This window comes from Thalassospira lucentensis (assembly GCF_032921865.1).
GTDB lineage: Bacteria > Pseudomonadota > Alphaproteobacteria > Rhodospirillales > Thalassospiraceae > Thalassospira > Thalassospira lucentensis_A.
The window spans coordinates 3,099,749-3,157,419 of sequence record NZ_CP136684.1; the positions used below are offsets into that span (position 1 = coordinate 3,099,749).

Consider the following 57,671-nt stretch of genomic DNA (forward strand, 5'->3'; position numbering starts at 1 on the left):
CGTCCAGAGCCTTGTCGAGTTTGCCAAATACCGATTTGCGGTCATAGGCAACTTCGCGGTCGCCATCATCATGATGGACAATAAGGCCAAACCGTTTTCCGTCCCCGGACGTTGCCCATTGCAGCATCTGGAAATCGCCGTCCGAATTGCCAAAGGCGGCAATCGGGCGTTTGCCGATATGGCCCAGAATGCCAATAGGCTTGCCTTCCTTGTCATCGACAAAGTCGACGGCTGGCAGACGGTTGATGACCGGTTTACCGTCGACAACCTTGTATTCGGTTTTGATCGAGGAACCGACAACCCGTTCCGTCGGAATGCCGTAAACCTTTTCCGTCCAGGGGCGCATGAACTCGATACCGCCGCCCGAAACGATGAAGACCCTGAAATCGTTGCTATGAAGATAATCAACCAGTTCAAGCATCGGCTGATAGACCATATCGGTATAAAGTCTGCCGGTTTTGGGGTGCTTTGCGGTTGCGATCCAGTCGGTTGCGATTTTCGTGAATTCATCGCTGGTCATCCCGGCATGGGTGACGGCAACCAGTTCGACCACGCCCTTTTCACCGGTTGCAGCAAGACCCTTCAGGTCCCCGGCAAGGACCGATTTATAGGGCTCCTTGTCCTTCCATTCGGGGTGATCGGGCGCCATCTGTTTTATGCGATCAAGCGCAAAGGCAAGCTGCACATACATGGGCTGCTCGCTCCAGAGCGTGCCGTCATTGTCAAACGTTGCAATCCGGTCGGTTGGGGCGACGTAGTCCGGGCCACCCTCGGTGGTTACGGCCGTCACGAAATCAACAATTGCCTGCTTTGGTGCGCCGTCATTCCACGAAGGAAGCGGATCGGACTGTGCCATCGCACCGGTAACGGACATGCAGGCGGTGACGAGGCAGACCCCGAGCACATGAAAGACTGACTTGAGCCACATGGGATAAGCCCTTTCAGGAACAATTTTTCACGGAGATGTCCGCCCCGCTTTGCAACGGGGCGGACATTCGGGTTTGCGGGATCAGTTTCCGCTTGGCAGGCCGATATTGAAGCCTTCGTTCTTCAGGGCATCGCGTACATAGCTGAAGCGCTGATACTGGCTAAGCGTGATCGGGCCGGTATAGACTTCGCTTTGTGCCTTGCGCGGCGGGTACTTGATGTAGGTTTTCATCAAATCCGCGACTTCCTGGTTGATCACCGGCAGATACCAGGTGCGTTCGGTGTAGTTGTTCATGAAGATGTCGTAACGTTCCTGCGGATCTTGCAGGATGTCAAAGATCTGCGGAACCGCGGCGACATAGCTTTCCGGGCCTTTCCAGCCGAGGTTCGAATCAACGGCCAGCCCACCGGTGGCGGCACCGTTATCACCCCGCAGGTTGAAGACGGCCTTATAGTGACCGACACGGGCAGCACCCGGAGTCAGTTCGTTTTCGGTGAAATAGAACCATGCTTCACGTTCCGACTCACCGCTACCTTCCCAGACCGGGGTCATATCGTAACTGTCAAAGATGATAGGCTCGCCTTCCCGGTCTTCTTTCGGCAGTTCGATACCGGCGACGGATGCAAAGGTTGCCATCAGATCAAGGCCGCCGACAACCGCCGCACTTTTGGTGTCAGGCTCGACATGGCCGGGCCAGCGAACAATCGCCGGGACGCGGTTGCCGCCTTCACGAACGGTACCTTTGGTGCCGCGGAACGGCGTATAACCCGCATCCGGGTAAACGTCCTGCCATGCGCCGTTATCGGTGGTCCAGAAGACGATGGTGTTGTCTTTCAGTCCCAGCTCGTCGAGCTTGTTGACGATGTTGCCGATGCGCGTGTCAAGTTCAACGACGGAATCCGCATATTTGGATTTCGAAATCGATTTATGTTCGAAATCGGGATGCGGCATGTTGGGTTGATGCAGCTTCATGAAGTTGACATTGATGAAGAAAGGCGTGTCGGGCTTCTTTGACGCTTCTTCAAGGAACTCGACAGTGGCTTTTTCAACATAGCCGTCAAAATAGGGAATACCGACGACACCTTTGTCCGGGGTGTCGACATACTGGCCGTTGATTTTGAAATCTTCGGTCGGTTTTTCACCGGCCTTGCCCGAAAGCGAACCCTTTGTCACCTCGGTAAACATTTTACGAAGATCGTCGGGCATATCGGGGAACCAGGTCGGATCGGCATAGGTATAGGCATTGAGGTGGTACAGGCCGACATATTTCATCACGTCATAGCCTTGGGCATTGGGAAGGGCGTAATCCTCTTCACCCAGATGCCACTTGCCGGTGAAATAGGTATCATAGCCACCGGTTTTCAGTACCGAGGCAAGAGTCCATTCGGCTGCCGGAAGGCCGCCGCCCTGTCCCTGAAAGGCCACCGTCGTCATGCCCGAACGGTTCGGAATGCGGCCGGTCTGCATGGCTGCACGGCCCGGTGTGCAGCTTGGCTGGGCATAGAAGGATGTGAACATCATGCCTTCTTCGGCCAGTTTGTCGATATTGGGGGTCGGCATACCGCGGGCCTCGCCGCCCAGATAGGGACCGGTATCGCCATAACCGGTGTCGTCCGAAACAATGAACAGGATATTTGGCTTTTGCGCATTTTGGGCGAATGCCAAGCCCGGCAAGGCGGCGCAGGCAAGTCCTGCGGCCATCAGGCCCGCTATGATTTTCGGTTGCATAGCTGTATAGCTCCCTTCAGTCCGTTAAAACGGGTGGCGGCAAAGCCTCCCTGTGCTCGTGCTCCCATCGGGAGACTTAAGGTTTCCACCTGCATTGTTCGGAAACTGTTGCCCTGATGGCGGGATTGCAGCTTCAGGAGTGCCTGGCAGTTCGATTTGCTCTTGCTGATTAAGCCGGAGCGGTTCGGCAGCATCCGACAAGGTGACGTTTCTGATACGCTTGAGAGTTATAATTAGTGAAAACCCATGATTGATTATTGGGTCGCCACAATAGCTTGGCAAGATGTAAACGATAATTTGTAGTCGATTGTTTTGTTACAGCCAATACGGGCATTCGTGCTGAAGGTGTCGTTATCCGCCCAAAGAAAAAGGGGCGAACTTTCGTTCACCCCTTAAAACCATTTGCGGATCGCCCGCCACAGGCGCAGTCAGTTCGGTTCAGGCACCGGATTGATCTGCGCGAAATCGGGTGCATTCGCATCGGCGACCGTTACGATCCCGGCGTCATTGGTCGAAACCCGGCCCTCGGCGATCCAGCGGATCACCTGCGGATAGATGCGGTGTTCCTGTTTAAGGATGCGCTGCGCGAGCGTACCCGCATCATCACCGGGCAGGACCGGCACCACGGCCTGCGCAATGATCGGGCCGGAATCAACCTCGGGCACCACATAATGCACCGTGCAGCCGGAATATTTGACCCCGGCATCAAGGGCAGCCTGATGAACATGCAGGCCCTTGAAGCTTGGCAGAAGCGACGGGTGAATATTGATCAGGCGGCCCTGCCAGCGGGTCACAAAGCTTTCGCTGACCAGACGCAGGTAACCTGCCAGAACCACCAGATCGGCACCGGATTCTTCAATCAGGCCGCTGACCGTGCTGTCATAGGCCTCGCGACCACCTTCAAAGCCCTTGTGCGAAATGGCTTCGGCCCGGATACCGGCACGGCGCGCACGTTCAAGCCCACCGGCATCAGGCTGATTGGAAAACACCAGAACGATTTCAGCCGGATAATCGGACGCCTTGCAGGCATCAATGATCGCCTGAAGATTCGACCCGCCGCCCGATACCAGAACGGCAAGCTTCAGCGGTGTTACTTTTCCCATGCAGCGGCCATGTTCTTGATGATGACCTGCGGGCCATCACCGGCACGCGGGCCGATCACACCGATCTGGCTGACGGTTTCGCCGTTTTCACGCAGCAATGCTTCGGCCTCATCGGCCTTATCGGCCGGAACCACAACGCACATGCCAATGCCGCAGTTAAAGGTACGCGCCATTTCAACCGACGGAATGCCGCCCTGTTTGGACAGCCATTTGAAAATCGGAAGGAATTCCCACGTGCTGGCGTCAAACACCGCCGTCAGGTTTTCCGGCAGAACGCGCGGGACGTTTTCGGTCAGACCACCACCGGTAATATGCGCCAGCGCCTTGACCAGACCGGCCTTATGCACCGCAAGGCAGCTTTTGACATAGATTTTGGTCGGTTCAAGCAGCGCCTCGCCAACATTTTTGCCCGGTGCAAACGGGGCATCATCGGCGTAATCAAGTCCGGCAAGTTCAACAACCTTGCGCACAAGCGAATAACCGTTGGAATGAACACCGCTTGACGCCAGACCAAGGATCACATCGCCCTCGGCAACGTTGGAACCGTCCAGCAACTCGCCACGTTCCGCCGCCCCGACCGCAAAACCGGCCAGATCATATTCACCGTCCGCATACATGCCCGGCATTTCGGCGGTTTCCCCGCCGATCAATGCGCATCCTGCCTGTTTGCAGCCCTCGGCAATGCCGGCAACAACATCGGTTGCCTTTTCAACGGCAAGTTTGCCCGTGGCAAAATAATCAAGGAACAGAAGCGGTTCTGCGCCCTGAACCACAAGGTCATTGACGCTCATGGCGACAAGGTCGATGCCGACGGTATCGTGTTTGTCAGCCAGAAAGGCGACTTTAAGCTTGGTGCCGACACCGTCGGTGCAGGAAACCAGAACCGGATCATTGTAACCGGCAGCTTTCAGGTCGAACAAAGCGCCGAATCCCCCCAAACCACCGGTAACGCCGGTTCTGCTGGTTGCTTTGGCCAGCGGTTTGATTGCATCGACAAGGGCATTGCCAGCATCGATATCGACACCGGAGTCCTTATAGGTAAGGCCGTTGGAGGCGGTCATTGGGTGATCCTCGGCTTAAGCGCATGGATAAAACAAAGCGGGAAACCCCGCGTTTTTCATCAGTACGCCCTGACTTCAAATTGTCATTCGCGCGATGTTCCGGGGCCGGATGAACCAGATACCCGGGAAATACCGCCATAGTGACGCCTTTAATCAGATCGATAACCACAGAAAAAGCGTCATACTGATAAAAAACGCGGGCTTGATAATTTCCGCTGGGCCGAAAATACTCAAACGCGGGCAATATGCAATGCTCAGGTGCGCATGGGAGAGTTTTCTTTCCAGAATGCTTCACTCGTGCCACAAAGAGCATCAAACCATCGAAAAAATGGGCAAAGAGGCAAACGTGCTTACAAGACTCAAAAAATTCAGGCTGTTGGCGGGTATCGCCGGACTTTCGGCGTCCTTATCCTTTCCGGTATTTGCACAGGATATCTTTTCGGTATCGGGCGTGCATGTTGACGAAAGCGCAGAAACCGCCGCGGCCGCACGTGATCAGGCCCTTGCCATCGGGCAGCGCAAGGCCTTCGAAGAGGTTGTCGCGCGCCTGACATTGCCCGAAGACCGCGCGGGAATTGGCAGCCCCAGCCAGGCGGACATCAATAACATGGTGCGCGATTTCGGGGTTTCGAACGAGAAAACATCTTCGGTGCGCTATATCGCGGACATGACGGTGCGGTTCAAGGAAACCGAACTGCGCAACTATCTGCGTTTCCGCGATATCCCGTTTGCCGAACTGCAATCCAAGCCTGTGATCGTTGTGCCGGTCTATCATTCGGGCGGTTATACCAGCCTGTGGGATGATCCAAACCCGTGGCGCGATATCTGGAGCCGCAATTTCGCATCGGGTGGTCTGGTGCCGGTCAAGGCACCGATTGGCGATTTGCAGGATATCGGCACCGTTTCGGCCGAGCAGGCGGAAAATGGTGCGGTGGAACGCCTTAACGAACTTGCGCGGCGCTATGGTGCGAATGTTGCCGTTGTCGCCAGTGCCTCGGTTAGCGGTGAAACCGGATCGGAAACCGTTGACGTGACCGCGACGCGCTATGACACGGGCGGCGCGCCGCAGGTATTTGGCGTGACCGAAACAACCCAGTCGGGAGAAAGCCTGAACGACACGCTGATACGTGCCGCCAAGGGCGTGCAGGATCAGCTTTCTGCCGGGTGGAAACGTGCCAACCTGATCAATTACGGCACCGGCGGACAATTGATGGTGTTCATCCCGATCACCGGGCTTGATGACTGGGCCCGGATCGAGGACCGCATTGTCGGACTGCCCGTCGTTCGTGCCAGCCGGGTTGTGGCGATGTCGCGCCGCGAAGTGCAGATTTCGGTGGACTATGTCGGTTCGATCGATCAGTTCCGGACCGCATTGGCACAGCAGAATTTAAGCCTGAGCCAGATGGGCGAACTTTGGTTTATCCAGCCAGCCGGTTCTGATCGTTTGCAAAGCCTGTCGATCGGCGGATAATTCCGCCGGTCTTTTTATCATGCAGGATGTACCGCAGATATCTGAGGGGGCGGGCATCATCAAGGCAGCATGACAGCGAAACAAGGGGGTTAAACGGACATGACCATCCGGCAGCAGGCACGTTTCTGGCTGATTTTCATTGTCGGTTTTTTCCTACTGATCTGGTTGTTTTCCAGCATCCTGTTGCCGTTTGTTGCCGGGATGGCAATTGCCTATTTCCTTGATCCTCTGGCCGACCGGTTGGAAGAACGCGGTTTTAACCGGACGCTGGCAACCACGGTCATCACGGTTCTGTTTTTCCTGATTTTCATTTTCGTCCTGTTGCTGATCGTGCCGATGATCGGCAACCAGCTTGCCGGTTTCCTTGAAAGGCTACCGGGCTATATCGATACGCTGCGCAATACCATTCTGCCCCATATCCAGCATATCGTTGACCGGGTTGCCCCGGAAACGCTGCAAAACATATCGGACTCGGCCAAGGGACAGACGGCCAATGCCATCAAGTGGGTTGGCAATATCCTGACCAATGTGTTGTCGGGCGGATTGGCGTTGCTGAATTTCCTGAGTTTGCTGTTCATTACCCCGGTTGTGGCATTTTACCTTTTGCGCGACTGGGACAAGATCGTTGCCAAGGTCGATGGCTATCTGCCGCGCCGTTCGGCAAAGGATATCCGGCAGTGCGCGCGCGAAATCGATGAAACCCTGGCGGGCTTTGTACGCGGGCAATCGACGGTCTGCATGCTGCTGGGGCTTTTCTATGCGATTGGACTAAGCCTTGTGGGGCTGGAATTCGGCTTTGTCATCGGCTTGATGACCGGGCTTGTATCCTTTGTGCCCTATGTCGGGATGATTGCCGGTTTTGCTGTCGGAATGGGGGTCGCGCTTGCACAATTCGGGGTCAGTGTCGATCTGGCGCTGGTGGCCCTTGTGTTCGGGGCGGGGCAGTTGATGGAAGGCAATTTCCTGACGCCGAAGCTGGTCGGGGACAAGGTTGGTCTGCATGCGGTCTGGGTGATGTTTGCCTTGCTGGCCGGGGGGGCGGTTTTCGGATTGCTCGGTGTGATGCTGGCCGTGCCGGTGGCCGCTGTGATTGGTGTGCTTGTGCGATATGGTTTAAGGCAGTATCTCGGGAGCCGGTTATATGATCACGGCCCGGACAACCCGGCCTATGATCCGTTAAAAGACGCCGAGAATTGAGTTCACAGTGACCCGCGCGATCAAAAAGACGACCATGGACGATACGCTGGCGGCACCCGAAAAGGGGCCGGATGGTGGATCGCCGGAATTTTCGCCACAGCAATTGCCGCTGGCGCTGGAACTGCGCCCGGCATTGGGACGGGCCGATTTCATGGTCGCTGATTGCAATCGTGAAGCCGTTTCATGGATCGATCACTGGCCCGATTGGCCGGTGCCCGCCCTTTGCCTTTATGGTCCGCGCGGATCGGGCAAAAGCCACCTTGCGGAAGTATGGCGGGCACGCTCGGCCGCGTTAAGCGTATCGGGTCATGACCTTGTCGGGGCGAACCCGGACGTACTTCTGGGCGATGCCACCGGGCTTGTGATCGAGGATGCCGATCTTGGCCTCGACGAGACGGTGTGTTTCCATCTTTACAATATGCTCAAGGAACGCGGCGGGCATTTGCTGATGACCGCACAGCAACCCCCTGCGCGCTGGAAAGTCGATCTGCCGGATCTGAAATCACGGCTGGGTGCGGCACTGGTCTGCGAGATTTCCCCGCCCGATGACGACCTGATGGTCGGGCTTCTGATCAAGCTGTTTGCCGACCGGCAGATGGCGCCGAGCCCCCAGATCATTGCCTATATCCTGCCGCGCATCGAACGCAGCTTTGTCGCGCTGACTGAACTGGTGGCGGCCATTGACCGGCAGGCATTGGCGCAAAAGCGCGCGGTGACATTGCCGCTGGTCCGCTCTGTGATGGATGCTCAATAAATCCCGATCCCGGGCAGACGCATTTTCGATAGGCGATGCAAGCTGTTAGGCGTTATATTGGTCCGACTGCAAATTACCGGATAGTGCATGTGACGACGCGCAAGACCAAGGTTAAACCGTCCCTTAAATCCAAGACCGATGCCCTGATAAGTGCGGGGCATGTGCTGGGCTGGCGCGAATGGATCGGATTTCCGGATTTCGACGTACCCTTCATGAAGGCCAAGGTCGATACCGGGGCGCGGACATCGTCGCTGCATGCGTTGAATCCGCGTGTCATTGATCGCGATAATCAAAAATTCGTAAAATTCATCTTGCCGCATTACCGCGGTGACGGGCATGGTCGTATTGAGTGCATGGCACCACTGGTTGAAACGCGCGAGATTCGCAGTTCAAACGGCGAGGCCGAAGAACGCTATGTCATTTCGACCCATATTGCCGTCGGGCATCATAAAATCCGGGTCGAGATTTCACTGGCAAACCGTTCGTTGATGGGCTTTCCCATGCTGTTGGGACGGACCGCGATGAAGGCAGGAAGATTTTTGGTTCAACCGTCGAAATCTTATCTGGCGGGGAAACCGGAACAGGTTTATACGGCGCTGAAATCCGACACTGTTTCGGAACAATGATCCGACGCTGTCGTTGAACTTTCGACACATTCAGTAACGCTCGACCACGGGAGTCCATTGCATGAAGATCGCAATGCTTGCGCGCAATCCTAATCTGTACTCCCACAAACGGCTGGTCGAGGCGGCCGAAAGTCGCGGGCACGAAATTGATGTGATCAATACGCTGCGCGTCACGATGAACATCACCTCCCTTAAACCCGAAGTCTATTACGGCGGCCAGAAACTGAGCGGCTATGACGCGGTGATTCCGCGTATCGGTGTTTCGGTAACGTTTTTCGGGCTGGCGGTGTTGCGCCAGTTTGAAATGATGGGCGTTTATCCGTTAAACGAATCCGTCGCGATTGGCCGGTCGCGCGACAAGCTGCGCTCCCTGCAGATCCTCTCGCGGCGCGGTGTCGGCCTGCCGGTCACGGCCTTTGCCCATGATCCGAAAAAAACCGACGAGGTGCTTTCCATCGTTGGCGGTGCGCCGGTGGTGATCAAGCTTCTCGAAGGTACCCAGGGCATTGGCGTGGTTCTTGGCGAAACCGAAAAATCCGCCAAATCCGTGATCGAGGCCTTCCGTGGTGCGAATGTTGATATCATGGTGCAGGAATTCATCAAGGAAGCGGGCAATACCGATATTCGCTGCTTTGTGATTGGTGGCAAGGTCGTTGCCAGCATGGAACGCAAGGGGGCCGAGGGCGATTTCCGGTCCAACATTCATCGCGGCGGTTCGGCGCGGTCCGTGCGTATTACTCCGCAGGAACGCGCAACAGCAGTTGAAGCCGCCAAGGCGATGGGGCTAAATGTCTGTGGTGTCGATATTCTTCGCTCCAACCACGGTCCGGTGGTGATGGAAGTCAATTCATCACCCGGTCTGGAAGGCATCGAAGGCGCAACCGGCAAGGACATTGCCGGGATGATTATCGATTTCATGGAAAAGGATTACCGCCCCGGAAAGGTGCGGACCAAAGGCAAGGGATAAACTGTGAACGAGATCGGGAAAAAAGTATCCAAAGCCAAATCGGCAAAGGTAGCCAGAACCCCGGACTTCGAGATTGGCGGCAAAAAAGTCCCCGCCGGGACCCGCCAGATCGTTGATATTCCGATCTCGCTTTTATCCAATCACACGCCGGTCAATCTGACGGTCAATGTGGTGCATGGCAAACGGCCTGGTCCGGTCCTGTTCGTCAGTGGTGCCGTGCATGGCGATGAAATCGTCGGGGTGGAGGTCATCCGCCGCGTTTTGAAATCGCCCGCCCTTCGCGGCATGCATGGAACCTTGCTGGCGGTGCCGGTGGTCAATGCGTTCGGCTTTTTGAACCATACGCGCTATCTGCCTGACCGCCGTGATCTTAACCGGTGTTTCCCCGGTCATTCGGCGGGGTCGCTTGCCGCACAGCTTGCCCATCTTTTCCTGACCGAGATTGTCGAGAAATCCGACTTCGGCATTGATCTTCATTCGGCAGCCGTGAACCGCGTGAACCTGCCCCAGATCAGGGTCAATGACGATGATCAAGACATTATGGCCTATGCCGAGGCTTTTGGTGCGCCGATCATCCTGACCAGCCCGCTTCGCGAAGGATCGCTGCGCCAGGCTGGCAAAGAGGCCGAAGTACCGATCCTGCTCTATGAGGCGGGCGAGGGGCTCCGATTTGATGAAATGTCGATCCGGGCCGGTGTTTCGGGGGTTTTGCGCGTGATGCGCAAACTTGGCATGACATCGGGCCGCTCCATCCGCGATCCGAAAGTCGCCCCCTTCAAATCATCCAGCAGCCATTGGCTGCGCGCACCTGTCGGCGGGATTTTGCGGACGTTCAAGATCGCGGGCGAGTTTGTCCACGAGGGCGACGTGGTCGCAGCCGTTTCCGACCCGTTCGGTCTTCGCGATGCCGAGGTGGTGGCGAAACATGCCGGGCTGATCATCGGGCGGACCAATCTGCCCATCGTCAATCAGGGCGATGCGCTTTTCCATGTGGCGGCGATCAAACGGTCATCCGAATTGCAGGAACGCATGGATGCCATCGAAACCCATCTGCAATCCGATCCGTTGCTTGACGAGGATGAGATCATCTGAGGCGGCGGGTTTTCCGTGCTTTTTACGCATGATAGCTGCCATATCGAAGCTACTGGCGGATCACGCCCGGCAATGTTATAGCAAGGTTTATGGAACCAATTACAAATACAGAAGAACTGCGCGCGTTGTGCGAAAAGCTCCGGCAGTTCGAATATGTCACGGTCGATACCGAGTTCATGCGCGATTCGACCTATTGGCCGCAGCTTTGCCTTGTGCAGTTGGCAAGCCCCGAAGCATCCGATAATGGTGCGGCGGTTGATCCGCTGGCCGAGGGCATTGACCTTGCCCCGTTGTTCGACCTGATGCAGGACGAAAGCGTGGTCAAGGTGTTTCACGCCGCCCGTCAGGATATCGAGATTTTTGTCCATCTCAGCGGCAAGGTCCCGCACCCGGTATTCGATACCCAGGTGGCGGCGATGGTGCTGGGCTATGGTGATCAGGTCGGCTACGAGACGCTGGTCAACAAGGTGGTGCGCAAGAATATCGATAAATCGATGCGCTTTACCGACTGGTCGCACCGTCCGCTTTCGACCAAACAGCTTAGTTATGCGCTGTCGGATGTGACGCATCTGCGCGTGATCTATGAAGCCTTCCACGAACGGCTCGAAGCCAATGGTCGTGCCTATTGGCTGGCCGAGGAAATGGAACGCCTGACCGATCCGTCGATCTATTCGATTGATCCGAAAGAAGCATGGCTGCGGCTTAAAACCCGCTCCAACAGCCCGAAATTCCTGGCGGTGGCGCGCGCGCTTGGCGAATGGCGCGAGACCGAGGCACAACGCAAGAACCTGCCGCGTAACCGCGTTCTGCGTGATGACACGCTGCTTGATATTGCTGCCCGGCAGCCATTGACCGACAAGGATCTCGACAAGACCCGCGGTGTTGGTCGCAATTTCGGCAGCAGCAAACCCGGTCAGGCCATCATCGAAGCCATCCAGGCTGCCCTTGATAGCCCGCAGGAAGACTGGCCGCAGCCAAAACTCCGCCCGGACCTTCCCGCCGGGATCGGCCCGACGGTGGAGCTGCTTAAGGTGCTGCTAAAGCTCTGTTCCGAGGAAAAGGGCGTTGCCCAGCGCCTTGTGGCGTCCAGCGATGATTTGCAGAATATTGCCGCCGATGACAATGCCGACGTCCCGGCAATGCATGGCTGGCGGCGCGAGCTGTTCGGCCAATATGCCCTGCAACTCAAGCACGGACAGATCGGGCTCAAGCTCAAGAACGGCGAAGTGGTATTTGTCGAGCTTGAAGCTCAGGACTAAATCCCGCGATCCAATCGAAGACATGAAAAAACGGGCCAGCTTTGGCCCGTTTTTCGTTTTTGTCCGTTTTTTGACTGCGGCGGATTATTTCAGCGCCGCTTTCAGGAAATCTGCGGTGCTTTGCGGTGCGCGGCCGACAACCTTGGCGAAATCATCGCTGGTTTGTTCATAATCGCCATTACGCGTGCCAACATACATGCCGCTTAGCGCCTCGATCAGATGGTCAGGCAGGCCAAAGCTTGCCAGAATGCCGGTATGGACTTCGGGCGGCAGATCGACATAACGGATATCCTTGCCGGTTGCGTCGGCAATGATGGCGGCGATATCGGCAAAGCCGATCGGCGTGCCCGAAAGGTCATAGGTCTGATTGACATGGTCGGCCGGATTGGCAAGCACGGTGGCGGCAGCTTCGGCAAGGTCATTACGCGGAATGTAGCTGACCTTGCCATTGCCGGCAGGGGCACCAAAATCACCGGTTTCAAGCGCATGCGGAACGCCCGCCATCAGAAGGTCGGTATAGAAGCTGTTGCGAAGCAAGGTGAAGGACAGGCCGCTTGCCTTGATATAGCTTTCCGTGTCGGCATGGATGGCGGCATAGGTGAACGGGCTTTCAGGGCGTGCATCGATGAAGCTGGTATAGACGAGATGTCTGACACCGGCGGCCTTGGCGGCATCAACCGCGGTCCGGTGCTGTTTGATGCGGGTTTCAACATCGGTTTCACCCGAAATGATCAGCGCGATATCAATGCCCTTGAACGCATTGGTCATCAGGGCAAGATCATCAAAATCGCCATGGCGGACATCAATGCCTTCGGCGGCCATTTCCTGTGCCTTGGCAATATTGCGCACGCTGGCTGCAATCTGGCTGGCCGGGACGCGGTCCAGCAGATGTTTGACAACAAGGCTTCCGAGCTGGCCGGTGGCGCCGGTAACGAGGATTTTCATGGTTTCATTTCTCCGGTAATCGGTGGTGGGCATTGGCCCGTCAATGAAATGAAACTGCACCTGATTTCCCATATGATCAATTCGATCAAGGTGATAGTATTCATGTATGAACATCGATGAATTGGACCTTGATTATCGTCTGCTGCGGCTTTTCCTGACGATCTATGACGAGGGATCGGTAACCGCCGCGGCCAATCGCCTTGGTGTCGGGCAACCGACGGTCAGCCACGGGCTCGACCGGTTGCGCCAGATTGTCGGTGATCCGCTTTTTGTCCGGTCGGGGCGGGGCATTACGCCGACCGCCCATGCCGATGAAATGGCCGGGCGGGTGCGCATCCTGTTGCAGGATTTGCGCAACCTTGCCCGCGTTGATGCCTTTGATCCGAATGATCCGGCGCAATCAGCCCGCTTTGTGATCGGCACCAACGATTACGAGGTGGCGGTAATCATGCCTGAACTGTTTCGCATCATCCGCGGCTATGCCGCCGATATCCGGCTTCGGATTTTGCCGATCCATGGCGATACCAACGTGATCGACCGGCTGCGCAGCGGCCAGCTTGATCTGGCGATTGGCCTGCATATGACCGAAAATGTTGGCGATGTCGCGCAGCAGACCCTGTTTCGTGAACATATGGCCTGCTTTTACGATGCCGATTGCCATGACGTGCCACCCGATACGCTGGACCGGTACTGCAACGTGGCCCATGCGCGTGTGATCATCGGTAATAACGATCATTCGGCGGTGGACGATGCATTGCACGCCATCGGGCGCAAACGTCGCACGGTTTTGCAGGCATCAACCTTCGCCAGCATCGCAAGCCTGATCCGCGCAACGGACGTGATCGCATCGCTGCCATCGCGGCTTGAACGCAATGTTATGGCGGGATTTGGCAGTTGCACCTTCCCGCTTGATTTCCCTGAATACAGCTTTGCCCAGTCCTGGCATGTGCGCAACGCCGCCAGCGCCCCGCATAAATGGCTGCGGGGCGAGATTTTCAGGGTGACGCGAAAGCTGGTTTAAGGTCCTGTTGCACCGCTAATCCGGATGCCGCCAACCCATCGTTCCCCGGTGTAAAACGCCATGAAATTCCGGGTGCCGGAAAGGACTTCGTTGCCGGTTTCAGAAAGCGACAGGGTGCGGTCCGGCCAGGGCGTCTGGCTCGGGTCTTCGGGATAGGTGAAAAGCGGCATTTTCGCCCGGCTCATATCAACAAGCACATCCCAAAACATCAAATCGCCCAGAAACGGCAGCGGGTCATAACTTCGCATCAGGTGGCCAAAGATTTTGCCCGCCGTGATCGGCCCATGATCCCGGATGATTTGCAGCGTCAGTTTCTGCGTCAGGCCAAGACCGTTTTCGGGATCAGGCAATTCACGCAGATGCCGATCAAGGGCCGCGATCATGCAGGGGATTGGCGATTGGCCGTTATCGATGATGGCGCGCAGCGCATCGGGGTTTGAGGCACGGATCGCGGGCCAGACCGCTTGACCGAATGTCAGCATGTCATCCGAAACCGGCGCACGGGCATTGTCCCAGCACCAGATCAGCAGTTCGGGCGAAAGCTGACCAAGGCCGATGAAACGCTCAACCCCCGGCACCCGATCCACACAAATCAGGTCAAGCCTGGTTTGCGGGCGGAGTGTGGCGATGAAATCAAGCAGGAAGGCCAGTATAAGCTGATCGTAGCTGTCATGTTCAAACCACAGCACGACATGATCATAATCGCCCAATGTCGCCAGCCCGGCATATTCGCGTTGCAGACGGGATAGCGCATCGGGAAAATCGATGCGATAGGACGATGCGATAAAGCGTACCCGCGTTTCGATAAAGTCGGGCAGGGGCACATCGGGCACCGGTCCCTGACAGAACGGATCGGAAAACTCCATAAAGGCACCAGCAAAACCGGCCAGTTCAAGGCCATGTCTGATGTCCGAGCCACAACGCAGATGCAGGGTTTGCGGGGTATCAAGTATTGGCAGATGCCCCGATGCAATCTGGCGCTGATGTTCGGTAATTCGGTCGATATGGGATTTCAGTTTCGGCCAGCTGGCAAAGCCGTTTTCGCGCGCGATGACAAGCTGGCTATCGGCCAGTTGCAGATCATCAATGCTTTTGCCGGGCAGGTGGGCCGCAATCCGGGTTTGGGCATCGGCCTGCTGGCTTCGGGCGGATTTCAGCAGTTCCTTGGCGCGCTTGCGCTGCTGTTCAAGGTTAAGACGGCCGTCAAATATTCCGGATTTCGATGTGCGCGAAGCAGACATACGATTCCCCTGTGCTTAAGCCTGTGTCCGCCAGACAGGCAAGGAAACCGTGTGGTTCATATGTCATCTAAGACCGGGCGCAGCCCTTTCCGCGGACGGGGTGCTTCGGGAAGCAGCCCCAGCATAGCATGCCTGGTCAGGGTTGGGGAAGCTGATCGACGATGACGACCTGGCTTTCGCAATCCATCAGTTTGGCAAGTTTTGATAAACGCTGTTCGACGACTTCACCGTTGAGTGCCGCGAAGTCCCTGTGCATCTGAAGTGTAAGCGTCTTGTCTTCATGAACAAGCGCCGTACCGGGAAGGATGCCTTCAACACCCCCCGAAAGGGTATGGCCAAGGCGGATGGCGTGACCGTAAAGGCGACCGATATTACGCGTATCATCGTCAAGCAGCCGGTCACTGGATTCGTCACCCTTGAAATTGCCGGTATAGCGCGACCCGATGGTATAGGCGAGGAACACCCGGTCATGATGGTTCAGATCAAGATAGGGGTGATGCAGGATGCGGTTATAGCTCTGGATCGCCCGGTAATCGGGATGTTCGTTCCAGCCGACATCGCCGATGATACAGGCAGCAAGGCGCAACCGGCCCAGATTCCCCGGCTGTTCGCGGAAGATCGGTGCCGACCAGCGATAAAGTTCCTCGCCATGCTGATGGAAACGTTCGCCGTCTTCGGCAAAGCTGAGACAGGCATCAAGCAACGGATCGCGTTCGCGCAATTCGTCGGGCAGGGCTTCATACATCCAGCCTTCGCGCAGGCCATGGCTGGAAAAGACGACTTCCTTGGCCTGCATGCGTTCAAGCAGCATGTTCATGACAAGGCCCGCATGCGGCAGGCTATCAATGCGGCGTTTGGAAACACCACCAACCTTGTCAAGCGACACACGGCTTTGCTGGGATATGATATGCGTCAGTTCCGCGATTTCGGCACGTGGCATGGTCAGATTATGCACGACCGAAATCGGATAGTTTTCCTGCGCGATATAAAGCTTGGCAATCGAACGCCACGAACCGCCAACCGCAATCAGCGGTTTGCCCGCACCTTCATGCAGCCAGTCGACCGTATCAAGATGAGTTTTGACCTCTGCCTCAAGCCGGGTACGGTCGGCGCCGAATACCGCATGCAGGCGCATGGCGCCCAAGGGGACGCTGACGCTTTTTTTGATCTCGCCTTCCTCAAGCAACACCAGTTCAAGCGACCCGCCACCGATATCACCCATGATGCCGGTGGCACGGCGATCACCGGAAATAATGCCAAAGGCCGAAAGACGGGCTTCTTCAAGCCCGTCAATCACCTTGACGTTCAAACCGGTTTCCGCATGCACGCGATCACAAAATGCCTGCCCGTCGCTGGCCGCACGGACCGCAGCGGTGGCAAGGATATCGACACGTGTGACCTTCATCGCACGCAACAGCCGGGCGAACCGCCGCAGGGCAGCGGTTGCCATTTCAACGCCTTCGGGGTTCAGCCGTCCGGTATTTTCCGGATCACGGCCAAGGCCGCACATCACCTTTTCGTTGAAAATCGGGGCCGGTGCGCGTGTCATGCCATCAAACACAACAAGACGCACCGAGTTCGAGCCAACATCAATGATGGCAATACGGTTGGAAACCCTTTGGTCAGTCAGCATGCGGTTGGTTGAACCTGTCTAGGTATGCACTCGTTAATCATCAAGCTGCAGCACGGGAACATTCGGATCTTCCTCGCTAAGCGCGCTGCCACGGCCTGAAAGTGACGGGTTGGTCATGAAATACTGATGAGAGGAGAATGAATTTTCGTCTGCTTCGCACCGCTCATATGACCCGTCGGGCTGCAGGTACCAAGCCTGCGCCGTATCTTTCAGATTTGCAATCATGATCTGTTCGACAATCTGGCGTTGGCAAGTGGGGTTTTCCACCGGAACCAGCGTTTCGACACGACGGTTAAGGTTGCGCGGCATCCAGTCGGCGGATGAAATAAACGCCTTGGCCTTGCGCGATGGCAGTTTCGCGCCGTTTGCAAAGACGACAATGCGCGAATGTTCAAGGAACCGACCGACAATGGATTTGACGCGAATATTTTCTGACAAGCCCGGCACACCCGGCCGCAAACAGCAAATGCCGCGCACCACCAGTTCGATATGTACCCCGGCCTGGCTGGCGCGATAAAGCGCATCAATCACCACCGGATCGACAAGGCTGTTCATCTTGGCCCAGATGCCCGACGGTTTGCCCGCCTGACAGTTTTGGATTTCCTGATCGATATGGGTCAGAAGGGTCGGGCGCAATGTATGCGGTGCAATGGCGATTTTCTCAAGCGAGCGCGGGGTGGCATAGCCGGTCATGAAATTAAAGATACTGGCCGCGTCACGCCCCAATGCCGGATCGCACGAGAAGAACGAAATATCGGTATAGAATTTCGCGGTGATCGGGTGATAGTTGCCGGTCCCGAAATGCACATAGGTCCGAAGCCCGTGGCTTTCGCGCCGAACCACCAGCGACACCTTGGCATGCGTTTTCCAGTCAAGGAAACCATAAACCACCTGACAACCGGCACGCTCAAGGTCCGCCGCCCAGCGCAGGTTGGCTTCCTCGTCAAAACGTGCCTTAAGCTCCACCATGGCCGTAACCGATTTGCCGGCCTCGGCGGCGGCAATCAGGGCCTTCACAATCGGGCTGTTTTCCGATGTGCGATAAAGGGTCTGTTTGATCGTGACAACATCGGGGTCACGTGCGGCCTGCAACAGGAACTGCACAACGACGTCGAAATCTTCGAACGGGTGATGAACGACGATGTCCTTTTTGCCAATCGCGGCAAAACAATCACCGCCAAAGTCGCGCACCCGTTCGGGATAACGCGCGCCGTATGGCGGGAACAGCAGATCATGATGCAGATCGGAATCGATCAGTTGTTTGACGTCAACAACCCCCAGAAGACCATCAACCTTGACGACTTCCTCAGGTGCGACTGAAAGTTCATCGACCACGAAATCCAGAAGGTCTTCGGGCATCTTGGCATTGACTTTAAGCCGGATGATGCTGCCGCGGCGACGGCGTTTCAGCGCGGTTTTGAAAACGCGCACCAGATCTTCGGCTTCTTCTTCAATTTCAACGTCCGAGTCACGGATGACACGGAACAGGCCATGTTCGATCATGTCGAAACCGGGGAACAGCTTATCCAGATAAAGCACAATCGCCTGTTCCAGCGGAAGGTAGCGTTCGGTGCGGCCCGGCAGGCGCAGGAAACGGCCGATCTTCGGCGGCACCGGGATCAGGCCGCGCATATTGTGACCATCCGCCGGGTCAAACAGCTGCATGACAATCGCAAAGCCAAGGTTCGGAATGAACGGGAAAGGATGCGACGGATCAATGGCAAGCGGTGTCAGGGTCGGGAAGATTTCGCGCATGAAATAGCCATCAAGCCATTTGCGGTCCGTCTGCGTCAGATCTTCCGGCCCGATCACGGAAATGCCGTGCTTTTCCATCTCGGTGCTAAGCTGCTGCCAGATGCGCTGCTGATCCTGCATCAACTGGTTGGCGTCGTATGTAATCGCACGAAGCTGCTCGGACGGGCTCATGCCATCCTGGCTGACCTTGGTCATGCCCGCGCGCAACTGCCCGACCAGACCGGCAACGCGAACCATGTAAAATTCGTCAAGGTTGCTGGCGGAAATCGACAGGAACCGTACACGTTCAAGCAACGGATGACGCTGATTTTGGGCCTCTTCAAGGACGCGACCGTTAAAGGCCAGCCACGAAAGTTCGCGGTTTATAAAGCGCTTGTCCGAATCAAGTGTGATTGCGCTTGATTGAATAACGGCGGCGTGGGTCACGCTATGCCTCCTGCGAAAGTGGGTTTGTGTCCTTGAAATAAGGCGACAGGCCCCGGTTGCGATTGGAGTATAGGATAACTGCTTGTCGGGGTGCAATTTTCTTAAATTTTTAAGTCAGTTTTTATGATGGCTTCACAGCGCCCTATGTGACATGCAAAAGTCTGCCTTTCGCGAGATTACCGGATACCGATTTTATGAAGACACTGCTCCTGCTCAGGCATGCAAAATCAAGCTGGACCGATCCATCCCGGTCCGATCATGACCGGGAACTGAACCGGCGCGGTGAACAGGCAGCCCCGGTGATGGGGCGCTACCTGCAGGATCAGGGACTGGTGCCTGATCTGATCTGGTGTTCGACCGCGGCACGTGCCGTGCAGACATTGACGTTGCTGGGGCGCGATTTTGCAAGCACGTCAGACGTGATCTATAACGAAGACCTCTATATGGCGAGCGAGAAGGTGTTGCTTGACAGCCTTGTCCAGACTCATGACGAAGCGCGTTGCGTGATGATGGTCGGCCATAATCCGGGGATGGAGGATTTCGCCGCACAGTTGTTTGGCGATGGTGACGGCGAGGCGTTGTTGCAGATGAAGCGCAAATTTCCCACCTGCGGACTTTGCCAGTATGAATTTGACGTTGATCACTGGGCGGATGTCCGCCCCGAAACCGGGCGTCTGATCCGCTTTGTAAAGGTCAAGGATTTGCAGGGCATCGGTGCGCCGCCAACCTGAAATTCCGGCCAGCAATGCAGACCATTGCGACGGGCACTTGACGGCAGGCCTTTGGCAGCGTTTTATACCGCAGAATTTCAAGCGCCGCGTCGCGCAAACAGACAGATCACCCGATTTGACCGCCCCCAATTGACCGGGGTGGTCGGTTTGCGGTGCTTTTTTGTTTGACAGCGCGGTGCAGCCATGCACCTTTGCGCCAAATTTGCGGCCCGAAATACCAAGCATACAAAGCAACCTGGAAAGACCATGCATCCTTATCGTTCACACAATTGTAATGCGTTGCGCGCCTCTGACGCCGATGCGGAAGTGCGCCTGTCCGGCTGGATCCACCGCAAGCGCGACCACGGCAACCTTCTGTTTGTCGATTTGCGCGACCATTACGGCATCACCCAGATCGTGATCGACATTTCAAGCCCGCTTTTCGCGGTTCTTGAAAAGTCGCGCGCCGAAAGTGTGATCACGGTGGATGGCAAGGTCGTCAAACGTACCGCCGAAACCGTCAACCCGAACCTGCCGACCGGCGAGATCGAGGTTTACGCGTCCAATATCGAAGTCCAGTCGTCGGCCGACGTTCTGCCGATGCCGGTATTTGGCGATGCCGAATATGGCGAGGAAATCCGCCTGCGTCACCGTTACCTTGACCTGCGTCGCGAAAGTGTTCATTCGAACATCGTTCTGCGTTCGCGTGTGATTTCGGCGATGCGTCAGAAAATGACCGCACAGGGCTTCCTTGAAATCCAGACCCCGATCCTGACGGCAAGCTCGCCGGAAGGTGCGCGTGACTTCCTGGTACCGTCGCGCATGCATCCGGGCAAGTTCTATGCCCTGCCGCAGGCACCCCAGCAGTTCAAACAGCTTCTGATGGTTTCGGGCTTTGACCGTTACTTCCAGATCGCACCGTGCTTCCGCGATGAAGACGCCCGGGCTGACCGTTCGCCGGGCGAGTTTTATCAGCTCGACTTCGAGATGGCCTTTGCCACCCAGGACGACGTGTTTGACGCGATCGAACCGGTTCTCCATGACATCTTTGTCGAGTTCGGCGGTGGTCGTGACGTAACGCCGCTTCCGTTCCCGCGCATTCCGTTTGATGAATCGATGGCGAAATACGGCTCGGACAAGCCCGACCTTCGCAACCCGATCATCCTGTCTGACGTGACCGAAGCCTTCCGTGGTTCGAATTTCGGCATCTTTGCCTCGAACATCGAAAAGGGTTCGGTGGTTCGCGCCATTCCGGCACCGGGGGCCGCAGGCCGCCCGCGCAGCTTCTTTGACAAGCTGAACGCCTGGGCACGCGAAGAAGGTGCGGCTGGTCTTGGTTACATCGTTTATGATGAAAACGGCGAAGCCAAAGGCCCGATTGCCAAGAACCTTGATGCCGAACGTATCGCGAAAATCAAGGAAGTCACCGGCGTTGCCAATGGCGATGCGGTCTTCTTTGCCTGTGACAAGGAACTGGCTGCCGCGAAATTTGCCGGCAAGTCGCGCGACAAGGTTTGCGATGAACTGGGCCTTCGTGAAGACGGCATGTTCAAATTCTGCTGGATCGTTGATTTCCCGATGTACGAGGAAGACGACGACGGCAAGATCGAATTCAGCCACAACCCGTTCTCGATGCCGCAAGGCGGCCTTGAGGCCCTTGAAAGCATGAACCCGCTTGATATCAAGGCATGGCAGTATGACATCGTCTGTAACGGTATCGAACTGTCGTCGGGTGCCATTCGTAACCACCGCCCGGACATCATGTATAAGGCGTTCGAGATTGCCGGTTACGGCAAGGACGTCGTTGATGACCGCTTTGGCGGCATGATCAACGCGTTCAAATTCGGCGCCCCGCCGCACGGTGGTTCTGCCCCGGGTGTTGACCGTATCGTCATGCTTCTGGCTGACGAGCCGAACATTCGCGAAGTCATTGCCTTCCCGCTGAACCAGCAGGCGCAGGATCTGATGATGAATGCCCCGGCCGAGGTCGATGACCGCCAGCTCAAGGAACTGCATTTGCGTGTGCAGCTTCCGCCGAAAATCAAAAAAGACTGATTTCTGTCTTTTGATTACGACTAAAAACGGTCCGGAAATTTCCGGGCCGTTTTTGTTTGTCTATTGACCCTCGATACTTACGTAATCTTAACCCGTCACAATCAACATTCACCGTGGAACAATTTATATCCTGCGGGGGATGACGTTTTGAAAAAGATACTTGTGGTGGCGGCACCGCTGGCACTGGCGGCGTGCGGTGGTCCGGTGGAACTTACGGTGGCCAAGCTGGCCGGCGATCTGATCAGCTATGTCACCACGGGCAAAAGCACCACGGATCATGCGGTCTCGGCTGTTGCCGAACGCGATTGCGCCCTGCATCGCCCGTTATTTGAAGAAGACGTCTGTCAGGACAATGTCCTGCTGGATGATGCCGTTGCCTTGGCCGAACCGGGCGCCCCATCGATCAAACAGAAAATCCGCGACGCCGAACCCGCAATTTATGCCGTTAACGCGCCCGGCGAAGACTGGTCACAACCCAAAGCCGGTGCCCGCACATCGGCCGTGATTGTCAAAACCGATCTGCCGCCGCGCCCGGTGAGACATGACGAAGGGACCGCTGCCCCGGTCGAAATCGCAAGCGCACAGGACCAGTTCACCCCCGACTATAACCGTACCCCGCTTCGCAACGAAGGCCCCTTTGACCCGCAGGGCGAAGCCGATGCCGCGGTTGCCGGATATGTCGCCCCGCCAAAACCGGTCGCACCGATTACCGAAACCCAAACCGCTGCCCTGACCGATACCGGTATCATGACCGACGAGGTCAGCGTGATCGCACCGGAAACCACTGCGCATGACAAGCTTGTTGCAGTGCCGCTTGCGGGGGACTATGTAGTATTGGCAAGCTTTGCCGATCAGTTGCGCGCGCAAAATGCCCTGTCGCTTTACAGTGAATATCAGCCGCGTCTGATCAGTGCGACGGTCAAGGGCCGCGAATATCTTCGTGTCGCGGTTGGTCCGCTTTCGCATGAGCATGCAAAAGATTTACGCCATCTTGCTGCCAAAAAGGGTGTCAAAGATCCCTGGATTGTCGAGATCGACGCCGCCGGAGAATAGATTTGCCAGTTATTACGGTTTGTCCTGAAAATCGACAGCGTTCCGTCTTCGGGGCGCTGATCTTTTGTGTTGCTCTGGCGGGATGTTCCGCACAGGCGGGGCAATCTTTTGCCGCCGGTCCCGCCGGTTTTGATCCGGCGCATGTGCTCAAGGCATCCGATACCCAGACGGAACTGGTTCCGCATATGGCGGAATATCGTTTTTCGATGGTCTCGTCGGATGTCGGCAGTTCTGTTGTCGGGGTGCGTGGTGCGCTTGGCTACCGGTTTGAAAAGGTCTGTGATGGCTGGATCACCGAGATGCAGCATCTGATGATCCTTCAGGGGGCAGAAGGGGGCGCGATCAATTCGGCCTATTCGATGACCCAGTGGGAAAGCTTTGACGGATCGAAATACCGCTTCCGCATGCGCGATTATCTGGATGGCGTGCAGGTGGACGAGGTTGTCGGCGATGCGGTGCGTGACAAGGACAAGGTTCTTGTCACTTACGAAGTTCCGGTCGAAATCACCGAAGAACTGCCGGCCGATACCATGTTCCCGACCCAGCATTCCGTAACCCTGCTGAAACGTGCGCTTCAGGGCGACAAATTTGCCAATGATCTGGTGTTTGACGGCAGTGGCGATACGCCGACCAACCGGATTGCTGCGGTGATTTCGGGCGCGAAGCAGGCGCAAAACAATGCCGAGGATGCCGATAACATCGCAAGCCAGCCCTATCACAGTCTGAACCTGGCGTATTATCCGCTGGGCGAGGCTGAAAACGGTCCCTCGACCGAGATCGCGGTTGATTTCGGGGAAAATGGTGTCGCCCACGAACTGCGAATGAATTACGGCAGCTTCCGGGTGCGCGGTGATCTTCAGAAAGTGACACGCCTGCCAGCCCCCGAATGCGGCTAGGTCTGTTTCGGGTGTTAAAGAACAACGCAAAAAAGCCTGCCGGGTTTCCGACAGGCTTTTTTGTGGGGGAAGTTCCATAAATCTTAGGCGGCGACGGCGCTGCTGTCGTCGCGGCAATACAGATCATAAAGTGTCTTGATGACGGTGACGGCTTCATCGCCTTGCAGCGAATAAAAGATCGTCTGTGCTTCGCGCCGGGTTTTTACCAGCTTGTCACGCCGCAGCCGTGCGAGGTGCTGTGACAGGGCAGACTGGCTCAGTCCGACAATGCGTTCAAGTTCACCGACTGATTTCTCGCCTTCGTTCAGTTGGCAAAGAATCATAAGTCTGCTCTGATTGCTCATGGCCTTCAGAAGCGCGCTGGCTTGCTCGGCCTTTTTTTCGAGATGGTTAAGTTCCATTTGGCTCCCTTTAGCCTGGCCATATTCGGCTTTTGTCCCAACTGGGGCATCGGGTGTATCACATTCTTGGTGATAATCTCCGATGGGATATCCCCGATTTTTTCCAACCAACGAGGTCTTTGTGCCTCAAACCCATTAATGAAATTCAAGAATGGGAAGATTCCTATTCTCAAGTATAACATTAAACTGTCAAGACACTCTTTGTCTTGTGAACAGAGATTATGGCGATATTTCGTTCTGAGTCACCGAGTATACAATAGACAGTTCATGCGGTGATTTTGGACCAGTCATTCAAGTTCAAAACTTGCAGTCTTTGACTGATTTATGATGATCTAGAACAAGGCAGCGGATAACTTTGGCTGTCACGATGAAATAATAATAATCAGGATCGTGGTCAATAAGGCCAGTCAGCCTGTAAAGATTTGATATATCTGACGTGCATCTATTCAGGAAGGTTTCCGGAAAACATGGCGACATTATTTGTCACTCATCACAGTTGCATCGACCATGATCCGGGACCGGGCCATCCGGAACAGCCTGATCGCCTTCGCGTGATCCAGCGGGTGCTTGAAGCCGAGGAATTCATGTTCCTGCACCGCGAAGAAGCCCCAAAGGCCGATCTTGACCTGATCAAAAAGGTCCACGATCCGGCCTATGTCGACCGTGTCATGGCCGCCATCCCGCAAAGCGGATATGAAGCGCTTGATGGCGACACCTATGTGTCCCCCGCCTCTGGCGATGCCGCCCTGCGTGCGGCAGGTGGCGTTTGCGTCGCGATCGATGCCGTGATGGCCGGGCATGAACGCAATGCCTTTGTCGGGGTGCGCCCGCCGGGCCACCATGCGGAATATGACCGGGCCATGGGGTTCTGCCTGTTTAACAATGTCGCGGTCGGTGCGCGATATGCCCGCGATGCCTATGGCATCAAACGTGTCGCGGTGATGGATTTCGATGTTCATCACGGCAATGGCACGCAGGATCTTTTCTATAACGATCCCGACCTGTTTTATTGCTCGACCCATCAATGGCCGCTTTATCCCGGCACCGGCGCCCCGGATGAACGGGGATGCGCCAACAATATCCTCAATGTCGGCCTGACCGCGGGGGCAGGGACGGCTGAAATGAAAGAGGCGTTCGAACAATCGGTTTTGCCCGGCATTGCCGCCTTCAAACCGGAACTGCTGATCATTTCGGCCGGTTTTGATGCGCATCGCAATGATCCGCTGGCGGGCCTTTCATTTGTTGAAAGCGACTTCGTCTGGATGACCGAACAGCTCCTCGCTCTTGCGGGCGAGGTCTGCGACAACCGCTTTGTCTCGGTACTTGAAGGCGGCTATGACCTGCCGTCCCTGGCAGGTTGCGTTGCGGCGCATGTGCGAACCCTGATGACGCGATAAATTTCCGGTAACCTCCGGGGCTCCGGGAAGTCGGGCGGTTTCGCAAATGCGAATTGCCGGCGTGTTTTCCGCTGTGATTTCCGTTCTGGCCGGTTGCCCTGCCGGGATCGTCGGCGTAAACTCCGCGCCAATCAAATCAATGGAGCAGATATGTCCGAGCCAACCCCGTCCACCACGATCCCCGATGATATCGCCAAACTCAGCTTTGAAGAGGCCCTCGGCCAGCTTGAAAGCCTCGTGCGGCAGCTGGAACAGGGGCAGGTGGGGCTTGATGATGCCATTGCATCCTATGAACGCGGTGCGGCGCTGAAACGTCATTGTGCCGATAAACTGCGTGCGGCCGAAGAACGCATCGAGAAAATCACGCTGGGTGCGGATGGCCGTCCGAACGCAACCCCGACCGAAATCGAATAATTCTCGCGGAGAATATGGTGAGTTACGACCTGCTTGCTGAGCTGAGTACTGCTTCTGCTGATCTTGGCGAAACGCTTGATGGCATTCTGCCGCGCCCCAATGGCCAGATCGAGCAACGCCTGTTTCAGGCGATGCGTTATTCGACACTGGGCGAAGGCAAACGCCTGCGCCCGTTTCTGGTGTTAAGCTCCGCCGGATTGTTCCGGGTATCGCGCCAATGCGCCTTGCGAGTCGCCGCCGCGGTTGAAATGGTCCATAGCTATTCGCTGATCCATGATGACCTTCCGGCCATGGATGATGATGACCTTCGGCGTGGCAAGCCAAGCTGCCACAAGCAGTTTGACGAGGCGACCGCCATTCTGGCTGGTGACGCATTGTTGACCCAGGCATTCGAAGTCCTAGCCGATGAAAGCACCCATCCCGATCCGCGTGTCTGCACCGATCTTGTCCGCGCGCTTGCCCGTGCGGCCGGGCCGTACGGCATGGTCGGTGGTCAGATGATCGATCTGGCGGGCGAGGGGCAAAGCCTTGATCAGGCACAGGTCACCCATCTGCATCTGCTGAAAACCGGCCGGATGTTTGCTTTTGCTTGCGAAGCCGGGGCAATTCTGGGCAAGGCCCCCAAAAGCATGCGCATGTCATTGCGGTCCTACGCCCATGACATGGGTCTGGCCTTCCAGATCAAGGATGACCTTCTGGATGTGGAATCCAGCAGCGCCGAACTGGGCAAGACGGCCGGCAAGGATATCGATCAGGACAAGTCGACCTATGTGAAGCTTCTGGGCCTTGAACAGGCCCGCGAGCAGGCCAGAATGCTGTGTGATCAGGCGATCAATCACCTGAACTGCTTTGACGGCGAAGCCGAACCGCTGCGCGAGGTCGCCCGTTTCGTGATCGAACGCGGGCGTTAAGGTCCGTCACCTGTCATGAGCGAACAAGCCAGATATACAGCCGGTTTTCGCGACCGGCTGTTTGACAGGGACCCGTTTCCGCTTGCGATCTGGTATCCGTCGCACGGCGATGAACGCCCTGTGCGCCATATGGGCGTGACCTCGACGGCGGCCCGCGATGCGGATTTCGCCGATGGCGGGCCCTATCCGCTGGTGATGTTTTCGCACGGCTCCGAAGGGCACCGCTTCAATCAGTTCTGGCTGGCGGAATATCTCGCACGGCGCGGTTATATCGTCGCCGCCCCGCAGCATCATGGCGATAATTACCTTGATCCGTCCGATGCGCGGCAATTGACGATCATCGAACGCCGCCCGCGCGAAATGCGCTTGGCTCTTGATCTGTTGCTGGATCATGACGGCATTGCTGCTCACATTGATACGGATCGTATTTTTGCGCTTGGCCATTCGGCGGGCGGGGCGACGGTGCTTAAAATGGCGGGCTGGCAGTTTGATGCCGCCGCCTGGCAAAGCTATTGCGCGCTTAATGCCGATCAGGACCGCGTGATTTGCCATCATGCGCCAGGTGATGATCTGATTGATGAGTTGCATGATCGTTATGGCGGCCCGGTTGTTTCCGCGCGCGATGACCGGATCGCGGGCGTGATTGCCGTGACCCCGGCCTTTGGCGTTGCCGCGACCGATGCGGGCTTTGCCGATGTGACGGTCCCGATGCTGTTTATCGAGGCCGAAACTGATGAAATCCTGCCCGAAACCGCCAATGCCGCGCATTTTCGCAAGCTGCTGCGCGGCCGGGCAAAATTTGTGAAGGCCAAAGGGGCCGGGCATTATTCATTCCTGCCACCCTGCACGCCCTATATTGCTGAAAACTTTGGTTATTTGTGCCGGGATTTCGGGCGCGAACGCACTGATATTCACCGCACGGTCGAGCAGGTGGTGCTGAAGTTCCTCGGTGACATCAAATCAGGTGATTTTCAGGGTCGCTAATTACAGCGAAGCTGTTTATTTTACGCAGCTTGCAATAGGGCTAAGGAAACGTCACCCTGTTGGTTTGAACGCTATATAAAAAACGCCACACAAAACTGAAGATCGAGATCGGTATGAGCACGACCTCCAAGACCCCGCTTTTGGACACGATTAACACCCCGGCTGATTTGCGCAGCCTGCAACCTGCACAGATGAAGCAGGTCGCAGATGAATTGCGCGCCGAGGTGATTGATGCCGTGTCGGTCACCGGCGGGCATCTGGGGGCGGGGCTTGGCGTGGTCGAGTTGACCGTGGCCATCCATTACCTGTTTGATACGCCCGACGACCGGCTGATCTGGGATGTCGGGCATCAATGCTATCCCCATAAAATCCTGACCGGGCGGCGGGATCGTATCCGCACCCTTCGTCAGGGCGGCGGGCTTTCGGGCTTTACCAAACGATCCGAGTTTGAATATGACCCGTTCGGTGCCGGGCACAGTTCGACCTCCATCTCGGCGGGGCTTGGCATGGCGGTCGCCAATCAGCTTTCGGACGATAAACGCAAAAACGTCATTGCCGTGATCGGCGATGGCTCCATGAGTGCCGGCATGGCCTACGAGGCGATGAACAATGCCGCCGCCGCCGATCAGCGCATGATTGTGATCTTGAATGATAACGACATGTCGATTGCCCCGCCGGTGGGCTCCATGTCGGGTTATCTGTCGCGTCTGATTTCGGGCAAGGGCTATCAGGGGCTTCGCAACGCGGCCAAGGGCCTGACCAAACACCTGCCGCGTCAGATCGAAGAAGCCGCCCGCAAGATCGAAGAATATACCCGCGGCATGGTGACCGGCGGGACCCTGTTTGAAGAAATGGGTTTCTTCTATGTCGGGCCGATTGATGGTCATAATCTGGATCATCTTCTGCCGGTGCTGAAAAACGTCCGCGATGCGGATGTTGATGGCCCGATCCTTGTTCATGTCGTGACCCAGAAGGGCAAGGGCTATGGCCCGGCCGAAAACGCCGCCGACAAATATCATGGTGTTGCCAAGTTCGACGTTGTCACTGGCAAACAGGCCAAGGCCACGCCCAATGCACCGTCCTACACCAAGGTTTACGGCGAAACGCTGACCAGACTTGCCGAAACCGATGACAAGATCACCGCGATCACGGCGGCCATGCCGTCGGGTACCGGGGTCAATATCTTTGCCGAACGGTTCCCGGATCGTGCCTTTGACGTCGGCATTGCCGAACAGCATGCCGTGACCTTTGCCGCCGGGATGGCGTGCGAGGGTTATAAACCGTTTTGCACGCTCTATTCGACCTTCCTGCAACGCGCCTATGATCAGGTGGTGCATGACGTGGTCATCCAGAACCTGCCGGTTCGTTTCGCCATGGACCGTGCCGGGCTTGTCGGCGCGGATGGTGCAACCCATGCCGGGGCCTATGACATTGCCTATCTTGGCTGCCTGCCCAACATCGTTTTGATGGCGGCGGCTGACGAGGCCGAACTGGTTCATATGACCACAACCGCATGGGCGATTGATGACCGCCCAAGCGCCTTCCGCTATCCAAGGGGCGAGGGTGTCGGTGTTGAAATGCCGGCCGAGGGACAGGTTCTTGAAATCGGCAAGGGGCGTATCCTGCGCGAAGGCGGCAAGATCGCCATCCTGTCATACGGCACCCGCCTGGCAGAGGCGATGCTGGCCGCCGAAGATCTCGCTGCACGTGGCCTTCCGGCAACGGTTGTCGATGCCCGCTTTGCCAAACCGCTTGATCATGCGCTGATCGCCGATCTGGCCCGCAACCACGAAGTCCTGATCACGATTGAAGAAGGATCGATTGGCGGCTTTGGCGCGATGGTCCTGCAACATATGGCGGGCAACGGCCTGCTGGATCACGGGCTCAAAGTCCGCACCATGGCGCTGCCCGATGCCCTGATCGATCACGATAAGCCCGACATTCAATATGCCAAGGCAGGACTTGATGCGCAAAGCATCGTCAAAACCGCCCTTGGCGTGCTTGGCCTTTCCGAAAGCAAGGCACGCGCCTGATCGTTTAAGGCATGATCCAATAACGAAAAACGCCGCCCTTTTGGGGCGGCGTTTTTGTTTGTTTGGACTGGCCCGGATCAGAAATCCGCGGTCAGCGAGATTTTGGCCGTCAACGGCGCCCCCATCGTCAGATAGCCGCCATTGGCTGACGCCCAGTAATCGCTATCCGTAACGTTTTCGATATTGGCACGGATGGTAACCGGATATTCGTGCACCTCGGTCGTGTAACGCGCGCCAAGGTCAAGGCGCGTCCATGACGGGATCGAAAGCGTGTTGGTCGCATTGACATATTGCGATGCCGTGTGAACCGCCCGCGCATTGACCGTCGCCCCCTCAAGGAACGGCAGGTCATATTCAATGCCAAGCTTGGCAACATAGTCGGGAATGCCAATCGGCGTGTTGCCGTCATTGGTGCCGTTTTCGGTATCGGACAGTTCCGCATCATAAACGGTGATACCGCCCAGAATACGGGTGCCGATCACAGGTTCGCCAAAGACCTGAAACTCAACGCCGCGGTTCTGCTGCTCGCCGTCCGCTGCAAAGGTGTTACTTGCGTTCTTGTAGGCGAAGGGTTTGGAAATCTGGAACAGGGCGACGCTACCGCCAAAGCTGCCGAAATCCGCCTTTGCCCCGATTTCATATTGCTCAGAGGTGTAAGGGGCCAACTGCTCGCTCGGGTTGGTCAGGGTCGCGTCACTGGCCGCACTGGCGGCTGTTTCGCCGGGCGACAGGGATTCCATATAGTTTGCATAAACCGATACCTGATCGGTCACATTGCCGACGATGCCGACCATCGGCGTGTATTCGTCCGCATCATAGTTGCTCGATTGCGCACCACTGGTCAGATCGAACTGTTTGGTATTGACCGACTGACGGCGAATGCCACCCGTGACACTCAGGCGGTCATCAAGGAAGCTGACGGTATCGGCAAGAAAATAGCTGGTCAGTTCGTTGATATTGCGAAGCCCTGGATCAGCCAGATTGCCTGATGGCGCTGCCAGCGCCGGATAACCTGTGGGCGTCGGCCCGTAAATATTGCCGGTAAACGCCGACGCACCGGGCGAGAACGCCCATGCCTGATGGCTTTTGTTCTGAAGGTAGGAAACCCCGGCATTCAGTTCGTGTTTGACGACGCCGGTTTCAAATTTAACGCGGGCACCGGTCAGCGCACTGTTGGTCGTATCTTCACGAATGATGGTTGAACCGCCATAGGTCATTGTCCCGTCGGTACCGGTAATGCGCGGGGTCGAATAAATCCCGGATTCTTCCATGTGTCGGGTGCCTGCGGCGGCATAGGCCATGAGATAGTCGTTTACATCATGTTCGACGCGGCCCTGAACAAAGCTGTCCTCAAGGTCGGCCCATGTCCCATCTGCATTGTAATTGTGGCTCGCATCCGGGGCATCGGGGATGTTCGTAAGCGTGCCGAGCAGATTTACCGATGTCCGCCCATGATCAACATTCTTTTCATTATACCCGGCATCCACCGTGATCCGGGTATCATCGCCGCGATAATCGAATGACAGCGACCCGATCTGGCTGTTGCGGTCTTCGTCATCGATGGCGGTTTCGCCGTCGCTATATTTCAGATTAGCACGAATGCCGAACTGATTGTCCTTGCCAAAACGCCGTCCGAAATCGACATGCCCGCCGGTCTGGCTGTTCATTTCATAGGTTGTAGTGACACTGGTGATCGGGTCATCCGTGGCGCGTTTGGGAATAAGGTTGATCCCGCCGCCAATGCCGCTGCCGCTGGGGGCCATGCCATTGATAAACGCGGATGCGCCTTTGACAACTTCGACACGGTCATACATCGACATATCGATCAACTGGCGCGGTGCCGTGCCATAAAGGCCATCCAGCATCACGTCATCACCGTCAAGAACAAAGCCGCGGATCATGAAGCGGTCACCCGAACCGCCATAGCTGTAGGATGTCAGCACACCCGGATCGTTATCAACCACATCGGCAAGCGTGTCGGCCTGCTGGTTCTTGATCACTTCGCTGGTATAGCTGGTGATGCTGACCGGGATATCCAGATTGTCCTTGTTGCCCAAAACACCGGCCCGGCCACCCGTCGCAACCTGACCACCGGCATAGACCGGCGGGGTGGGATCACCCGCCGTGGCATTGGCTTCACCCTCGACCCGGATCGGGTCAAGATTAATGTCGCTGTCTTTTTCGGTCGTTGCGGTATCGCCGGTATCGTCTGATTGCGCGTTTTGCTGTGGCGGTGTGTCCTGTGCATAAGCCGGTGTCGCCATGACGGCAATAATACTTACAGAAGCCAGCAACAGCGTACTGAATGTACGATGTTTTATGGTCGATGAAACGTGCATGAAAAGACCCCATAGTCAGATTGATCACCGCCCCCGGCGGTTTGCATATGGGGTTCATTATCACTATTGATAATCAATCTCAATATAAATGATTATTATTATCAATCGCGATATAATTGTTCAGAAACTCAACCTGACGTTCAGTCACGCGCAGGTGTGATAGGTGGGGGATGTTAACGGGGTAAACCCGTCCGCAGGAAACCGTAAAACCGCAGAATGAAGGGGCAGGGAACAAGGCCACGTCCGCCCCGGGACTCCGGTCAATCGGCATAGATCATTTTATGCGTCATGCCGCCATCAATGCGGATGGTTTCGCCAGTCATGAAACCGGATTGGTCATGATCAAGCAGGAAGGCGACCATTTTTGCGATGTCATCGGGCGTGCCGATGCGGCCCGCCGGGTGTTGCTGCCGGTCGATGTCGCGGTGTTGCGGTTCCTCGCGGGCGGATGATTTTTGCCAGTCACCGACTTCGATCCAGCCCGGCGCAATGGCATTGACCCGAACCGCCCCCGACAGGCTGACCGCCATGGCATGGGTTAATGCCACCATGCCACCCTTTGACGCGGCATAGGCTTCGGTATTCGGCTCGGACTGAAAGGCGCGGGTGGATGCGATATTGACAATCGCCCCGCGGGTCTTGCGCAAATGCTGTGTCGCATGTTTGGCCGCCAGAAACGCGCCGCCCAGATTGACATTGATCACGCGCTGCCAGCTTTCCCAATCCAGATGCTCGAACGATCCCGAATGCGGATCGGCAATGCCGGCATTATTGACCAGTCCGTCAATGCGCCCGAACCGGTCAACGGTCTGCTGAACCGCAATCGCCACATCATGTTCATTGGCAATGTCGCCCTTGAAAAACAGGGCACGTTCCTGCTGTTCTTCGGGCAGGGCCGTGATGGCCTCGTCCCCGGCATCCGCATCCAGATCAAACAGCATGACCTTCCACCCGGTGGACAGAAGATGCTGCGTTATGCCCAGTCCCAGGCCCTGCGCTGCACCGGTGACGAAGGCGACCTTGGGATCGGGAAAACTGTTCATGTGCTGCTATGTCCGCGTTGATCTGGAAAGGAATGAATTTTGTGAACGTCTTGAAAATGGACCTGTTCCGCAAGGATGCAACAAACAAGCCGAAAATTTAATCGGCTGCCCGATCCTGCGATGGTGCCAGCCGATCAATAAGCGCGTGGACGAACCCCTTTTGCCTCCCGTCAAGCCCGCGTGCCCTGGCGGCGTCCTGCAGGGCTTCGGTGGCTTCAAGATGCAGGCGAAAATGCCCGGGATTCTGATCAATGCGGTCTTTGCGCTGATCTTCGTCGCCAAAGACCATGGTGTGACAACGTGGCGCACTTGATGATGTAAAGGCCCGGCAGGTCAGGGGCCGAACGTCATAGATCGTGCACCTTTCATCCGCCCCCAGAAGCGGGCAGCGTGCGCGCACTTCGGATGTGGTTTTGGCCTGTTCAATGATCCGTGCTGCCTGGTCCAGACGTTCCAGCAATGCCTGCTGTTCATCAGGCGGGAAAGTCTTGCGGATATGGTCGGCAATCAGGCTTGTGACGCCGGGCGGCACCGCAACAAACAGATGGCAGCACGCGCTGCATCCATCCCGGCAGTCACAATGGGGCTGATGGGGAAAGCTGTCACGCAGGGTCCGGGATGCCGCATCGACCAGCATCATGGCCGCCTGCGCGGCGTCACTGATGGTCGGTGCCTGTTCAAGCACACGGGCCAGTTCGGCGCGGAAGCCGGGAAACATTTCCTCGTATCGGCGCGACGCTTCTGCGGTCAGCGCACCGGTTTGGGAAATATCACTCGTGATCCGGTCGATTGCGTCGTCAAGTTTTGCCATGACTATGCGATTGCCTTTATCCCGATCCCTGTCCGCAAAACGGGCAGGCTGAAATGTCAGAGCGCGATGGCCTTCATCCCATCATGCTGATTTTGGGACCATTTTCCAAGTGCATCCTTGGAACCGATGTTCAAGACAAAACACCTGCCAGAACTTCAGACCGCTGGCGGTTTTGCCAGACGGCGCGGCCAAACCAATCCAGGCCAACCAAGTCCACGCCACATCCGGCCAATCGACACCATTCCGCTCCAAGCGATCACCCTGACCTCCCCGCCACCCGATGACCGGCAACCTGCCGTGATCCTCCCATGCTGCCTCCGGCACTTGGTTCCGCGAACCCTTGCCGCGCTGCTCCTTCGGCGGATATCCCCCGTTCGGAGAACACGGAAGGCACCGAACTCCCGTCAAGCCGCCGCAAGCTATCGCCCTGATCTTCGCTGCCCGATGAGAGACAACCTGCCGCGATCCTCCCATGCTGCCTCCGGCACGTGGTTCCGCCAACCTTTGCCGCGCTGGCTCCTTTGTCGGATATCCCCCGGCTGGCGAACACGGAAATCCAAACAGTCGACGGACGCCAGCCGGTCGCACCAGTCGCCCCGGACCATCCGCTCCAATAGACCCATCTCCCGCCGCTGTTTGCCACCTGCTGCCCAATTCTGCCAGCCGCTGCCGATTACAATCTCGCTGGCTACCTCGCTACCAAGGCGGATCTCTCCCGTCATGGCCCATCATGAGCCGCCGCTTGCCTGATGCTGCCCGGCGCAGCCCAGCCGCTGTCGATCACAATTTTACCGGTTGCCTTGCCAACAAGGCGCACTTCTCCCGTCTTGACCTTTGGGTGACCTTGGGGTGGGTTAGGACACGGGCGCAAAACCTCCGTAATGGCTTTTCCACCCGCCGGTCATCATCCGGCGATGTTGCCGCCGGATCGGTCTGTCTTTGTACTGCTGCATCATCATCACTTTCATCTGGCCCCAAACGCAAAAACCCGCAAAGCGCATCACGCTTTGCGGGTTTTGGTCCGGGCGCTTTTGTCCCGTTGACTTTTCTTTTCTAGCATAACAAAAAGAACAAATCAAGAACTTTTTGAGAATCCGCGCAAAAAAAATCACCGGCCAGAATTTCCAACCGGTGAAGGAGTTTGGCTGTCTGCAAGACAGCAGGGAGACACGGGAAAACGAAACAGAGTGTGCAATTATCCGTTGGCAGATTTGCCCGACGGGGTGGCAAAGGTATCCGCATAATCCTTGCGCAGCTGGGCCTTCTGGATTTTGCCCATGGTGTTGCGCGGCAATTCGTCGAGCATCCAGATGCGTTTGGGCACCTTGAATTTCGCAAGCTTGTCCTGGGTGCGTTTGATGATGGCCTCGGCATCGGGTTTGGCACCCTTGGCCGGGACGATCACCCCGGCAACCGCTTCGCCGAAATCGGGATGCGGCAGGCCAAAGATCGCGACTTCCTCGACCTCGTCATACTCGGCGATGATTTCCTCGACTTCCTTGGGATAGACGTTGAAACCACCCGAAATGATCAGGTCCTTGTCGCGCCCGACGATGGTGACATAACCGTCTGCGCCGATGGTCGCCAGATCGCCGGTGATAAAGAAACCGTCCGTGCGGAATTCGGATGCGGTTTTTTCCGGCATCTGCCAGTAACCCTTGAAAACGTTGGGCCCGCGAACTTCAAGCACACCGATTTCACCGACGGGCAATACATTGCCATCCTTGTCGCAAACACGCGCCTCGATCCCCGGAAGGGTCGGGCCGACTGCGCCCGGACGGCGTTCGCCATCCAGCGGGTTTGACGTGTTCATGCAGGTTTCGGTCATGCCGTAACGTTCAAGGATTTTATGCCCGGTCCGCTCAAAGAACGCATCGTGGGTTTCCGCCAGAAGCGGGGCCGAACCCGACACGAACAGGCGCATATTGGCCACCAGATCCTTGTCAAACTTCGGATGGGCCAGAAGGCGGGTATAGAAGGTCGGAACCCCCATCATAACGGTCGCGTTCGGCAGGCGTTCCACCACGTCATCGGCATCGAATTTCGGAAGCAGGATCACCTTGCCGCCATTGACCAGCATGATGTTGATCGCAACAAACAGGCCATGCGTATGGAACAGCGGCAGGGCATGCAAAAGCGTATCACCCGGCCTGAAACCCCATGCCTTGTGCAGGGTCAGCGCGTTGGAGCCGAGGTTGCCATGCGTCAGCATCGCGCCCTTGGACCGGCCGGTGGTGCCCGATGTATACAGAATGGCGGCAATGTCATCCTTGGTCACATCGGCGACGTCGCCATGCGGTTTGGCACTGGCGGCCAGATCATTCAGCGTGCCATCGCCCTTGTCGCCAAGCGACAGGACCGCACCGACATTGTTCTGCGCGCCAAGGGTTTTGGCGGCATCAATATGGGCCGGGCGGCACACGAATACGCGCGGGGCGGCATCACCAAGGAAATAGGCGATTTCATCGCCGGTATAGGCGGTATTGAGCGGAAGGTGAATGGCGCCAAGCTGAAGGCAGGCCAGATAAAGCGCGATCACATCGGATGATTTATCGATCTGGGCGGCAACACGGTCGCCCTTGACCACCCCATGATCGGCAAGAACCTTGGCATAACGCCCGGTGCGATCCAGCAACCAGGCAAAGCTGCGTTCAGTGCCGTCGCGTTCAATCAGAAAGGTGCGCGAACGGTCCGCCGGGAAACGTTTGGTAAATTCGTTGAAAAGATTATCCGACATGGTTCTGTCCTAGTTTCCCGTAAGCTGCATGACCGATTTCGAAACGGCGATTTTGCCGTCATTCATCAGCGCTTCGTGGTTTCGTTCAATATCGTCAAGGTGATAGGCGTAATTGACCATCATCCCGCCCGCCTGACGCAGTCCCTTGGACGATGTATCGCCAAGCCAGTTCAGGCGCTCAAGCTGCGCCCCATTGCCAAGATGGAAACGTGCGGTGGGATCAAGCGGCGATTTGCCGCGCTTGCAGGTCGCAAGATAACGCGCGCACAGCATCATCGCCGGCTTTTTAAGCTCGGCGGTTTTTTCCGCGTCATCAATCCAGTCGTCGTCGCTCATGGCGGCAAGGACGGTGGCAGCGATATCGGCATCGTCGGATTTGCTTTTCTGACGGGTGCGCAGCCATCCCATGAAGCCCGGAATGGGCGACAGGGTGGCGAATTGTCTGAGTTTCGGGAACTCGCGTTTAAGCTCCTCGACCACCTGTTTGATCAGGAAGTTGCCAAATGAAATCCCCTTAAGGCCCGATTGGCAGTTGCTGATCGAATAGAAGATCGCGGTATTGGCTTTTTCCGGGGCGGTTTCATCGATTTCCGGGGCCAGAAGGGCCTGAACGCTATCGGCAAGCCCGTGAACCAGAGCAACTTCGACAAAGATCAGCGGGTCATCGGGGATCGCCGGATGGAAGAAGGCAAAGCATTTGCGATCCGTTGCCAGACGACGGCGCAAATCGTCCCAGCCCTTGATTTCATGAACCGCTTCATAACGGATCAGTTTTTCAAGGATGGCCGCCGACGTATCCCAATCAATATGACGCAGTTCAAGGAAACCGCGATTAAACCAGCTTGTCAGCAGATGCTGCATGTCGGCATCAAGCGGTTCAAGGTGACGGTTTTCCTTGATCAGCCCCAGAAGCGTTTCACGCATATCGACAATCGCGCGCGTGCCGCCCGGTGCCATATTGATCCGACGTAGAAGCTCCTGCCGGGCCGGTTCTGACGCGTGGGTCAGAACCGCCAGATTGGCTTCGGACGGATCATTGGCAAAGGCCTCGCTTGCCTTCTTGACCTCGGTGCGGTTGGCACTGAAATCATTCTGCATCATTTCGAAAAAACGCAGATGATCTGCTTCGGGCAGGGTTTCCCACATGCGGACCACTTCGCGGGCAACCGCGGTTCCACGGGCTTCGCCCTTTTGTGACACAAGGTCCTTGCACATCGCTTTAAGCTGGGCAAACGGGTCCTGCGGTGTCGAAAGCGGCAGGTCAAGAAGCTCCCGGCCGCGATCGGCAATGCTGGATATCCAGCTTCTGACGGAAATTCCGGACATTTTAGCGTCCCCCTATGACCGTTTCGGGAAGCCAGGTGGCGATTTGCGGGAAGAAGCACAGGATCACGATGGCAACCACCATGCAAAGCACATAGGGCATCGCACCTTTCAGGATCGTCTGCAGGCGGATATCGGGCGCAATCCCGTTGATGACATAAAGGTTCAGGCCAACCGGCGGGGTAATCAGGCCGATCTCCATGTTGATCGTCAGGATCACGGCGAACCAGTAGGGATCAAACCCGGCATTGACGATAACCGGCAACAGGATCGGGGCCGACATCAGGATCACCGCAACCGGCGGCAGGAAGAAGCCGCTGATCAGCAGGAACACGTTGATGAAGCCCATCAGGACCCAACGGTTGACGTCAAGGGCGGAAATCCACTGTGCAATCGACTGGGTGATGAACAGCGAGGACAGCATATAGCTGAACAGACCGGCAGCCCCGATGATCAGAAGGATCATCACAAACTCTTTGGTCGTGTCGCGCATGATGTTCCAAAGCTTGCCCGGCTGCCACATGCGATAAATGATCATCGCGACAATCAGGCAGAACAGCGCACCAACACCCGCCGTTTCAGAAGGCGTTGCCACCCCGCCATACAGCGCGAACAGAACCGCACAGATAATGACGATGAAGGGCAGGACGCGCGGAAGGATTTCAAACTTTTCCTTCCAGCTATAGGTCACCGATGCCAGTGCAACCGATGCATTTCCCTGACGCCAGGTCGAAAAAAGCGACCATGCCATGAACAGTGCCGTCAGCATCAGACCGGGCAGAAGACCGGCAAGGAACAGCCGCCCGATCGATGTGTCGGTCGAGATACCATAAACAATCATGGTGACACTTGGCGGGATCAGAATGCCAAGCGTACCGCCTGCTGCAATCGAACCGGCCGCAACCGAGCTCGGGAAGCCGCGTTCGCGCATGGCGGGGATGCCCATTTTGCCAATCGCGGCACAGGTCGCCGGTGACGATCCCGACAGGGCTGAAAAGATCGCGCATGCCCCCAGGTTGGAAATAACCAATCCTCCCGGCACACGCGTTAACCAGCGATCCAGCACGGAATACAGATCACCACCCGCACGGGACGATGCGACAACCGCCCCCATCAGGATAAACATCGGGATCGCGAGAACTTCGAAACTTTCGAGTTTGGAAAACAGGATTTCAGGCAGCAGCGGTAACGCACTTGCGCCATCGAAAATCCAGATAAAACCGACACCAACCATCAGAAGCCCGATGCCGACCGGAATGCCGGAAAACAGGATCAGGGTGGTGACAATGCCAACGAGTGCTGCGAGTGAAAGCGGATCCATTGCACCAGCTCCTTAAAACGGGTTGTCTTCGATATGGAAGGCTTTCGACCGGTTGGTCAGAAGGCACAGCAGATCGGCGAATAATTGCAGGAACAGCAGGCCAAAACCGGCCGGCAGCATCAGGTAGGGCTTCCAGAGTTCAGCCGCCCAGATGGTCGGGGATTTCCAGCCGCCCTGATAGGCTTCGATGACCAGTTCGATGCCGTAAAAGGCAAACAGGCCGCTAATGCCAAGGCCGCACAGCAAGGTCGCAACCGCAAGCAGCTTGCGCGCACCACGTTTCAGATACATCGGCAGCAGATCGACATTCACATGCCCGCGCAGAAGCTGGACATAAGGAAGCCCGATCAGGGTGCCGCCGATCATCAGATAGATCACGGCCTCCGTCTGCCAGACGGTGGACGAGTTCAGGATGTAACGGATAAAGACAAGCTGGCAGATCAGCAGCATGGCGATGAAGAACATCGATGCTGCGGCAACACCGCAGGCCTTTGACAGAAAGTGGACGAAATTGATCGCATGATCGAGCGGGCCACGCGGTGCCATCGGGGCAGGGCGCGCGCCATTGCCGTTGCTGCCGGGTTTTTCGGGCAGCGGTTCGACATCGGGTGGCGGCGGGAAACTGTTATGGTTGGCCCGGGCACGCGGGGCGGGATTGCCATCGTCGGGCAGGTCAACCGGCAAGGAATTGGGAAAAACTGCGTTCGCCACGCTGGGACTCCTGAAGATCAAGGTCGTCGCAAAAAAGCGGAAAAGAAGTGGCGCCGGCATGCAGGGCATGCACCCGGCGCCACGACACCATTATTCGACAGAAAGAGCCATATCGAGCATTTCCTGACCGCCCGGGGTTTCTTCGACAAACTTGGCATAGGACGTCTGCTTGGCGAGGTCCTGCCATGCCTTGAAGTCGGCGTCGGTCAGATCGGCGATTTCAACACCGGCATCCTTGAAGACCGTGACACTGGCAGCGTCTTCTTTACGGGCTTCTTCGGAATAGAATGCCTCGGCCTTTTTGGCAGCCGCAGCAAGGGCGTCTTTCTGGGCGTCGTTCAGACCGTCATAGGTTTTCTTCGACATCAGAACCGGCTGATACATGAACCACAGCGCGTTGGCACCCGCCGGGGTATAGCATTTCACCTGTTCGTAAATGCGATACGAAACGAAGCTGGACGAACTGGTGTTGGTGGCATCCAGAACGCCGGTCTGCATCGCCGGATAGATTTCCGAGCTTGGCATTGCGGCGATGGATGCACCGGCACCCTGAAGCATCTGTTCGAAGGATTTACCGGCTGCACGAATCTGCAGACCTTTGACATCATCCGGAACCCGGATGCAGCCCTTGGTCGAGGCAAAGCCACCGGCCAGCCAGCCCTTGGCAATGGTAACAACCCCGTTTTCGTTCAGAAGTTCTTCCATTTTTGCCATGAAGGGCGAGTTATTCAGACGATCGGCATGGTCATGGTTTTTCACCAGTGCCGGCATCAGGGTCAGGTTGGTTGCCGGAATACGACCACCGGCATAGGCCAGCGGATAGACGATCATGTCAAGCTGGCCGCGTTCCATCGGAGTCCACTGTTCGTTCGCCTTGAACAGCGAGCCGGACGGGAAAATCTGGATTTCCAGATCGACATTGGCGGCTTTGACTTCGTCGGCAATGATCTGTGCGACTTTGTGACGGACATCGCCGGTCGACCACTGGTGCGACAGCTTGAGCGTTTCCGCATCAGCGTTCGAGGACATACCGAAGACGGCGATGGACAGGGTGATGGCGGCGACAGACGCCGACAGAGTACGTTTGAAAATCTTCATCTTTTCCTCCCGGATGAAGCATGCGTTTCTGGATGCATTCATGACGCGTTTGCACGTCTTTTTATTGGTGCGGATTTCGCAATATCAAAAAGCGTTACAGATTTCTGGCATCCTGTCTACGGGTTTTTGTATACCAGAAATGTGTATTGCAGTGCCACAGATGTGCGCCTAAGGATTGCAGCCATTTTCCCGGTTTTCTGCGATTGAACTTTTGCATCGCAGCAGGATTTCGATGCAGGGCAGCACGGAAAAGGCTTTGCGCGGTACCATTTTCTATGTTCTGGTATACCACGATTGCAGCGTAAGGATGAGGCTTCCCATGTCACGGAACGGCAAGCTCGCCACCGACCTGGTTCAGAAACTTGAACGCGATATTGTCACCGGTGTTCTTAAACCCGGCGACAAGCTGGACGAGCGCAGCCTGTCGGAGCGGTTCGGCGTTTCACGCACCCCCGTGCGCGAGGCCCTGCAAACGCTGGCGGGGTCCGGACTTGTCGCGACCATGCCACGGCGTGGGACGATTGTTGCCTCGATCACGGTGGCCGATCTGATCGAAATGTTCGAAGTCATGGCCGAACTCGAAGCCATGTGCGCGCGCCTTGCCGCACGTCGCATGCCGCGTGCCGACATAGAAAAGTTGATCGCACTTGGTAATGAATGCAGCGAGCTTCAGGAACATGCGGATGCTGATGCCTATTACGAGGCCAACGTTAGTTTCCACGAAGTGATCTATTCCGGATGCCGCAACAGCTTCCTCGAACGCCAGACCAAGAATGTGCGCAACCGGCTCGCTCCCTATCGCCGTTTGCAACTGCACCGGCCGGGCCGGGTGAAAAAATCCAATGCCGAGCATTCCGAAATCCTCGAAGCGATTTCGACCGGCGATGCCGAACGGGCGGGCAAGCTGATGCACCAGCATGTCGCGGTTCAGGGCGAGGCCTTAAACGATCTTCTTGCCATCGTGCCGCGCGGCTATCTGGAACCACTGGCAAGCTAGACGCTTGCGCTGCTTTGCGTTAAAACCCGCGCATGGCAAAGAAACGTTTGGATCAATTGCTTGTCGAACGCGGACTGGTGGAAACCCGGTCCAAGGCGCAGGCTTTCATCATGGCAGGCAATGTCTTTAGTGGCGAGCAACGGCTCGATAAGCCGGGGCTGCAATGTAAGGAAGACATTTCACTGACCCTGCGCGGGCAACCCCATCCGTGGGTGTCGCGCGGCGGGCTCAAGCTTGAAAAGGGGCTTGCCGAGTTCGGTGTTGATATCACCGGTTTTACCGCGATTGATGTCGGCTCCTCGACCGGCGGTTTTACCGATGTCTTGCTGCAAAACGGTGCGGCCAAGGTCTTTGCCATCGATGTCGGGCAGGGGCAGCTTGACTGGAAACTGCGCAATGACGAGCGGGTTGTCGTGATGGAAAAGACCAATGCGCGTCACATCACATCCGAACAAATTCCCGATCCCATCGATATCGTCGTCTGCGACGCCAGCTTCATCGGCCTTCGCACCGTGTTGCCCGCAAGCCTTGATCTGGTCAAACCGGGCGGTTGGCTGATTGCATTGATCAAACCGCAATTCGAAGTCGGCAAGGAACGCGTCGGGAAAAAGGGTGTGGTGCGTGAACCGGAACTGCATCAGGAAGTCTGTGATACCATTTCCGGCTGGCTGGAGAGTCTTCCGGGCTGGGAGGTGCTTGGCATCGCGACAAGCCCGATCACCGGGCCGGAAGGCAATGTCGAATTTCTGATCGGTGGGCGGAAATCAGCGTAATCAATGCCGATTCCCGCCAATAGTGGTGGGCTTATTTGCCGATTGCTTTCAGGAAATGATCAATCCCGGCTTGGGCGCAATCCTGATCCTGCGGCGGGGTGCCGGAGCTGACACCGATCCCGCCGACAACATCCCCGTCCACCGATACCGGCAAGCCGCCAGCCACAATCGACAGGCGGCCGCCACATTCGGAATCGATGCCAAATGCCACCATGCCCGGTTGGGCGGCGGCGGCATATTCGTGGGTGGCCTTGCGCGCACCTGCGGCGGTAAATGCCTTGTCCTGGGCGATCGTCGTGCTGGTGACCTTGCCGCCATCCATGCGTTCAAAGGCAATCAGAACACCGGATTCATCGGTGATGGCGATGCACATGGGAATACCGATTTCGGTGGCGCGATTGCGTGCGCCTTCGATCAGTATTTTGGCGTCATCGATCGACAGGCGTTTGATGGTCAGCATCGGGCGTCTCCGGCAGGATGTTATTGAAACGGCTGTTTCTTGCCGGGGCATCTTATGGGCGGCGTTATCGGGCGATCAACCGCATAAAAAGTCTTTTCATATGGTGGAAGAAGCCGGTGCCATGGCAGGCGCAATTGTGCCGGTCAGACTGTGATTGTCTCCGTCGCTATCTGCTGGTGTTGACGGGGCAAGGGCCGCAATCGCACCAAGGGCGAGTTCCCGAACCGCAGGATTGGCCTGTTCGCGCACCAGAAGCGCGATGTCGATCTTTGGCAACGGCGGTAGGGAAGGATCATCAACAATTTGCATTCCGGCATATTCAGCCGTACAGAGTGGCATCGCGCCTAGCGCATGGCCGCCATCAATTGCCGTGATGATCATGGAATTGGAGTCGCTGCTGTGGCTGATGCGAAAGGCGATGTTCTGTTGTGACAGGACTTCGGTCACGGAACGGCGAATCACGCAGCCATCATGGAACATCGACAGGCGAAGCGGACGTGCCTGATGGTCAAACCCGGCATCCGCCACCCAGACCAGCGGTTCGGATGTCACATGCAGGCTGGGCGTTTCGGGATCTGCCGTCAGGATCGCCAGATCAAGATCGCCATTGGCGACCCGTTTGCCGAGATTACGACTGATATCCGCATGGCAGCTGATTTCTGTTTCCGGCAGGCGCAGGGCCGCAATCCGAAGGATTTCCGGCAGATAGATTGCGGCATAGTCGTCGGGAAGCCCGATGCGCAGCACGGCCGGTGCTGCATCAAGAAGATCGGCCAGCATCTTGTCGTTCAGGCCGATAATCCCCTCGGCATAGGATTTGACGACAAGTCCGGTTGTGGTTGGGGTGATGGCGTTGCGGTCGCGCGTAATCAGCGGTGCGCCAACGGTATCTTCAAGCTTTTTGATCTGCTGGCTGATGGCGGGTTGCGTGCGCAAAAGGCGTTCGGCCGTGCGTGTGAAACTTTGGGTATCCAGCACGGTCAGAAACGTTCTGAGCAGATCGATATCGACATTCAGAAGAGCCATAAGCGCAATTTATCCCGACAATAAGGCGAAGCAATTTCACATCGATATAGCACTGCTGCAAGATAATCGCTATCAGCCAAGGCGCATTTTGCACAACCTGCACCCCGCTATCGTTTCGAAAGACCAGACCATGCCCCGTGCCTTACCTGACATCCTTCGCAATGCCGGAAGTACATCTGTTACTCCCTCCGCCACCACGGACATTGCGCAGCGAGAAGAAGGATTAAAGCTGATGGCTCAATCATCATTCTGGGCTATTGCGACCCTTGTTGTGGCCGCAATCCTGATGGGGCTCGGTCCGATTTTTGTGCGTTATAGCGGTGTGTCACCCGATGCCTCGGCTTTCTGGCGTGTCGCGCTCGCAGCCCCCGTGTTGGGCGCTACCGTCTTTTTGATGCCGGCAGGATCATCAAAACCAGCCAACGGAAATGGCGTTTCCGCGCGCAAGCATGGTGACACGGGGTTGATGATCCTTGCCGGTCTTTTCTTCGCAGCCGACCTTGTTGCCTGCCATATGGCAATTGAAATGACGACGGTCGGCAATGCGATTTTGCTTAACAACCTTGCCCCGCTGATTATCGGGTTCCTTGGTCTATTTGGCATTGCGCGCAAACCCGGCGTGATGTTCTGGTGCGGGGTACCGTTTGCCGTTATTGGCGGTTATTTCCTGTTTCGCGCCAGTGAGACAGGCGCGGGATCCATGCGCGGCGATGCCTTTGCCGTTTTGGCCGCCTTTTTCTATGCCGGTTATTTGATTGTTATCAGCCGTCTGCGCCGTAATCACAGCGCGGTATCAATCATGTTCTGGAGCACCCTGACCACCATGATCGCCCTTGGCGTGATGATGCTTATCAAAGGAAATTTCGTTCTGCCGCCGCACATCACGGGCTGGCTGGCGCTGATCGGTCTTGCGATGCTGGTGCATGTTCTGGGGCAGGGAATGGTATCGGTCGGGCTTAAGCGCGTGGATGAAGCCACCGGATCGATGATCCTGCTGTTGCAGCCCTTTGTTGCCTCGATCCTTGGGGCGGTGATTTTGGGCGAGATGCTTAATCAGTGGCATATCATGGGCAGTGCGGCGGTGGTCGTGGCCCTTTTGATCGCAACCCGGCGGCGCCGCACATTATAGGCATTAACGGGCGATCATAAACCAAAGCGTGCCGACTGGCAGCAACGTTGCCACAATTCCCAGCATCGTCCAAAGCTTTACGCACTTATCATAGGCCACCGGCATGGTGGCTTCGCCTGCTGCCACCGTTTGGGCGGCAATCCGCGACATATAGAGCTGCAAGGGCAAAAGCCCGACCAGCCACAGCACAGCCGCCATCGCAAACAGACTGATACCCATCGTCAGATGCGGGCTATCGGAAAGTGAAGTGCCACCGGCATGAAACAGCCCGACACCGCCAATCACCACCAGTGCCGCGCCAAAGGCGGTAAAAGCCAGATCGGTGACATTCACTAGTCGGCAGGCAAAGGCAATAACCACCGGATTTTTCGTACGATCCGCCAGGCTTTTCCAGACTGCGGTGACGATGATATTGCCCAGAAACAGCACGGCACCCAGAAGGTGAATGAATTTGACGGTGGTGTATTCCATCTTTGGCGGCCTTTGAATTGCGGATATCGGGATCAGGAATTTTCAGGGGCTGTCAGGTCTTCGGCAAGAAGCCCCAACACAAAATCATCGAGTTCCTGATCGGCAGGCGGAACAATCATGCCGTCAATCACTAGCATGGCGATGCCGTGTGCGCGGCTCCATGCCGCGAGGGCGCGGTTATAGGCGGTGGCTGCTTCGTTCAGGGTCATATCGGCACGACGATCAACTGATGTAACGGCGCGTTGCAAAACGTCAAACGCGTTATCGGCCGCCTCGCGGAGTTCTGGATATTGATCGAGCGGCGGGCGTTCCCGGCCAAAGATCAGGCGAAAATGCTGCGGGAAATCGACCGCGAAATGCACATAAGCCGCACCAAGCGCCATGATCCGTTCTTCGTGCTTCTGGACATTGGCCGCGACATTTTCCAGCCGTTCTGCAAAGCGTTCAAACGCATCAATCGCCACTGCCGCCAAAATGCCATCCTTACCGTCAAAATGACGATAGGGCGCTGCTTCCGACACACCGGTCATGCGCGCCAGCCGCCGCAGCGAAAGCCCGCTCGGACCTTCTTCGTTCAGGATGTTTTCGGCTTTTTGCAGCAGGACATTGCGGACGTCACCGTGGTGGTATTTTCCCATAAGCTCGTATTCCGGTTTCTTGTATTCTTGCATATGTTAATGTCGTTAACATATGCGCCTGATGCGGCAAAATGCAAGCCAAAAATGACCGAAAAGAGATTCTTGGTGTCGGAATTCTTCGGAAAGCCGGTCCTGATCAGGCCAGAATAAAATCGAACCGCGCGATGTCGCCGTCAGATGCTTTTTGAACATCCATCAGCAGTGCCGGGTTAAACAGAAAGTCCCGCTCGTTGCGGGCTTCGCCAGGGAAATAAAGCTGTGTTGTCAGAACCCGGTCGTCCCCGTTTCGCACCTTGACGTGATAATGCGGGGTTCGGCTGCCATATTCGGCGGGGCGGATGGTTTCGAAAAAGTACCGGCCCTTGGCATCGGTTTTCTGATACCCGCGCAATCGGAAACCACGATTGTCATATTCGCCGTCGCGATTGGCATGCCAAAGATCGACGATTGCGCCACTAACCGGCTGGCAATCGCGGGTTAGGACAAACCCGATCAGGGTTACCGGATCGCCATCTGCATCACCGCGAAAATCGGATTTTTCCGGGGGCTGGTTGCTGTAAAACGGGCCTTCGGTGCTGCTGCGGGTTGGTTCATCATCGGAGCCACAGGATGGCGTGATGTCGCGTTTTATTGGCTGGGCGCGCAAGATTGGCGCAAACATCCCCACGGAAATGCCGGTAATGCCGGCCGCGCTGGCGGCAAGCCAGCCTTGCAACAGGCTGCGGCGGGTTGGCATGGCGTGACTTTGCTCAGGTCCTGATAACGGCATGCGGTATTGCCCCTTTCATCACCATCAGGCATCTAACCGCACGTGGAATGCGGGCTGTCTGATAAAAGCGAGATAGCGGCTTTTGTCCAAAAATCAACGCCCTCATGCAATTTGTGATGAAAAGCGATTGGCGAATTCAGGCAGGTGTTGTCGGTGTTGGCTTGTCAGCTTCGACCGGTTGCGAGGCAGCAGAAGCATCGCCCCCTTGGTCCGTCGATGGTGTCGCGGGGGGCGGTTGAGTTGCTGGGGCGGTGTTGCCATTCGTGCCATCCGGTACGGCGGTGGTACTGCCTGATATATCGGCCGCAGGCGCAGGTGCCGCGCCTTGATCTGCGGTTGGGTCAGGCGCATCTGGGGCTGGGGTAGGCGTTGGAGTTGAAGTTGGAGTGGTTGCCGATGCCGCCTCGCTTTTCGGCGGCACAGGTACTGTTGCCATATCCGGGGCGGATGCGGCGGGTTGGGGTACTGCGTTGCTCGTATCCGGTGTTTTTCCCGGTTCTGCTGGTGTTGCTGTTGCCGGTGTCGGGGCAGGATCAACCGGTTTTGCCGGTGCGGCGGGCTCGTCCGGCGTGATCGAAAGCGTTGCGGACGGCGACGGGGTCGGAGCGGCTTTATCATGATCAGGGCGGATCAGGAAGCGGTCGGACAGGGTATCGCGCCCGACCAGAAGCGGTTGGGTAATGCCCGGTACTTCCAGCAGGCCAAGTTCAACATCACAGATAACACCGCGCAGAACCAGCTTCGTTCGGATCACGGGGGCTCGCACCGGGGTGCTGTTGGCGCTGGTTGTGATCTGCCGGAAGGTGCTTGCTGGTATGGCAAGACGCCAGGTGATCTGTCGCTGGATCAATTTGGAATTGTCATCAGGTGCGCTGTCGACAGTCAGCGAAAAGGAGACTTTGACAGGTGCAGATGCGTCCGCGTCACCGGGCGTTCCGGCACTGTTTTCCGCGTCGTTTTCGGGTTCCTCGACCGTCAGGTCGCTAACGAAAAGGCAGCTTTGCGGGGCTGCGCCAAGGATCATCGAGGGCAGGGCCGCAATTCCCCAATCGGGCAAATCGACCGGTTCATCGGCATAAAGGACGGTGCGATTGCCCAAGCCACCATCCCGCCCGGCGGGCTTTGTGGCCGATGCCGGTTTGCTGTTGGATGCAAGCATAATCAGGGCTTTGTACAATGTCGGGTTCATGCACTATTGACGGTGCACGATCCCGCTTGTGACAGACTAATGCAGGAAAATAATGCCGCCGGAATTACTTGTTGCGATTCCAGCCATCACACTGCCCGCGATGGCGCAGCAGATGATCGGCCAGAACGATGGCAGCCATGGCTTCGCCAACCGGAACGGCGCGAATGCCAACACACGGGTCATGGCGGCCCTTGGTCACGACATCGACATCCTTGCCGAAAATATCGACACTTTTGCGCGGTGTCAGGATCGAGCTGGTCGGTTTGACGGCAAAGCGCACGACAACATCCTGACCGGAAGAAATCCCGCCCAGAATACCGCCCGCATGGTTGGAGCCAAAGACCGGCTTGCCATCTTCGCCCATGCGCATTTCATCGGCATTTTCGATGCCGGTCAGTTCGGCGGCTTCGAACCCGTTGCCGATTTCAACACCCTTGACGGCATTGATCGTCATCATCGCCTTGGCCATGTCGGCATCAAGCTTGTCATAGACCGGATCGCCAAGCCCGACCGGCACACCGGAACAGACAACCTCGATCACGGCGCCGACGGATGATCCATCCTTGCGCAGGCCATCAAGATATTCTTCGAAAACCGGAACGGCGGCTGCATCGGGGCAAAAGAACGGGTTGTTATCAACTTCGTCCCAATTCCAGTTGTCGCGATTGATTTCCTTGGTGCCCATCTTGATCAGGGCGCCGCGGATTTTGATGTCATCGCCAAGGATTTTGCGCGCAATCGCCCCGGCCGCAACCCGCATCGCGGTTTCGCGCGCCGATGAACGCCCACCGCCACGATAATCACGGATGCCGTATTTTTCCCAATAGGTGTAATCGGCATGGCCTGGGCGGAACTGGTTTTTGATTTCGCCGTAATCTTTGGAGCGCTGATCAACATTTTCGATCAGAAGTCCGATAGGGGTGCCGGTGGTTTTGCCTTCGAACACGCCTGACAGGATTTTGACCTGATCGGGTTCGCGGCGCTGGGTGGTAAAGCGCGACTGGCCCGGTTTGCGTTTTTCAAGAAACTGCTGGATGTCTTCCTCGGTCAGGTCAAGAAGCGGCGGCACACCGTCAACGACGCAGCCAATGGCCGGGCCGTGGCTTTCGCCAAAGGTGGTGAAGCGAAACAGGGAGCCAAAACTGTTGCCAGCCATTTCCGATATCCAGAATTCAGGTGTTTGAAGACGAAACGGGCTGCCAGCGAGGCAGCCCGCAAGATCATATCATGTTCAGATCAGGCTTTCTGAACATTGATGTCAGGTGCGTCTGCCTGCTTCATGCCAACGGTGTGATAACCGCAATCGACATGATGGGTTTCCCCGGTGACACCGGTTGACAGGTCCGACAGGAAATACAGACCCGACCCGCCAACATCATCAAGGGTAACGTTGCGGCGCATCGGCGAATTATATTCATTCCATTTCAGGATATAGCGGAAATCGCCAATCCCCGACGCGGCAAGGGTCTTCATCGGGCCTGCCGAAATGGCATTCACACGGATGCGATCCGGACCAAGGTCATTGGCAAGATATTTCACACTGGCTTCAAGGGCCGCCTTGGCAACGCCCATGACGTTGTAATGCGGCATCACCTTTTCCGCCCCGTAATAGGACAGGGTCAGAAGCGAACCACCATCGGTCATCAGCTTTTCCGCGCGCTGTGCAACGGCGGTAAAGGAATAGACCGAGATGTTCATTGAAAGCGCGAAGTTTTCAGGCGAGGTATCGACATAGCGACCACGAAGTTCGTTTTTATCGGAAAATCCAATAGCGTGAACCACAAAGTCCAGCTTGCCCCATTTTTCTTTCAGCGTTTCGAACACGGCATCAATGCTTGCCGCATCGGTCACGTCGCAGGGCAGGACGATATCGCTGCCAACAGACTCCGCCAATGGCCGAACACGCTTTTCAAGTGCTTCGCCCTGGAAGGTAAAAGCAACTTCGGCGCCAGCGGCAGCCACAGTGCGTGCAATACCCCAGGCGATGGATTTATCGTTCGCGACGCCCATGATCAGGCCACGCTTGCCAGCCATCAGGCCGGAAATGTTTTCGGCGGAAAAGCTCATTTTCCCTCTCGTTCCCACGATCTCTCTCTGGCAGGCATGCAGCGCGGAACAAAGCTGTGACCCACACAGGAGGCATTTGACATTGGGCGCATCCTACACAAAGCGAAGCCAAGGTCAATCTGGCCTGTTTTATCTTGTGCCGGCGCGCTATCCTGTTGATCAATTACACTATAACCGGAAATTGCGCAGGGATAAGTGTTTAATGGTTCCAATCGGGCAAATACTGAACGATCGCACCGGGTTTTGGCGCTATGCCATCATGCGCTTTATCCATGATAAATCCATCCAGCGCGCAGCAGGCCTGTCTTATACAACCCTTCTTGCGATGGTGCCGTTCCTTGCCGTGGCCCTTACGGTTCTTTCGGCCTTTCCGGTCTTTGACCAGTGGAAGGACCAGATCACGGGCGTGGTCCTGAACAATTTCCTTCCCGAAACCGGAGAACAGGTAACCGATTATCTTGGCGGGTTCCTTCAAAACACCGGCCAGATGACAGCAATAGGCACGATTGTTCTGGCTTTGACGGCCGTCATGCTGCTTGGTGCGATCGAAGGTGCAATGAACGATGTCTTTCGTGTTACCACCCCGCGCAAGCTTTTGGCGAAACTGGTTGTTTTCTGGACCCTGCTGACGGTCGGGCCGATGTTGTTGGGGCTAAGCCTTTCGGTGGCATCCTATATTTTTGCCATGCGCTATATGGTCGGGGCCGATGGGCTGGGCGAACATATCGGGCAATTGACGTTTTTGGCACCGTTCCTGTTATCTTCGATTGCCTTCTCGCTTTTGTTTATCGGTATGCCGAACCGTTCGGTCGTGATCATTGACGGGATTTTGGGTGGGTTGGTGGCGGCCGGTCTGTTCGAGGCGCTTAAAAAGGGATTTGGTTTTTACGTCATTAATTTCCCGACCTATCAGACGATCTATGGCGCGGTCGCGATTGTGCCGATCTTCCTGTTATGGATGTATCTGACCTGGATTGTTGTCTTGCTGGGCGCGCAGGTCGCCGCGGCACGGTCCGAATGGCGTGCGGCGCGCGCCGCCGGACTGATCCCCGATCCGCGTGGGGCGGTGCCGGGGCAGATGGAACGCATCATCGCTGTGTTGCGGGTTCTGGAATATCTGCAACACCGTTTCCACGAGGCCTCCAAACCGCCAACCTATCGTCGGATGTTACGTGAAACCAAACTTGGCGGACGGGATCTGAACTGGGCGCTGGCAGCACTTCGTCGTGAAAAGCTGATTGAACGATCCGAAAGCCATCGCTGGCTGCTATCGGGGGATTTGTCGCGGATTACGCTGGTGGATTTGATGACCCGACTTGGGCTGTTTCTGGATTATGACCGGTTACTTCTGGTCAATGCCGATGGTGGCTGGCCAGTTGCGATGCGCGAACGTTTGGTCGAACTGGAAAAAACACGCAAGACGGTACTTGATGTCAATGTTGCCGAGCTTCTTGATTTACCCAAATCCGAGGACAAGGTACCCGAAACGGTGGAACCGAAGCGGGAACAGGAATCATCAGGCGAAATCGGGCCAAAAGATATGACGCAGATCGTTGATTAATCCCGGCTGTCCGGTGTTGTATCACCGGATGCGTCATCCGGACGGCTCATTTCGATCCGGATATCGCCATCACTACTGCGCAAATGCAGATCGCGTTGCGGGAACGGGATTTCGATCTCGTTTTCCTTAAAGCTGTCCCAGACGTTCAGCAAAACTTCGCTGATGATATTGCCGCGACCGTTTTGTGGGTCCGTGATCCAGAAACGGATTTCAAGATCAACGGAATTGTCGCCAAAGCCACGCAGCAACGTATTGGGGCCCGGATTGTCCAGAACGCGGGTGCATTTTGCCGCGGCTTCGTTGCAAAGTTTGATCGCGAAATGTGGATCGCAGCGATAGGCGATGCCAACCGGAACCTTCAGGCGCAGCTTGACGTCCGAATGGCTCCAGTTTTCGACCTGATTGGTGATCAGGTCTTCGTTCGGGATCAGGAATTCGGTGCCGTCACGGGTGCGAACGGCAGTGTATCGCGCGCCAAGCGACTGTATCCAGCCAAACGTATCACCAATCGCGATCACATCCCCCGGCTTGATCGAACGATCCAGCAACAGGATTACACCGCTGATCAGGTTGGCGACAATCCGTTGCAGACCAAACCCGATGCCGACACCGATCGCACCACCAAAGACAGCAAGCGCGGTCAGATCGACACCGATGGTCGATAGCGCGAACAAAACCGCAATCGACAGCAGCACGAGTTTCAGAAGCTTGGACATCAGCACCTGAACCGAGGGTGTCAGACGATGAACCTTCTGGATGCGTTGTTCGAAAATGCGCGAGGCAAAGGATGCAACCCATAGCAGGATCGCCAGCGACAGCATCGCTTTGAGGATGCCAAATACCGATATCCGGAACTGCCCGATTTGAAGGGCAAGACTGTCCAGCAGATCAATCGTCGGATCAAGCCAGCCGACGATGTTAAGCGCAGCCAGTCCCCAGGCGATGATCGCAATGCTTCGCGCCCAGACTGGGTCATTGACAACGGCCGTGCCCAGACGAATGAAAATCCACGCATTCAGAAGGCTTGCAACGAGACGCAGGATATTATGCCGAAGCCCTGCCTGTATCGCGACGGCATCAATAAACCAGATCAGCAGAACCAGAATGATCGGAAATGCCAGGTCGGGCAAAACTGCAAGCAATCGCCGGAACCCGGCATAATGCAAAAGCGCCCGCCAGTTTTGCAAACGGGCCAGTTGATGCGAAAGCGGACGACGCAGCAACAGGGCCGGTATCACGGCAAGCAGACAGGCAACAATCTGCAACAGGATCGGGACAAGCAGTACATTGGTTTCCACCCATGCGGCGGCCTGTTCAAGCCAGATCACGAGCTGGTCGGGATTCCAGAATTGTTCCATGCGTGCCCTGTGTCTTCCCTGTATGACGATTGGCGAATGGAAAGTGTTTTATTTCATATGGTAGCGCGAACCCGCCCCTGCGAGATAGGGTTGTGTTGTTCCTAGTTGGGATTTTCAAGGCAGCTTCCTTGACGATAGATAGCTATCTATCTAAATCTTTAGGATCAAAAATCCTCCCGCAGGTGTTTCCCATGACAAATCCCCCTGACAGCAATGCATCACGTGAACAGTTCGGTATCTGGCTGGGTATGCTTGCCCGGCAATGGCGCGCCGAAGTTGATCGGCGTCTATCACCCTTTATTTTGACCGAGGCACGCTGGATCATCCTGTTTCGCCTCAGCACGGCGGATCATGACCTGACCCAAAAGGAACTGGCGCGTGTGGCCGGAGTGCAGGGGCCGACATTGGTGCGAACACTGGATTGGCTGGAAGAGAAGGGACTTATCGAACGGCGCGAAGTCCCTGATGACAGGCGGGCAAAAACCGTTCATCTGACCGCAAAGGCCGAACCGGCATTGCGTCAGATCCAGGCGGTGATACAGGGTGTGCGCGCCCAGATTTTCTCTGATGTTTCCGACGAAGAACTTGAACAATGCCTTGCCGTGTTCAAAAAGATCGGCCGGCAGTTCGATGCCTTTGCCGGAAGCGCACAGGATAGGGACATGATCATGGTCGGGCGGGGGAAGAAATAGGGGCCTGCCACTGGCCCCAACCTAGGACCGGTTTGATGACCGGTTTCTAAGGCTTTCATTTTCCCAGCGTTCGGTCAAAACCGCCGCTCCAAAGCCAAGTCCGCCAAAGATCGCGAGACTGATCGCGATTGCGGGCAAAAGGCTGTCTGCAGGCAAGAAAGTTGGCGATCCGTCCGGCAATGACAGCCAAACCATGGCCGCACTGCCCCACAATACGCCAACCGTCACCACTCCGATCCCTGTGAAGGCAAGCCGCAAGCGCGAAATACCCCTCATTGCGATGACCTGCTGCGTTCGACGGAGCCGTCATAATGGATCGCGACTGTTTCGTCGGTTTGATCGTCACGGGCAAGAGCGATGACATCGGCCGGTTTGCGCCGCAAAAGCGTTACGATATCGCCCGACGGAACTTCGCCGATCACGCTGTAACCCGCAACCCGCCCGATCTTGCAATCGCGCATTGATGCCGGGGTAATCATCATCGCCTGCTGTTCCGAAAGCGACAGGTTACTGACCTGTGCGGCACGAACATCGAAACCTTCGGTCTCAAGGAAGCGTTGCCATTTGGCGCTGTTTTGGCAATCGGCGGTATAGGAAAGTTCAAGTGTCGGACGTGACGTGCCGACAAATGCCGTAAGTCCGATCAGGGCAACACCGGCCAGAACGGTCGAAAGTGCAATGGGTCGCATGGTTTCTGCCTTTGTCAGATGAAACTGCAAAGGCAGAATGCCCGTGAAAACCCGATCAGGTCTTGAGTCTGGTCAAATCGTCAACGGGGCACGCCGGATCAGTGTATCAGCGCGCCTTATAGGGATGCTTTTCCGACCATTCGCGGACGAAATCGATCAGTTCGTCATCGCGATTTTCCGGCAGCTTGACAGTCAGATGGACATATTGATCGCCGCGTTTGTCACCCCGGGCATAGGCCGCACCCTTGCCGCGAAGGCGCAGTTTCGTGCCGCTATTGGCATTGGCCGGCAGTTTCATGCTGACTTTGCCATTGATCGTTGGGACTTCGATAGAGCCACCCAAAACTGCCTCGGCTAGACTGATTGCAAGATCGCAATGCAGGTCATTGCCTTCGCGGCGGAACGTTTTATCGGGATGGACATGCAGCTTGATCAGCGCATCGCCTGCTTCCCCGCCATTCATGCCCGCCATCCCCTGGCCTTTCAGGCGCAGGGTCTGGCCATCTTCGCTTCCGGCGGGAATGCGGACTTCAAGACTTTTGCCACTGGCAAGGTTGATGCGCTTGGTCGTGCCGATAATCGCCTCGGCGAGATCAAGGCTCAGTTCATAGGAAATATTGGGTCCCTTGACCTTTTCGGCCTGTCTGCGACCGCCAAAACCACCAAATCCGCTACCACCACGGCCAGCTTTGCCGAAAATCTCGTCAAAGATATCCTCGGCATTGGCACCGGAAAATCCGAACGGATCGCCACCTGCCTGACCGCTGTAACGCGCGCCACCACCACGGCCAAACGGCCCGGTTTCACGGCCATCAGCATCAATTTCGCCCGCATCATATTTCTTGCGACGTTCGGCATCCCCCAGAAGATGATAGGCGGCCGAAACTTTTTTGAACCGCTCTTCGATCTTGGTGTCGCCGGGATTGACGTCCGGATGAAGCTCGCGCGCAAGTTTGCGATAGGCTTTCTTGATTTCGTCCTGGGTGGCGTTTTTGGCAACGCCCAAAGTCTTGTAGGGATCCTGCATCGCCTGACCGGTTGGATAAAGGGAAACTCTATAGATGTATTATAAGCCTGTATCGGCTGTGGCAAGGAAGCCATTTGTTTTAATTGCTGTCCTTGACATGGCTCAGATATGAAAAAGCGGCGCTGTCCGCAAGGAACGCGCCGCTTTTTTTAAATGTCATGCCGTGAAGATCAGTTCACAACTTCCCAACTGCCATCCGGCTTGCGGCATGCGGTGCCATAAGCTTCTTCCTGCTTGCCGCCAATGGTGACGGTTTGCTGGTATTCACGGCAATATTCCTGGGTTTTGGGCTCCTGATAGGTGCGAACCGGGGTTACCGTACCCCGCGCACCGGTATCGGGATTGTTCCAGGTCGAAGTCTGGCCCGTGGGGGCACTTTCAAGTGTCCGCTGGGTATTCTGCGCCATGATGGCACGGTCCGCATTGTCAAGCGACCGGCCTACTTCACTACCGATGAAGGCACCGGCAAGCGTACCAAGTGCGACACCTACAAGCTGCCCCGATCCTTTACCGAACTGGGCACCTGCAACAGCACCACCAACCGCGCCCAGAAGGGTGCCTGCGGTCTGTTTCTGACCCTGATCCTGTGCACAACCGGCAATGAATGCGGTCATCATGACGGGGATAACGATATGACGGAATTTCATATTTATTTGCCTACCTTGTCTTTCCTGTCCCAACCGATATGTTCTGTATCTACGGAACGATCTTGAGTGTGTCGTTTCACGTATATCCAAAACCCGTATCTTTCGAATTTGGTGCGGATTTTGAACTATCAAAGGAATCCTGACCCCAATGGACGAAAAAAATACGCCAAAAATTGGGCATGAAGCCCATTCGGTTCCGTTCGATCTTTTTGACGTGTGGTTTAACGAGGCGAAAAACAAGGAGAAACCGTATCCCGATGCGATGACGCTGGCGACAGCTGATGCCAACGGGCGGCCTTCGGCACGTATCGTTCTGCTAAAGGGGTTCGACGAGCGCGGCTTTGTTTTTTATACCAATTATGAAAGCCGCAAGGGCGATCAGCTTGCCGAAAACAGCTTTGCCGCACTGTGCTTTCACTGGAAGTCGCTAGAGAAATGCGTGCGTATCGAAGGGGCAGTTACGCGCGTTGACGGTGCGGAATCAGATGAATATTTCGCATCGCGTCCGCGCGGTAGCCAGCTTGGTGCCTGGGCTTCAATCCAGTCCCGCCCAATGAGCGGCCGGTTCGATCTGGAAAAACGGGTTGCTGAATTTACCGCCAGGTTCGGACTGGGAAAAGTGCCACGCCCAGACCATTGGGGCGGTTTCCGCCTGATCCCTGATCGTATCGAGTTCTGGTCCGAGGGTAAGTTTCGCCTGCATGATCGCCAGCTTTACACCCGCGATGCCGACG

Annotated in this window: 54 protein-coding genes (2 of these 54 running past the window's edge); 23 read left to right on the forward strand and 31 right to left on the reverse strand. The window is 56.4% G+C overall.

Features of this window, described 5'->3' with window-relative positions; all coding sequences use genetic code 11:
- The 4 genes from R1T41_RS15045 to purM form a co-directional block, all read right to left on the reverse strand.
- Window positions 1-928, reverse strand: partial view of an HAD family hydrolase gene (locus R1T41_RS15045; protein ID WP_317337676.1) — the 5' portion only. Its footprint begins 71 nt before the window's first position; 928 of the gene's 999 nt are visible here — the first part of the coding sequence; it begins with the start codon at window positions 926-928; the stop codon falls past the left edge of the window.
- 81 nt (window positions 929-1,009) lie between these two features.
- The gene (locus R1T41_RS15050) at window positions 1,010-2,656 is read right to left on the reverse strand and encodes an arylsulfatase (RefSeq protein ID WP_317337677.1); all 1,647 of its coding nucleotides are present in this window, start codon (window positions 2,654-2,656) and stop codon (window positions 1,010-1,012) included.
- 428 nt (window positions 2,657-3,084) lie between these two features.
- Complete coding sequence (gene purN / locus R1T41_RS15055) at window positions 3,085-3,759, reverse strand: phosphoribosylglycinamide formyltransferase (protein WP_317337678.1); 675 nt, start codon at window positions 3,757-3,759, stop codon at window positions 3,085-3,087.
- Window positions 3,747-4,820: a phosphoribosylformylglycinamidine cyclo-ligase gene (purM, locus tag R1T41_RS15060; RefSeq protein ID WP_317337679.1), complete on the reverse strand. Its 1,074-nt coding sequence runs from the start codon at window positions 4,818-4,820 to the stop codon at window positions 3,747-3,749. The genes purN and purM overlap by 13 nt, the downstream gene beginning before the upstream one ends.
- A 346-nt stretch (window positions 4,821-5,166) precedes the next feature.
- Between purM and R1T41_RS15065 the strand changes: the two genes are divergently transcribed.
- The 7 genes from R1T41_RS15065 (at window position 5,167) to rnd (ending at window position 12,186) form a co-directional block, all read left to right on the forward strand.
- A complete protein-coding gene (locus R1T41_RS15065; RefSeq protein WP_231858305.1) occupies window positions 5,167-6,291 on the forward strand; it encodes a DUF2066 domain-containing protein in 1,125 nt (374 codons plus the stop codon).
- A gap of 99 nt (window positions 6,292-6,390) precedes the next feature.
- The gene (locus R1T41_RS15070; RefSeq protein ID WP_062952402.1) at window positions 6,391-7,488 is read left to right on the forward strand and encodes an AI-2E family transporter; all 1,098 of its coding nucleotides are present in this window, start codon (window positions 6,391-6,393) and stop codon (window positions 7,486-7,488) included.
- A 7-nt stretch (window positions 7,489-7,495) separates the two neighbouring features.
- Window positions 7,496-8,242, forward strand: coding sequence for an HdaA/DnaA family protein (locus R1T41_RS15075; RefSeq protein ID WP_082832684.1), 747 nt, complete (start codon window positions 7,496-7,498; stop codon window positions 8,240-8,242).
- Between the two features lie 89 nt (window positions 8,243-8,331).
- Window positions 8,332-8,868, forward strand: coding sequence for an ATP-dependent zinc protease (locus R1T41_RS15080; protein WP_062952403.1), 537 nt, complete (start codon window positions 8,332-8,334; stop codon window positions 8,866-8,868).
- Between the two features lie 61 nt (window positions 8,869-8,929).
- Window positions 8,930-9,835 carry a 30S ribosomal protein S6--L-glutamate ligase gene (gene rimK, locus R1T41_RS15085; protein WP_062952404.1) on the forward strand — a complete coding sequence of 302 codons (906 nt, stop codon included), beginning with the start codon at window positions 8,930-8,932 and terminating at the stop codon, window positions 9,833-9,835.
- 3 nt (window positions 9,836-9,838) lie between these two features.
- Complete coding sequence (locus R1T41_RS15090; RefSeq protein WP_317337680.1) at window positions 9,839-10,927, forward strand: succinylglutamate desuccinylase/aspartoacylase family protein; 1,089 nt, start codon at window positions 9,839-9,841, stop codon at window positions 10,925-10,927.
- A gap of 89 nt (window positions 10,928-11,016) precedes the next feature.
- Window positions 11,017-12,186, forward strand: coding sequence for a ribonuclease D (gene rnd / locus R1T41_RS15095; protein ID WP_114111509.1), 1,170 nt, complete (start codon window positions 11,017-11,019; stop codon window positions 12,184-12,186).
- Window positions 12,187-12,270: 84 nt separating this feature from the next.
- Here the strand turns inward: rnd and R1T41_RS15100 are convergent, their stop codons facing one another.
- On the reverse strand, window positions 12,271-13,131 hold the full coding sequence (locus tag R1T41_RS15100; RefSeq protein ID WP_317337681.1) for an SDR family oxidoreductase: 861 nt from the start codon (window positions 13,129-13,131) through the stop codon (window positions 12,271-12,273).
- A gap of 106 nt (window positions 13,132-13,237) precedes the next feature.
- On the opposite strand from R1T41_RS15100, the gene R1T41_RS15105 reads away from it, so the two are divergent.
- A complete protein-coding gene (locus R1T41_RS15105) occupies window positions 13,238-14,152 on the forward strand; it encodes a LysR family transcriptional regulator (protein ID WP_317337682.1) in 915 nt (304 codons plus the stop codon).
- On the opposite strand, the gene R1T41_RS15110 is transcribed toward R1T41_RS15105, so the two are convergent.
- The 3 genes from R1T41_RS15110 to R1T41_RS15120 form a co-directional block, all read right to left on the reverse strand.
- Window positions 14,149-15,393 carry a DUF1835 domain-containing protein gene (locus R1T41_RS15110; RefSeq protein ID WP_317337683.1) on the reverse strand — a complete coding sequence of 415 codons (1,245 nt, stop codon included), beginning with the start codon at window positions 15,391-15,393 and terminating at the stop codon, window positions 14,149-14,151. The genes R1T41_RS15105 and R1T41_RS15110 overlap by 4 nt on opposite strands.
- Window positions 15,394-15,529: 136 nt before the next feature.
- A complete protein-coding gene (locus R1T41_RS15115; RefSeq protein ID WP_317337684.1) occupies window positions 15,530-17,026 on the reverse strand; it encodes a Ppx/GppA family phosphatase in 1,497 nt (498 codons plus the stop codon).
- A gap of 33 nt (window positions 17,027-17,059) precedes the next feature.
- Window positions 17,060-19,207 carry an RNA degradosome polyphosphate kinase gene (locus R1T41_RS15120; protein WP_062958968.1) on the reverse strand — a complete coding sequence of 716 codons (2,148 nt, stop codon included), beginning with the start codon at window positions 19,205-19,207 and terminating at the stop codon, window positions 17,060-17,062.
- Between the two features lie 194 nt (window positions 19,208-19,401).
- On the opposite strand from R1T41_RS15120, the gene R1T41_RS15125 reads away from it, so the two are divergent.
- The 4 genes from R1T41_RS15125 to R1T41_RS15140 all read left to right on the forward strand — a co-directional run bounded on the left by R1T41_RS15125 (window position 19,402) and on the right by R1T41_RS15140 (window position 23,921).
- On the forward strand, window positions 19,402-19,938 hold the full coding sequence (locus R1T41_RS15125; RefSeq protein WP_062952415.1) for a SixA phosphatase family protein: 537 nt from the start codon (window positions 19,402-19,404) through the stop codon (window positions 19,936-19,938).
- Between the two features lie 246 nt (window positions 19,939-20,184).
- Entirely contained in the window at window positions 20,185-21,972 is a 1,788-nt protein-coding gene (aspS, locus tag R1T41_RS15130) for an aspartate--tRNA ligase (protein WP_085645772.1), read from the forward strand.
- A gap of 147 nt (window positions 21,973-22,119) precedes the next feature.
- On the forward strand, window positions 22,120-23,025 hold the full coding sequence (locus tag R1T41_RS15135; protein WP_317337685.1) for an SPOR domain-containing protein: 906 nt from the start codon (window positions 22,120-22,122) through the stop codon (window positions 23,023-23,025).
- A gap of 2 nt (window positions 23,026-23,027) precedes the next feature.
- Window positions 23,028-23,921 (forward strand): EipB family protein, encoded by an 894-nt coding sequence (locus R1T41_RS15140; protein ID WP_317337686.1) that lies wholly within the window; start codon window positions 23,028-23,030, stop codon window positions 23,919-23,921.
- A gap of 83 nt (window positions 23,922-24,004) precedes the next feature.
- On the opposite strand, the gene R1T41_RS15145 is transcribed toward R1T41_RS15140, so the two are convergent.
- Entirely contained in the window at window positions 24,005-24,322 is a 318-nt protein-coding gene (locus R1T41_RS15145; RefSeq protein ID WP_062952419.1) for an ArsR/SmtB family transcription factor, read from the reverse strand.
- A gap of 467 nt (window positions 24,323-24,789) precedes the next feature.
- Here R1T41_RS15145 and R1T41_RS15150 point away from each other — a divergent pair, with 467 nt between their 5' ends.
- The 5 genes from R1T41_RS15150 to dxs all read left to right on the forward strand — a co-directional run bounded on the left by R1T41_RS15150 (window position 24,790) and on the right by dxs (window position 30,061).
- The gene (locus R1T41_RS15150; RefSeq protein ID WP_317337687.1) at window positions 24,790-25,719 is read left to right on the forward strand and encodes a histone deacetylase family protein; all 930 of its coding nucleotides are present in this window, start codon (window positions 24,790-24,792) and stop codon (window positions 25,717-25,719) included.
- 150 nt (window positions 25,720-25,869) lie between these two features.
- Window positions 25,870-26,133 (forward strand): exodeoxyribonuclease VII small subunit, encoded by a 264-nt coding sequence (locus R1T41_RS15155; protein ID WP_062952421.1) that lies wholly within the window; start codon window positions 25,870-25,872, stop codon window positions 26,131-26,133.
- Window positions 26,134-26,147: 14 nt separating this feature from the next.
- On the forward strand, window positions 26,148-27,044 hold the full coding sequence (locus R1T41_RS15160) for a polyprenyl synthetase family protein (protein ID WP_062952422.1): 897 nt from the start codon (window positions 26,148-26,150) through the stop codon (window positions 27,042-27,044).
- Between the two features lie 15 nt (window positions 27,045-27,059).
- Window positions 27,060-28,028, forward strand: coding sequence for an alpha/beta hydrolase family protein (locus R1T41_RS15165; protein WP_317337688.1), 969 nt, complete (start codon window positions 27,060-27,062; stop codon window positions 28,026-28,028).
- Between the two features lie 113 nt (window positions 28,029-28,141).
- Complete coding sequence (gene dxs / locus R1T41_RS15170) at window positions 28,142-30,061, forward strand: 1-deoxy-D-xylulose-5-phosphate synthase (RefSeq protein ID WP_317337689.1); 1,920 nt, start codon at window positions 28,142-28,144, stop codon at window positions 30,059-30,061.
- A 77-nt stretch (window positions 30,062-30,138) separates the two neighbouring features.
- Here dxs and R1T41_RS15175 read toward each other — a convergent pair whose 3' ends face one another.
- The 9 genes from R1T41_RS15175 to dctP form a co-directional block, all read right to left on the reverse strand.
- Window positions 30,139-32,400 carry a TonB-dependent siderophore receptor gene (locus tag R1T41_RS15175; protein WP_317337690.1) on the reverse strand — a complete coding sequence of 754 codons (2,262 nt, stop codon included), beginning with the start codon at window positions 32,398-32,400 and terminating at the stop codon, window positions 30,139-30,141.
- 260 nt (window positions 32,401-32,660) lie between these two features.
- Window positions 32,661-33,443, reverse strand: coding sequence for a glucose 1-dehydrogenase (locus tag R1T41_RS15180; RefSeq protein WP_247793694.1), 783 nt, complete (start codon window positions 33,441-33,443; stop codon window positions 32,661-32,663).
- A gap of 97 nt (window positions 33,444-33,540) precedes the next feature.
- On the reverse strand, window positions 33,541-34,254 hold the full coding sequence (locus tag R1T41_RS15185) for a YkgJ family cysteine cluster protein (RefSeq protein WP_317337691.1): 714 nt from the start codon (window positions 34,252-34,254) through the stop codon (window positions 33,541-33,543).
- Window positions 34,255-35,108: 854 nt separating this feature from the next.
- A complete protein-coding gene (locus R1T41_RS15190; RefSeq protein ID WP_317337692.1) occupies window positions 35,109-35,366 on the reverse strand; it encodes a hypothetical protein in 258 nt (85 codons plus the stop codon).
- 83 nt (window positions 35,367-35,449) lie between these two features.
- Entirely contained in the window at window positions 35,450-36,991 is a 1,542-nt protein-coding gene (locus R1T41_RS15195) for a malonyl-CoA synthase (protein ID WP_317337693.1), read from the reverse strand.
- A 9-nt stretch (window positions 36,992-37,000) separates the two neighbouring features.
- Window positions 37,001-38,317 carry a malonyl-CoA decarboxylase gene (locus R1T41_RS15200; protein ID WP_317337694.1) on the reverse strand — a complete coding sequence of 439 codons (1,317 nt, stop codon included), beginning with the start codon at window positions 38,315-38,317 and terminating at the stop codon, window positions 37,001-37,003.
- A gap of 1 nt (window position 38,318) precedes the next feature.
- Complete coding sequence (locus R1T41_RS15205) at window positions 38,319-39,635, reverse strand: TRAP transporter large permease (protein ID WP_317337695.1); 1,317 nt, start codon at window positions 39,633-39,635, stop codon at window positions 38,319-38,321.
- 12 nt (window positions 39,636-39,647) lie between these two features.
- The gene (locus tag R1T41_RS15210; RefSeq protein ID WP_317337696.1) at window positions 39,648-40,346 is read right to left on the reverse strand and encodes a TRAP transporter small permease; all 699 of its coding nucleotides are present in this window, start codon (window positions 40,344-40,346) and stop codon (window positions 39,648-39,650) included.
- Between the two features lie 90 nt (window positions 40,347-40,436).
- Window positions 40,437-41,444, reverse strand: a complete 1,008-nt coding sequence (dctP, locus tag R1T41_RS15215) for a TRAP transporter substrate-binding protein DctP (protein WP_317337697.1) — start codon at window positions 41,442-41,444, stop codon at window positions 40,437-40,439.
- 319 nt (window positions 41,445-41,763) lie between these two features.
- On the opposite strand from dctP, the gene R1T41_RS15220 reads away from it, so the two are divergent.
- Together R1T41_RS15220 and R1T41_RS15225 are read left to right on the forward strand one after the other, a co-directional pair.
- Window positions 41,764-42,441 carry a GntR family transcriptional regulator gene (locus R1T41_RS15220; protein WP_297205604.1) on the forward strand — a complete coding sequence of 226 codons (678 nt, stop codon included), beginning with the start codon at window positions 41,764-41,766 and terminating at the stop codon, window positions 42,439-42,441.
- A gap of 32 nt (window positions 42,442-42,473) precedes the next feature.
- Window positions 42,474-43,214 carry a TlyA family RNA methyltransferase gene (locus R1T41_RS15225; RefSeq protein ID WP_317337698.1) on the forward strand — a complete coding sequence of 247 codons (741 nt, stop codon included), beginning with the start codon at window positions 42,474-42,476 and terminating at the stop codon, window positions 43,212-43,214.
- Between the two features lie 31 nt (window positions 43,215-43,245).
- Here the strand turns inward: R1T41_RS15225 and R1T41_RS15230 are convergent, their stop codons facing one another.
- Window positions 43,246-43,674, reverse strand: coding sequence for a GlcG/HbpS family heme-binding protein (locus R1T41_RS15230; protein WP_062952436.1), 429 nt, complete (start codon window positions 43,672-43,674; stop codon window positions 43,246-43,248).
- A 96-nt stretch (window positions 43,675-43,770) separates the two neighbouring features.
- Window positions 43,771-44,700, reverse strand: coding sequence for a LysR family transcriptional regulator (locus R1T41_RS15235; RefSeq protein ID WP_317337699.1), 930 nt, complete (start codon window positions 44,698-44,700; stop codon window positions 43,771-43,773).
- 232 nt (window positions 44,701-44,932) lie between these two features.
- On the opposite strand from R1T41_RS15235, the gene R1T41_RS15240 reads away from it, so the two are divergent.
- Window positions 44,933-45,829, forward strand: coding sequence for a DMT family transporter (locus R1T41_RS15240; RefSeq protein WP_317337700.1), 897 nt, complete (start codon window positions 44,933-44,935; stop codon window positions 45,827-45,829).
- 3 nt (window positions 45,830-45,832) lie between these two features.
- Here R1T41_RS15240 and R1T41_RS15245 read toward each other — a convergent pair whose 3' ends face one another.
- The 6 genes from R1T41_RS15245 to fabI all read right to left on the reverse strand — a co-directional run bounded on the left by R1T41_RS15245 (window position 45,833) and on the right by fabI (window position 50,963).
- Complete coding sequence (locus R1T41_RS15245) at window positions 45,833-46,300, reverse strand: DUF2269 family protein (protein WP_317337701.1); 468 nt, start codon at window positions 46,298-46,300, stop codon at window positions 45,833-45,835.
- Window positions 46,301-46,332: 32 nt separating this feature from the next.
- Complete coding sequence (locus tag R1T41_RS15250; protein ID WP_231858306.1) at window positions 46,333-46,971, reverse strand: TetR/AcrR family transcriptional regulator; 639 nt, start codon at window positions 46,969-46,971, stop codon at window positions 46,333-46,335.
- Between the two features lie 103 nt (window positions 46,972-47,074).
- On the reverse strand, window positions 47,075-47,707 hold the full coding sequence (locus R1T41_RS15255; RefSeq protein ID WP_317337702.1) for an intradiol ring-cleavage dioxygenase: 633 nt from the start codon (window positions 47,705-47,707) through the stop codon (window positions 47,075-47,077).
- A gap of 136 nt (window positions 47,708-47,843) precedes the next feature.
- Window positions 47,844-48,866 (reverse strand): hypothetical protein, encoded by a 1,023-nt coding sequence (locus tag R1T41_RS15260; RefSeq protein ID WP_317337703.1) that lies wholly within the window; start codon window positions 48,864-48,866, stop codon window positions 47,844-47,846.
- A 94-nt stretch (window positions 48,867-48,960) separates the two neighbouring features.
- Window positions 48,961-50,052 carry a chorismate synthase gene (gene aroC / locus R1T41_RS15265; protein ID WP_317337704.1) on the reverse strand — a complete coding sequence of 364 codons (1,092 nt, stop codon included), beginning with the start codon at window positions 50,050-50,052 and terminating at the stop codon, window positions 48,961-48,963.
- Between the two features lie 80 nt (window positions 50,053-50,132).
- Window positions 50,133-50,963 (reverse strand): enoyl-ACP reductase FabI, encoded by an 831-nt coding sequence (fabI, locus tag R1T41_RS15270; protein ID WP_062952450.1) that lies wholly within the window; start codon window positions 50,961-50,963, stop codon window positions 50,133-50,135.
- Between the two features lie 202 nt (window positions 50,964-51,165).
- Between fabI and R1T41_RS15275 the strand changes: the two genes are divergently transcribed.
- Window positions 51,166-52,524: a YihY family inner membrane protein gene (locus R1T41_RS15275; RefSeq protein WP_062952451.1), complete on the forward strand. Its 1,359-nt coding sequence runs from the start codon at window positions 51,166-51,168 to the stop codon at window positions 52,522-52,524.
- On the opposite strand, the gene R1T41_RS15280 is transcribed toward R1T41_RS15275, so the two are convergent.
- Window positions 52,521-53,882 carry a mechanosensitive ion channel family protein gene (locus R1T41_RS15280; protein ID WP_097050649.1) on the reverse strand — a complete coding sequence of 454 codons (1,362 nt, stop codon included), beginning with the start codon at window positions 53,880-53,882 and terminating at the stop codon, window positions 52,521-52,523. The genes R1T41_RS15275 and R1T41_RS15280 overlap by 4 nt on opposite strands.
- A 191-nt stretch (window positions 53,883-54,073) precedes the next feature.
- On the opposite strand from R1T41_RS15280, the gene slyA reads away from it, so the two are divergent.
- Window positions 54,074-54,574, forward strand: coding sequence for a transcriptional regulator SlyA (gene slyA, locus R1T41_RS15285; protein WP_317337705.1), 501 nt, complete (start codon window positions 54,074-54,076; stop codon window positions 54,572-54,574).
- A gap of 21 nt (window positions 54,575-54,595) precedes the next feature.
- On the opposite strand, the gene R1T41_RS15290 is transcribed toward slyA, so the two are convergent.
- The 4 genes from R1T41_RS15290 to R1T41_RS15305 all read right to left on the reverse strand — a co-directional run bounded on the left by R1T41_RS15290 (window position 54,596) and on the right by R1T41_RS15305 (window position 56,937).
- On the reverse strand, window positions 54,596-54,850 hold the full coding sequence (locus tag R1T41_RS15290; RefSeq protein ID WP_247793671.1) for a hypothetical protein: 255 nt from the start codon (window positions 54,848-54,850) through the stop codon (window positions 54,596-54,598).
- Window positions 54,847-55,263, reverse strand: coding sequence for a DUF411 domain-containing protein (locus R1T41_RS15295; protein ID WP_147253512.1), 417 nt, complete (start codon window positions 55,261-55,263; stop codon window positions 54,847-54,849). The genes R1T41_RS15290 and R1T41_RS15295 overlap by 4 nt, the downstream gene beginning before the upstream one ends.
- Before the next feature lie 106 nt (window positions 55,264-55,369).
- Window positions 55,370-56,290, reverse strand: coding sequence for a DnaJ C-terminal domain-containing protein (locus R1T41_RS15300; protein WP_062958999.1), 921 nt, complete (start codon window positions 56,288-56,290; stop codon window positions 55,370-55,372).
- A gap of 170 nt (window positions 56,291-56,460) precedes the next feature.
- Complete coding sequence (locus R1T41_RS15305; protein WP_062952457.1) at window positions 56,461-56,937, reverse strand: RT0821/Lpp0805 family surface protein; 477 nt, start codon at window positions 56,935-56,937, stop codon at window positions 56,461-56,463.
- A gap of 148 nt (window positions 56,938-57,085) precedes the next feature.
- Between R1T41_RS15305 and pdxH the strand changes: the two genes are divergently transcribed.
- A protein-coding gene (pdxH, locus tag R1T41_RS15310; RefSeq protein WP_062952458.1) for a pyridoxamine 5'-phosphate oxidase crosses the window boundary here: on the forward strand, window positions 57,086-57,671 show its 5' portion. It continues 35 nt past the right edge of the window; only the first 586 of its 621 coding nucleotides appear in the window; it begins with the start codon at window positions 57,086-57,088; its stop codon lies off the right edge, out of view.

Coding starts and splice junctions, on each gene's coding strand:
- R1T41_RS15305 (WP_062952457.1), bottom strand. CDS start 56,937: ATGAAATTCCGTCATATCGTTATCCCCGTCATGATGACCGCATTCATT.
- slyA (WP_317337705.1), top strand. CDS start 54,074: ATGACAAATCCCCCTGACAGCAATGCATCACGTGAACAGTTCGGTATC.
- R1T41_RS15205 (WP_317337695.1), bottom strand. CDS start 39,635: ATGGATCCGCTTTCACTCGCAGCACTCGTTGGCATTGTCACCACCCTG.
- R1T41_RS15110 (WP_317337683.1), bottom strand. CDS start 15,393: ATGTCTGCTTCGCGCACATCGAAATCCGGAATATTTGACGGCCGTCTT.
- purN (WP_317337678.1), bottom strand. CDS start 3,759: ATGGGAAAAGTAACACCGCTGAAGCTTGCCGTTCTGGTATCGGGCGGC.
- R1T41_RS15280 (WP_097050649.1), bottom strand. CDS start 53,882: ATGGAACAATTCTGGAATCCCGACCAGCTCGTGATCTGGCTTGAACAG.
- aspS (WP_085645772.1), top strand. CDS start 20,185: ATGCATCCTTATCGTTCACACAATTGTAATGCGTTGCGCGCCTCTGAC.
- R1T41_RS15165 (WP_317337688.1), top strand. CDS start 27,060: ATGAGCGAACAAGCCAGATATACAGCCGGTTTTCGCGACCGGCTGTTT.
- R1T41_RS15180 (WP_247793694.1), bottom strand. CDS start 33,443: ATGAACAGTTTTCCCGATCCCAAGGTCGCCTTCGTCACCGGTGCAGCG.
- R1T41_RS15290 (WP_247793671.1), bottom strand. CDS start 54,850: ATGAGGGGTATTTCGCGCTTGCGGCTTGCCTTCACAGGGATCGGAGTG.
- aroC (WP_317337704.1), bottom strand. CDS start 50,052: ATGGCTGGCAACAGTTTTGGCTCCCTGTTTCGCTTCACCACCTTTGGC.
- R1T41_RS15200 (WP_317337694.1), bottom strand. CDS start 38,317: ATGTCCGGAATTTCCGTCAGAAGCTGGATATCCAGCATTGCCGATCGC.
- R1T41_RS15050 (WP_317337677.1), bottom strand. CDS start 2,656: ATGCAACCGAAAATCATAGCGGGCCTGATGGCCGCAGGACTTGCCTGC.
- R1T41_RS15260 (WP_317337703.1), bottom strand. CDS start 48,866: ATGCTTGCATCCAACAGCAAACCGGCATCGGCCACAAAGCCCGCCGGG.
- R1T41_RS15230 (WP_062952436.1), bottom strand. CDS start 43,674: ATGCTGACCATCAAACGCCTGTCGATCGATGACGCCAAAATACTGATC.
- R1T41_RS15250 (WP_231858306.1), bottom strand. CDS start 46,971: ATGCAAGAATACAAGAAACCGGAATACGAGCTTATGGGAAAATACCAC.
- R1T41_RS15070 (WP_062952402.1), top strand. CDS start 6,391: ATGACCATCCGGCAGCAGGCACGTTTCTGGCTGATTTTCATTGTCGGT.
- dctP (WP_317337697.1), bottom strand. CDS start 41,444: ATGAAGATTTTCAAACGTACTCTGTCGGCGTCTGTCGCCGCCATCACC.
- R1T41_RS15235 (WP_317337699.1), bottom strand. CDS start 44,700: ATGGCTCTTCTGAATGTCGATATCGATCTGCTCAGAACGTTTCTGACC.
- R1T41_RS15105 (WP_317337682.1), top strand. CDS start 13,238: ATGAACATCGATGAATTGGACCTTGATTATCGTCTGCTGCGGCTTTTC.
- dxs (WP_317337689.1), top strand. CDS start 28,142: ATGAGCACGACCTCCAAGACCCCGCTTTTGGACACGATTAACACCCCG.
- R1T41_RS15155 (WP_062952421.1), top strand. CDS start 25,870: ATGTCCGAGCCAACCCCGTCCACCACGATCCCCGATGATATCGCCAAA.
- R1T41_RS15195 (WP_317337693.1), bottom strand. CDS start 36,991: ATGTCGGATAATCTTTTCAACGAATTTACCAAACGTTTCCCGGCGGAC.
- R1T41_RS15300 (WP_062958999.1), bottom strand. CDS start 56,290: ATGCAGGATCCCTACAAGACTTTGGGCGTTGCCAAAAACGCCACCCAG.
- R1T41_RS15240 (WP_317337700.1), top strand. CDS start 44,933: ATGGCTCAATCATCATTCTGGGCTATTGCGACCCTTGTTGTGGCCGCA.
- R1T41_RS15175 (WP_317337690.1), bottom strand. CDS start 32,400: ATGCACGTTTCATCGACCATAAAACATCGTACATTCAGTACGCTGTTG.
- R1T41_RS15100 (WP_317337681.1), bottom strand. CDS start 13,131: ATGAAAATCCTCGTTACCGGCGCCACCGGCCAGCTCGGAAGCCTTGTT.
- R1T41_RS15275 (WP_062952451.1), top strand. CDS start 51,166: ATGGTTCCAATCGGGCAAATACTGAACGATCGCACCGGGTTTTGGCGC.
- R1T41_RS15225 (WP_317337698.1), top strand. CDS start 42,474: ATGGCAAAGAAACGTTTGGATCAATTGCTTGTCGAACGCGGACTGGTG.
- R1T41_RS15125 (WP_062952415.1), top strand. CDS start 19,402: ATGAAGACACTGCTCCTGCTCAGGCATGCAAAATCAAGCTGGACCGAT.
- R1T41_RS15115 (WP_317337684.1), bottom strand. CDS start 17,026: ATGCTGACTGACCAAAGGGTTTCCAACCGTATTGCCATCATTGATGTT.
- R1T41_RS15295 (WP_147253512.1), bottom strand. CDS start 55,263: ATGCGACCCATTGCACTTTCGACCGTTCTGGCCGGTGTTGCCCTGATC.
- R1T41_RS15245 (WP_317337701.1), bottom strand. CDS start 46,300: ATGGAATACACCACCGTCAAATTCATTCACCTTCTGGGTGCCGTGCTG.
- purM (WP_317337679.1), bottom strand. CDS start 4,820: ATGACCGCCTCCAACGGCCTTACCTATAAGGACTCCGGTGTCGATATC.
- R1T41_RS15150 (WP_317337687.1), top strand. CDS start 24,790: ATGGCGACATTATTTGTCACTCATCACAGTTGCATCGACCATGATCCG.
- R1T41_RS15255 (WP_317337702.1), bottom strand. CDS start 47,707: ATGCCGTTATCAGGACCTGAGCAAAGTCACGCCATGCCAACCCGCCGC.
- R1T41_RS15145 (WP_062952419.1), bottom strand. CDS start 24,322: ATGGAACTTAACCATCTCGAAAAAAAGGCCGAGCAAGCCAGCGCGCTT.
- R1T41_RS15185 (WP_317337691.1), bottom strand. CDS start 34,254: ATGGCAAAACTTGACGACGCAATCGACCGGATCACGAGTGATATTTCC.
- rnd (WP_114111509.1), top strand. CDS start 11,017: ATGGAACCAATTACAAATACAGAAGAACTGCGCGCGTTGTGCGAAAAG.
- R1T41_RS15160 (WP_062952422.1), top strand. CDS start 26,148: ATGGTGAGTTACGACCTGCTTGCTGAGCTGAGTACTGCTTCTGCTGAT.
- rimK (WP_062952404.1), top strand. CDS start 8,930: ATGAAGATCGCAATGCTTGCGCGCAATCCTAATCTGTACTCCCACAAA.
- fabI (WP_062952450.1), bottom strand. CDS start 50,963: ATGAGCTTTTCCGCCGAAAACATTTCCGGCCTGATGGCTGGCAAGCGT.
- R1T41_RS15220 (WP_297205604.1), top strand. CDS start 41,764: ATGTCACGGAACGGCAAGCTCGCCACCGACCTGGTTCAGAAACTTGAA.